The organism is Nannocystis sp. RBIL2 (assembly GCF_026626745.1).
Taxonomy (GTDB): domain Bacteria; phylum Myxococcota_A; class Polyangia; order Nannocystales; family Nannocystaceae; genus Nannocystis.
In genome coordinates, this window is the sequence record NZ_JAPNJW010000002.1 from 2,248,257 (window position 1) to 2,304,876 (window position 56,620).

At 71.8% G+C, this 56,620-nt stretch carries 49 protein-coding genes (1 of these 49 running past the window's edge); 19 read left to right on the forward strand and 30 right to left on the reverse strand.

Annotated elements, in window-relative coordinates; translation table 11 throughout:
- The 5 genes from OV090_RS34010 to OV090_RS34030 all read right to left on the reverse strand — a co-directional run.
- Positions 1–80: the 5' end (the start) of an esterase gene (locus tag OV090_RS34010; protein WP_267708846.1), read on the reverse strand. It extends 2,779 nt beyond the left edge of the window; only the first 80 of its 2,859 coding nucleotides appear in the window; the start codon lies at positions 78–80; the stop codon falls past the left edge of the window.
- 291 nt (positions 81–371) lie between these two features.
- Positions 372–2,357: a HEAT repeat domain-containing protein gene (locus OV090_RS34015; RefSeq protein ID WP_267708847.1), complete on the reverse strand. Its 1,986-nt coding sequence runs from the start codon at positions 2,355–2,357 to the stop codon at positions 372–374.
- 126 nt (positions 2,358–2,483) lie between these two features.
- On the reverse strand, positions 2,484–2,987 hold the full coding sequence (locus OV090_RS34020; protein WP_267708848.1) for a VOC family protein: 504 nt from the start codon (positions 2,985–2,987) through the stop codon (positions 2,484–2,486).
- 250 nt (positions 2,988–3,237) lie between these two features.
- Positions 3,238–3,822 carry a hypothetical protein gene (locus OV090_RS34025; protein ID WP_267708849.1) on the reverse strand — a complete coding sequence of 195 codons (585 nt, stop codon included), beginning with the start codon at positions 3,820–3,822 and terminating at the stop codon, positions 3,238–3,240.
- Positions 3,823–3,842: 20 nt separating this feature from the next.
- Complete coding sequence (locus OV090_RS34030; protein ID WP_267708850.1) at positions 3,843–4,703, reverse strand: NAD(P)-dependent oxidoreductase; 861 nt, start codon at positions 4,701–4,703, stop codon at positions 3,843–3,845.
- A 97-nt stretch (positions 4,704–4,800) separates the two neighbouring features.
- Between OV090_RS34030 and OV090_RS34035 the strand changes: the two genes are divergently transcribed.
- The gene (locus OV090_RS34035; protein WP_267708851.1) at positions 4,801–6,735 is read left to right on the forward strand and encodes an acetyl-CoA hydrolase/transferase C-terminal domain-containing protein; all 1,935 of its coding nucleotides are present in this window, start codon (positions 4,801–4,803) and stop codon (positions 6,733–6,735) included.
- 138 nt (positions 6,736–6,873) lie between these two features.
- Here OV090_RS34035 and OV090_RS34040 read toward each other — a convergent pair whose 3' ends face one another.
- Complete coding sequence (locus tag OV090_RS34040) at positions 6,874–7,782, reverse strand: LysR family transcriptional regulator (protein WP_267708852.1); 909 nt, start codon at positions 7,780–7,782, stop codon at positions 6,874–6,876.
- Between the two features lie 70 nt (positions 7,783–7,852).
- Between OV090_RS34040 and OV090_RS34045 the strand changes: the two genes are divergently transcribed.
- Positions 7,853–8,500 carry an NAD(P)H-dependent oxidoreductase gene (locus OV090_RS34045; protein ID WP_267708853.1) on the forward strand — a complete coding sequence of 216 codons (648 nt, stop codon included), beginning with the start codon at positions 7,853–7,855 and terminating at the stop codon, positions 8,498–8,500.
- Between the two features lie 132 nt (positions 8,501–8,632).
- Here OV090_RS34045 and OV090_RS34050 read toward each other — a convergent pair whose 3' ends face one another.
- The 3 genes from OV090_RS34050 to OV090_RS34060 form a co-directional block, all read right to left on the reverse strand.
- A complete protein-coding gene (locus OV090_RS34050; RefSeq protein WP_267708854.1) occupies positions 8,633–9,154 on the reverse strand; it encodes a hypothetical protein in 522 nt (173 codons plus the stop codon).
- Between the two features lie 73 nt (positions 9,155–9,227).
- Positions 9,228–9,851: an isochorismatase family cysteine hydrolase gene (locus tag OV090_RS34055; protein WP_267708855.1), complete on the reverse strand. Its 624-nt coding sequence runs from the start codon at positions 9,849–9,851 to the stop codon at positions 9,228–9,230.
- 284 nt (positions 9,852–10,135) lie between these two features.
- On the reverse strand, positions 10,136–11,899 hold the full coding sequence (locus OV090_RS34060) for a choice-of-anchor L domain-containing protein (RefSeq protein ID WP_267708856.1): 1,764 nt from the start codon (positions 11,897–11,899) through the stop codon (positions 10,136–10,138).
- A gap of 257 nt (positions 11,900–12,156) precedes the next feature.
- Between OV090_RS34060 and OV090_RS34065 the strand changes: the two genes are divergently transcribed.
- The gene (locus OV090_RS34065) at positions 12,157–12,699 is read left to right on the forward strand and encodes a GNAT family N-acetyltransferase (protein ID WP_267708857.1); all 543 of its coding nucleotides are present in this window, start codon (positions 12,157–12,159) and stop codon (positions 12,697–12,699) included.
- A gap of 50 nt (positions 12,700–12,749) precedes the next feature.
- Here OV090_RS34065 and OV090_RS34070 read toward each other — a convergent pair whose 3' ends face one another.
- Positions 12,750–13,358, reverse strand: a complete 609-nt coding sequence (locus OV090_RS34070) for a hypothetical protein (RefSeq protein ID WP_267708858.1) — start codon at positions 13,356–13,358, stop codon at positions 12,750–12,752.
- A gap of 566 nt (positions 13,359–13,924) precedes the next feature.
- Here OV090_RS34070 and OV090_RS34075 point away from each other — a divergent pair.
- Positions 13,925–15,427 (forward strand): ATP-binding cassette domain-containing protein, encoded by a 1,503-nt coding sequence (locus OV090_RS34075; protein ID WP_267708859.1) that lies wholly within the window; start codon positions 13,925–13,927, stop codon positions 15,425–15,427.
- A 46-nt stretch (positions 15,428–15,473) separates the two neighbouring features.
- On the opposite strand, the gene OV090_RS34080 is transcribed toward OV090_RS34075, so the two are convergent.
- Entirely contained in the window at positions 15,474–15,977 is a 504-nt protein-coding gene (locus OV090_RS34080; protein WP_267708860.1) for a low affinity iron permease family protein, read from the reverse strand.
- A gap of 60 nt (positions 15,978–16,037) precedes the next feature.
- Positions 16,038–16,511, reverse strand: coding sequence for a hemerythrin domain-containing protein (locus OV090_RS34085; RefSeq protein WP_267708861.1), 474 nt, complete (start codon positions 16,509–16,511; stop codon positions 16,038–16,040).
- An 863-nt stretch (positions 16,512–17,374) separates the two neighbouring features.
- On the opposite strand from OV090_RS34085, the gene OV090_RS34090 reads away from it, so the two are divergent.
- Entirely contained in the window at positions 17,375–18,856 is a 1,482-nt protein-coding gene (locus tag OV090_RS34090) for a serine/threonine-protein kinase (protein WP_267708862.1), read from the forward strand.
- A gap of 66 nt (positions 18,857–18,922) precedes the next feature.
- Here the strand turns inward: OV090_RS34090 and OV090_RS34095 are convergent, their stop codons facing one another.
- The 5 genes from OV090_RS34095 to OV090_RS34115 all read right to left on the reverse strand — a co-directional run bounded on the left by OV090_RS34095 (position 18,923) and on the right by OV090_RS34115 (position 24,212).
- On the reverse strand, positions 18,923–20,149 hold the full coding sequence (locus tag OV090_RS34095) for a DUF1501 domain-containing protein (RefSeq protein WP_267708863.1): 1,227 nt from the start codon (positions 20,147–20,149) through the stop codon (positions 18,923–18,925).
- A 41-nt stretch (positions 20,150–20,190) separates the two neighbouring features.
- Positions 20,191–21,045: a hypothetical protein gene (locus OV090_RS34100; protein WP_267708864.1), complete on the reverse strand. Its 855-nt coding sequence runs from the start codon at positions 21,043–21,045 to the stop codon at positions 20,191–20,193.
- 44 nt (positions 21,046–21,089) lie between these two features.
- The gene (locus OV090_RS34105) at positions 21,090–22,028 is read right to left on the reverse strand and encodes a matrixin family metalloprotease (RefSeq protein ID WP_267708865.1); all 939 of its coding nucleotides are present in this window, start codon (positions 22,026–22,028) and stop codon (positions 21,090–21,092) included.
- A 145-nt stretch (positions 22,029–22,173) separates the two neighbouring features.
- Positions 22,174–23,520 carry a hypothetical protein gene (locus OV090_RS34110; protein WP_267708866.1) on the reverse strand — a complete coding sequence of 449 codons (1,347 nt, stop codon included), beginning with the start codon at positions 23,518–23,520 and terminating at the stop codon, positions 22,174–22,176.
- A gap of 29 nt (positions 23,521–23,549) precedes the next feature.
- Complete coding sequence (locus OV090_RS34115) at positions 23,550–24,212, reverse strand: RNA polymerase sigma factor (protein ID WP_267708867.1); 663 nt, start codon at positions 24,210–24,212, stop codon at positions 23,550–23,552.
- Between the two features lie 20 nt (positions 24,213–24,232).
- Here OV090_RS34115 and OV090_RS34120 point away from each other — a divergent pair, with 20 nt between their 5' ends.
- The 4 genes from OV090_RS34120 to OV090_RS34135 all read left to right on the forward strand — a co-directional run bounded on the left by OV090_RS34120 (position 24,233) and on the right by OV090_RS34135 (position 28,726).
- Complete coding sequence (locus OV090_RS34120; protein ID WP_267708868.1) at positions 24,233–25,717, forward strand: serine/threonine-protein kinase; 1,485 nt, start codon at positions 24,233–24,235, stop codon at positions 25,715–25,717.
- Complete coding sequence (locus tag OV090_RS34125; protein ID WP_267708869.1) at positions 25,695–26,429, forward strand: hypothetical protein; 735 nt, start codon at positions 25,695–25,697, stop codon at positions 26,427–26,429. The genes OV090_RS34120 and OV090_RS34125 overlap by 23 nt, the downstream gene beginning before the upstream one ends.
- A gap of 387 nt (positions 26,430–26,816) precedes the next feature.
- Entirely contained in the window at positions 26,817–27,812 is a 996-nt protein-coding gene (locus OV090_RS34130) for an AraC family transcriptional regulator (protein ID WP_267708870.1), read from the forward strand.
- A 71-nt stretch (positions 27,813–27,883) separates the two neighbouring features.
- Entirely contained in the window at positions 27,884–28,726 is an 843-nt protein-coding gene (locus tag OV090_RS34135) for a DUF1349 domain-containing protein (protein ID WP_267708871.1), read from the forward strand.
- Between the two features lie 10 nt (positions 28,727–28,736).
- On the opposite strand, the gene OV090_RS34140 is transcribed toward OV090_RS34135, so the two are convergent.
- A complete protein-coding gene (locus tag OV090_RS34140; protein WP_267708872.1) occupies positions 28,737–29,861 on the reverse strand; it encodes a PAS domain S-box protein in 1,125 nt (374 codons plus the stop codon).
- Positions 29,862–30,492: 631 nt separating this feature from the next.
- On the opposite strand from OV090_RS34140, the gene OV090_RS34145 reads away from it, so the two are divergent.
- The gene (locus OV090_RS34145) at positions 30,493–30,660 is read left to right on the forward strand and encodes a hypothetical protein (RefSeq protein WP_267708873.1); all 168 of its coding nucleotides are present in this window, start codon (positions 30,493–30,495) and stop codon (positions 30,658–30,660) included.
- Between the two features lie 65 nt (positions 30,661–30,725).
- Here OV090_RS34145 and OV090_RS34150 read toward each other — a convergent pair whose 3' ends face one another.
- Positions 30,726–31,079 (reverse strand): helix-turn-helix domain-containing protein, encoded by a 354-nt coding sequence (locus tag OV090_RS34150; protein ID WP_267708874.1) that lies wholly within the window; start codon positions 31,077–31,079, stop codon positions 30,726–30,728.
- 139 nt (positions 31,080–31,218) lie between these two features.
- Here OV090_RS34150 and OV090_RS34155 point away from each other — a divergent pair, with 139 nt between their 5' ends.
- A complete protein-coding gene (locus tag OV090_RS34155; protein WP_267708875.1) occupies positions 31,219–31,617 on the forward strand; it encodes a Dabb family protein in 399 nt (132 codons plus the stop codon).
- Positions 31,618–31,923: 306 nt separating this feature from the next.
- Here OV090_RS34155 and OV090_RS34160 read toward each other — a convergent pair whose 3' ends face one another.
- Positions 31,924–32,277: a hypothetical protein gene (locus OV090_RS34160; RefSeq protein WP_267708876.1), complete on the reverse strand. Its 354-nt coding sequence runs from the start codon at positions 32,275–32,277 to the stop codon at positions 31,924–31,926.
- 19 nt (positions 32,278–32,296) lie between these two features.
- Between OV090_RS34160 and OV090_RS34165 the strand changes: the two genes are divergently transcribed.
- Positions 32,297–32,980 (forward strand): DUF4215 domain-containing protein, encoded by a 684-nt coding sequence (locus OV090_RS34165; protein ID WP_267708877.1) that lies wholly within the window; start codon positions 32,297–32,299, stop codon positions 32,978–32,980.
- Between the two features lie 10 nt (positions 32,981–32,990).
- Here the strand turns inward: OV090_RS34165 and OV090_RS34170 are convergent, their stop codons facing one another.
- Both OV090_RS34170 and OV090_RS34175 read right to left on the reverse strand, forming a co-directional pair.
- A complete protein-coding gene (locus OV090_RS34170; RefSeq protein ID WP_267708878.1) occupies positions 32,991–33,986 on the reverse strand; it encodes an FAD-binding oxidoreductase in 996 nt (331 codons plus the stop codon).
- 3 nt (positions 33,987–33,989) lie between these two features.
- Positions 33,990–34,367, reverse strand: coding sequence for a group 1 truncated hemoglobin (locus OV090_RS34175; protein ID WP_267708879.1), 378 nt, complete (start codon positions 34,365–34,367; stop codon positions 33,990–33,992).
- A gap of 82 nt (positions 34,368–34,449) precedes the next feature.
- On the opposite strand from OV090_RS34175, the gene OV090_RS34180 reads away from it, so the two are divergent.
- The 5 genes from OV090_RS34180 (at position 34,450) to OV090_RS34200 (ending at position 42,471) form a co-directional block, all read left to right on the forward strand.
- Positions 34,450–34,929: an Rrf2 family transcriptional regulator gene (locus tag OV090_RS34180; RefSeq protein ID WP_267708880.1), complete on the forward strand. Its 480-nt coding sequence runs from the start codon at positions 34,450–34,452 to the stop codon at positions 34,927–34,929.
- A 20-nt stretch (positions 34,930–34,949) separates the two neighbouring features.
- Positions 34,950–36,179: an undecaprenyldiphospho-muramoylpentapeptide beta-N-acetylglucosaminyltransferase gene (gene murG / locus OV090_RS34185; RefSeq protein WP_267708881.1), complete on the forward strand. Its 1,230-nt coding sequence runs from the start codon at positions 34,950–34,952 to the stop codon at positions 36,177–36,179.
- Positions 36,180–36,244: 65 nt separating this feature from the next.
- The gene (gene gcvP / locus OV090_RS34190) at positions 36,245–39,148 is read left to right on the forward strand and encodes an aminomethyl-transferring glycine dehydrogenase (protein ID WP_267708883.1); all 2,904 of its coding nucleotides are present in this window, start codon (positions 36,245–36,247) and stop codon (positions 39,146–39,148) included.
- A gap of 98 nt (positions 39,149–39,246) precedes the next feature.
- A complete protein-coding gene (locus tag OV090_RS34195) occupies positions 39,247–40,383 on the forward strand; it encodes an AAA family ATPase (protein WP_267708884.1) in 1,137 nt (378 codons plus the stop codon).
- Positions 40,384–40,527: 144 nt separating this feature from the next.
- A complete protein-coding gene (locus OV090_RS34200) occupies positions 40,528–42,471 on the forward strand; it encodes a serine hydrolase domain-containing protein (protein ID WP_267708885.1) in 1,944 nt (647 codons plus the stop codon).
- A 192-nt stretch (positions 42,472–42,663) separates the two neighbouring features.
- Here OV090_RS34200 and OV090_RS34205 read toward each other — a convergent pair whose 3' ends face one another.
- The 8 genes from OV090_RS34205 to OV090_RS34240 form a co-directional block, all read right to left on the reverse strand.
- The gene (locus OV090_RS34205) at positions 42,664–43,590 is read right to left on the reverse strand and encodes a peptidoglycan DD-metalloendopeptidase family protein (RefSeq protein WP_267708886.1); all 927 of its coding nucleotides are present in this window, start codon (positions 43,588–43,590) and stop codon (positions 42,664–42,666) included.
- Positions 43,591–43,813: 223 nt separating this feature from the next.
- Entirely contained in the window at positions 43,814–45,145 is a 1,332-nt protein-coding gene (locus OV090_RS34210) for a kelch motif-containing protein (protein ID WP_267708887.1), read from the reverse strand.
- Between the two features lie 240 nt (positions 45,146–45,385).
- Positions 45,386–47,740 carry a helix-hairpin-helix domain-containing protein gene (locus OV090_RS34215; protein WP_267708888.1) on the reverse strand — a complete coding sequence of 785 codons (2,355 nt, stop codon included), beginning with the start codon at positions 47,738–47,740 and terminating at the stop codon, positions 45,386–45,388.
- Positions 47,741–47,789: 49 nt separating this feature from the next.
- Positions 47,790–48,323, reverse strand: a complete 534-nt coding sequence (locus OV090_RS34220) for a thermonuclease family protein (RefSeq protein WP_267708889.1) — start codon at positions 48,321–48,323, stop codon at positions 47,790–47,792.
- Positions 48,314–51,190: a lamin tail domain-containing protein gene (locus tag OV090_RS34225; protein ID WP_267708890.1), complete on the reverse strand. Its 2,877-nt coding sequence runs from the start codon at positions 51,188–51,190 to the stop codon at positions 48,314–48,316. Before OV090_RS34225 ends, OV090_RS34220 begins: the two co-directional genes overlap by 10 nt.
- Before the next feature lie 30 nt (positions 51,191–51,220).
- Entirely contained in the window at positions 51,221–52,471 is a 1,251-nt protein-coding gene (locus tag OV090_RS34230; protein WP_267708891.1) for a thermonuclease family protein, read from the reverse strand.
- The gene (locus tag OV090_RS34235; RefSeq protein WP_267708892.1) at positions 52,462–53,058 is read right to left on the reverse strand and encodes a lamin tail domain-containing protein; all 597 of its coding nucleotides are present in this window, start codon (positions 53,056–53,058) and stop codon (positions 52,462–52,464) included. The genes OV090_RS34230 and OV090_RS34235 overlap by 10 nt, the downstream gene beginning before the upstream one ends.
- A gap of 587 nt (positions 53,059–53,645) precedes the next feature.
- Positions 53,646–54,236 (reverse strand): thymidine kinase, encoded by a 591-nt coding sequence (locus OV090_RS34240; RefSeq protein WP_267708893.1) that lies wholly within the window; start codon positions 54,234–54,236, stop codon positions 53,646–53,648.
- Positions 54,237–54,365: 129 nt separating this feature from the next.
- Here OV090_RS34240 and OV090_RS34245 point away from each other — a divergent pair, with 129 nt between their 5' ends.
- Together OV090_RS34245 and OV090_RS34250 are read left to right on the forward strand one after the other, a co-directional pair.
- A complete protein-coding gene (locus OV090_RS34245) occupies positions 54,366–55,592 on the forward strand; it encodes a nucleoside transporter C-terminal domain-containing protein (RefSeq protein ID WP_267708894.1) in 1,227 nt (408 codons plus the stop codon).
- 43 nt (positions 55,593–55,635) lie between these two features.
- Positions 55,636–56,607: a 2-oxoglutarate and iron-dependent oxygenase domain-containing protein gene (locus tag OV090_RS34250; RefSeq protein WP_267708895.1), complete on the forward strand. Its 972-nt coding sequence runs from the start codon at positions 55,636–55,638 to the stop codon at positions 56,605–56,607.
- Positions 56,608–56,620 lie beyond the last annotated feature (13 nt).

Sequence of the window (56,620 nt, forward strand, 5' to 3'; positions counted from 1 at the left end):
CCGAGGTCGTCGCAACCGGTGCTCAGCAGCAGAGGGAGGGTGAAGACGCCGAGGGTACGGGGGAGGATTGGCTTCGACATGGGATCACTCGCTTTGGGGGTATGAGAGGACGATGCAGGGGCCGCGCGCTCGCGCGGGCGGGAGGGACACGCTGGATGTCGACTGCGCCGGCCCTCGCGGCCGGCCGTGAATCGTGGGTTTGCAGCCGCGAGAAGCGCGGGCATGCGGTTTACCAATGCGGGAAATCGGTCCTCCGCGAAGGACGTGAGGACGGGCCTCGCGGTCGGCGTCCGGGCTGACGACGCCGACGTGCCGCGGCGCTGCAGGTGGCGCCCGGGCCAGGCGGAGATCAGCCGCTCCGGCGCTCGCGGTCAGCGTCCGGCCTGCCAGCGCGCCGGCGTGCTGCGGGCCAGCGTCGCCAGCCGCTGCGGGTCGCGCTCGGGGTCGGCGAGCTGCGCCTGCAGGTGCTCACGCAGCAGCGCGTCGGCCCGGGCGTCGCCGCGACGAGCTGCCTCGCCGAGCAGCGACACGGCCGCCCGCTCCTCGGCCACGTGCGCGCCGGCCAGGCGGGACCCGGCGAGTTCGATCATCGCATCGGTCGGCTCCCGGTCGGTCCGCCGGACGATCGTCGCGGCGGTCTCGAGCGCGCTGGTGCGAACGACCCGGTCGCCGTCGCCGAGCCGCTCCTCGAGCCGCGGATAGGCTGTCTCCGGGGACAGGTGACGCATGGCGTGGGTGGCGTGGCGGCGGATCGTCGGGCTGTCGTGATCGAGGTACGGGCGGATGTCGGCGGCCAGCGCCTCGTGCCCGGCGTTGCCGGCGGCCAGCAGCGCGTGGCCGAGCGGCTCGTCGTCGCCGCCGCGCTGCAGCCAGCCGCGGATCTCGGCCCGGGCCTGGGCAGCGATCTCGGGGCTGTGGGCCTCGCTGCGCTGGGCGATCGCGCCGAGCGCCAGGGCCATCGCGCCGCGCTCGACCGCGTGCAGGTCATCGCGCCCAGCGCTGCGGGCCACGACCTCGATCATCTCGGCGGTCGGCCGCTCGACCATCGCCAGCGCCTGGGCGGCGGCGATCTGGTGGGCCGGGTCGGGCCACCGATGCAGCACGCCGACCAGCGCGGCCTTGGCCTCGGCAGTGTTGGCCGAGCCGAGGGCCCAGAACAGGCCGGCGCGGGCGACCTGCTCGCCGGCGAATTCGCCGTCGCGCAGCAGCGCGAGCACGTCGCCGGTGCGCTCCGGGTTGGCCCGCAGCCAGTCGCGCAGAAGGCCGCCGTACTCGCCGAGCTTGCCGCCGGCGACGAGCTCGCGATAGCGGGCGAGCGCATCTCGCAGGGGCAGGTCGCGCAGCGCGTCGTCGAAGTCCTTGCTCGCGTCGCGCGGGCGCCCGGCCAGCACGCCCCAGCTCCAGCCGCCGTCGGCCAGCGCGACCTCGGGCGCGAACGCGGCCAGCGCGGCCCGCTGCGCCCGGGTCGCGCGGAAGTGGGTGCCGAAGCTGCGACCGGCGAGGGTGAACGACAGCTCGCGCTCGGCGCTCAGCGACTCGAACCACGCCGCGTCGGCGAGCTCGACCGCGATGGACGAGCCGACGATCTCGACGCCGACGGCGGGCCCGCGCGCCACGCTCTGGCCGAGCGTGAACGACACCGCCTCGCCGGTGAGCCGGCCGTCCTCGTAGTGGTACTTGGCCGCGTAGCGCCCGGTGGCGTCGAAGCCGGCGCCGACGTAGCTGGCGGCCCGGGTCGGGTCCGCCGGGGCCCAGAAGCCGAGCCCGGCCGCCAGCAGCTGCTGCTCGCGCGCGGCGTCGAGGTCGCCGGCGGTACGCCAGCCGAACTCGCGGATCGCACAGCGGGCGTCGACGCGGATCAGGAAGATGTCCGAAAGGGCAGGTGACGCGGCGGTCTCCGGCGCCTCGCCGCCGATCACCCGCGCGCCGCGGTCGGTGATCCGCGCCGCCAACACGCTCGCGCCGTCGTCCTCGCCGTGGAGCGCGAGCAGGTCGAGGTGCCAGCGCCGCTCGACGTGATGCGCCTCGGGCGGCGAGGCCTCGACCTGGGCGTGCGCGCCGGCGTCGATGCCGTCGGTGACGCGAGCGAAGTCGATCTCGACGCGGGTCTCGCCGACCACGTCGTAGGCCATGCGCGTGCCCGCGGCGAAGCGACAGGGCGCCTCGACCTCGCCGGCGGAGCGGCCGAACAGGCCGGCGCGGACCGGCGCGAGGCGGTCGGCGACGACTGCGTCGACCGTCGGCGCGAAGCTTCGCCTCGCGCCCTGCACGGCCCACACTGCGCCGGCGACGAGCGCGAGGGTGGTCAGACGACGCAGCGCCAGGCGCCGGGTGGGTCTCTCGTCATGAAGCGGCATCACCGACCTCATGAGCAACCGACGTGCCAGCGAGATCACTGGCTTTTTCGCCCGCCGGGGCGCCTCTGCGGCGAGTTCCGCCGGAGGCCCGGCGGAACCTGCCGGCCGGTCGCGGACCGGCGCGCCTCAGCCGGCCGCCGCCTTGCGCAGCGCGGCGATGTCGATCTTCTTCATCTGCATCATCGCCGCGGTGGCCCGCTGCGCGCGGACGGGATCAGGATCCTCGAGCACCTCGAACAACGCGTCGGGCACGATCTGCCACGACACGCCGAACTTGTCCTTGAGCCAGCCGCACTGCTGCGCCCGCGGGTCGCCGCCCTCGCCGAGGCGCTCCCAGTAATGGTCGACCTCGGCCTGCGTCTCGCAGTGCACCACCAGCGAGATGGCCTCGGTGAACTTGAACTGCGGGCCGCCGTTGAGCGCGCCGAACTCGACGCCGTCGAGGGTGAAGCCCACCGTCATGACCGAGCCCGGCTTCGGCATGCCGGGGATGCTGCTGTCCTGGCTGTAGCGCGTGATCTTGCCGATGCTCGAGCGGGGGAAGATCGAGGTGTAGTAGTTCGCCGCCTCCTCGGCCTGATGGTCGAACCAGAGGAAGGTGGAGATCCGCTGCTTGATCGTGGCTGCCATGGTGATTCCTTCGTGATGTGGCGTGGGATGAACCCCGGCCCTGCCTGGGCGGCACCTCGGCCGTGCTCACGACATGAGTCGTTTCTGCGGCGCCGCTTTCGACACGGACCCGAAAAAATTTTCCGCGGCCGATTCGCCGGCAGAGCCCGCCAAGCGCACAATGCGCAATCCCGCGCCGCGCCCGGAGACGCACCAAGCCTCGCGTGCCAGCGGAGCCTGCAGCCCTCTCGCGTCACACGATCGCGCCGCGTCAGTCCATCGCCGCGAGCTCGCGCTCGAGCTGCGCCTCGTGCTCGTCGCGCGGGCGCTCGGGTCGCCGCGGAGGCGGCTCGTCCGGCGCGCGCGGACCCTCCGGCGGCTCGCCTCGCCGCACGCGCTCGAGGTCGGCGACCAGCGCCTCGCCCTGCCGCGGATCGACGAGGACGAGCGTCGAGATCCGTCGCCGCCTGGTCCCCTCGCGCAGCTCGATCACCATGCCGCGCGACACTTCTGCCACCGGCAGCACCGTGAACCTGTAGCGGACGATCACGCGGTCGACCTTGAGCTGCAGCCCGGCGCTCGTGAAGCGGACCGGCGCGCCGCGCCCGTCGGGCACCTCGACGTGTGCAGTGCCGACGCGGAGCTCGCCGCGCGCGCGGTACTCCGGCGTGGCCAGGAGATAGACCACCGGCGCCGCGACGATCAGGCCGCCGAGGCCGAAGATCGTCCACGAGTAGAGGCCCCGGGCCAGCACGAGCCCGCACAGATAGCCCACCATGATAGCGAGCGCGAACAGCACGCCGACCACCAGCCAGTACGCGCTCGGGGTGCGGACGGGATAGGCGACCGGGTCCATGGACTTCTCAGCCTAGCGGACTAGCGCGACGACGTCACTGCGTCGCGGGCGATCACGGTCCAGTCGTCGGAGCCGTGCCCGCGAGCGAGGTACGCGTCCATCAGCGCCGCGATCGCCGGCAGCACCGCCAGAGTCCGCTCGGCGTGGCTCGCCTCGTCGAGCATCAAGCGCGCGTCCTTGCGGGCCATCGCCAGCTCCCACGACGCTCGCTCGAAGTCACCGGCGAGCATGCGCTCGGCCCGGGCCCCGACCGACGCGCCGGGGTTGAAGAAGGCGAACAGCTCGGCCGCCTGGCGCGGATCGACGTCCAGCGCGCGGGCCAGGTTGAACACCTCGGCCACGCCGCTGGTGAGGAACATGAGGAACAGGTTGCCGAGCAGCTTCATGCACGCCGCCTGGTCGGGGCGCTCGCCGAGGTCGACCAGCTTGCCGGTCATGCGCTGGAGGTGAGGCGTCACCGCGGCGACGCGCGCACGCTCGCCGCTGACGAGCATCACCCCGGTCGCGTCGAGCGTGTTCTGCGGGCCCATGAACACCGGCGCGTGCACGAAGCGCAGCCCGCGTTCGTCCCACCGCGCCACGCGAGCGCGCGTGCCGGTCGGCGACGTCGTCGTGTGATCGACGATCGTCCCCTCCGGCGCGAGCGTCGGCCGCACCCGCTCGAGCACCTCGTCGACCGCCGCGTCGTCGGACAGGACGAGGTGGACCCGCTCCGCCCCGCGCACCGCCTCGGCCGGATCGGCGAACGCCCGCGCCCCGTCGGCCGTCAGCGCCTCGGCCTTCGCGGGCGAACGATTCCACACGTGGACGGTCTCGCCGCGCCGCAGGAGCGCGCGCACGAAGCCTGCGCCGAGGAGTCCGGTGCCGAGGAACGCGATCATGGCGGGGTTTTACACCCGCGCAGGCCGCCCCGCGAGCGTCCGCGCCCGCCGGCCGCGGCGCGACGGCAGCGCCCGACGAAGACGCTACCCTCCCTTCATGCGACCTGCGCCGACGTTCCTCGCCTCGCTCGACGACGCAGTCGAGCTCCTGCTCGCGCGCGTGCCCGGCCCGCTCCACGTCGGCGCGCCGCTCGGCCTCGGCAAGCCGCACCGCCTGCTCAACGCGCTCTACCACAAGATCGCCGCCGACCCCGCGGGGCCGCTCCACCTCTACACCGCCCTCTCGCTCGAGCCGCCCGACCCCGGCGACGGCCTGCAGGCGCGCTTCCTGGCCCCGTTCGTGCGCCGTCACTTCGGCGACGACTTCCCCCGCCTCGCCTACGTCGACGCGCTGCGCCGCGACGCCCTGCCGCCGCACATCGAGGTCGAAGAGTTCTACCTGCAATCCGGCGCATTGCTCGGCGCACCGGCGGCGCAGCGGCGCTACACCAGCCTCAACTACACCCACGTGGCGCGCGCGCTGGCCGAGCGCGGGCTCAACGTCGTGGTGCAGAAGGTCGCGCGCGAGCCCGGCGACGGCGAACCGACGCGCCTGTCGCTGTCGTGCAACACCGACGTGACGCTCGACGCCCTCGACGCAGTGGCCGCGCGCGGCGGCTCGCGCCCGCTGTTGGTGGCCGAGATCGATCCGGCCCTGCCCTGGCTCGGCGGCAGCGCTGCGGTCCCGGTCGACTTCTTCGACCTCGTCGTCACCCCGCCGGGCCCGCACCCGCCGCTGTTCGGCCTGCCGCGCCAGCCCGTCGGCGACGCCGACTACGCGATCGGCTTCCACGCCAGCACTCTCGTGCGGGACGGCGGCACCCTGCAGATCGGCATCGGCGCGCTGGCCGACGCGCTGAGCCACGCGCTCGTGCTGCGTCACACCGATAATCCGACCTACCGCCAGATCTTGCGCGACCTCGGCTCGCCCCACGCCGACGACCCCGCGCTCGCGCCGTTCGTCGCCGGCCTGTACGGCTGCAGCGAGATGGTCAACGAGGGCTTTCGCCGCCTCGTGCAGGTCGGCGTCGTGGGGCGCAAGGTCGTCGACGACCTCGCGTTGATGCAGCGCCTCGAAGGTGGCTCGGCCGACGCCGACGATCGGGCCCGGCTCGCGCGCGACGGCGAGTACCTGCACGGCGCGTTCTACCTCGGCTCGCCCGAGTTCTACGCCTGGCTGCGCGCGCTGTCCGACGCCGAGCGGCGCGCGATCGGCATGCGCCGCGTCAGCGCGATCAACGACCTCGACGGCCGCGACGAGCCGCTCAAGCGGCTGCAACGCCGCGACGCCCGCTTCTTCAACACCTGCATGATGGCGACCGCTCTCGGCGCCGCGACCTCCGACGCGCTCGACAGCGGCCGCGTCGTCTCCGGCGTCGGCGGCCAGTACAACTTCGTCGCCATGGCCCACGCCCTGCCCGACGCGCGCTCGATCTTGATGCTGCGCGCCACTCGCGACAGCGGCGGCCGCTCCACCTCCAACGTGGTGTGGAGCTACGGGCACACGACCATCCCCCGCCACCTGCGCGACCTCTACGTCAGCGAGTACGGCGTCGCCGACCTGCGCGGCCGCGCCGACGAGGACTGCGCGATCGCCATGACCGCGATCGCCGACGCCCGCTTCCAGGCCGGCCTCGTCGCCGCGGCCCAGGCGAACGACAAGCTGCGGCGAGGCTTCGAACCGCCGGCGCGCTGGGCCGAGAACACGCCCGAGGCCCTGCGCGAGCGCCTGGCCCCCCACCGGGCCGCCGGCGCCCTGCCCGACTACCCGCTCGGCAGCGACTTCACGCCCGTCGAGCAGCGGCTGGCGAAGGCGCTGGGTTGGCTCAAGGCCCACGCCGATCACAAGCTGCAGATCGCAGTGCGAGCGATGACCGGCGCGGCGAGCGAAGACGTCGAGGCGCTGCAGCGCATGCAGCTCGATCGCCCGCAGGGCCCGCAAGAGTGGCTGCAGTCGCGGCTCCTCGGCCTCGCGCTGCGCATGACCGCGTGAGCGCCGACCGCCGCCCGGGCCCGCGCGCCCCAACCTGTCCCATCGGACATGCCAAGGAAACCACTGGAGCCCCCGCTCTGACTCCGAGCGACGCAGCCTGTCCCATGGGTCAGGCTCAGCTCCGGCTCGACCATCCGCTCAGCCGGCCTCGAGCGTGCGCAGCCCGGCGACCAGCGCCTCATAGACCGCCGCGACTCGGGGCACGCGGCGGATCGCCGCCCGGGTGACCACGTAGACCTCGAGCGGCGGCAGCGGCGGCAGCTCGGCCACCTCGAGCACGCACAGCTCGGGCATCACCGCCGCGTAGCTGCGCGGCGCCACGGCGACGCCGAGGCCCGCGCGCACCAGGGCCAGCTGCGTCTCCACGCTCGTGCACTCGAGCGTGGCCCGCGGCGCCCCGATCGCGTCGAGCCAGGCCCGCTCGGGCGCCACGAAGCTCGGGTGGACGTACGCGATCCACGGCAGGTCGCGCGCGGCCACCCCGCGGAGCCGCCTTTTGGCCGCGTGGGACGTCAGCAGCGCCCGCTCGAGCCGCGCCACCCGCTGGCCGACCAGCTCGCCGCGCGGCGTGCGGAAGAAGCGGATCGCCACGTCGGTCTCGTGCCGCGCCAGATCGACCGCCGCGTCGCTGGTGTGCAGCTCGATCGCCAGCTCGGGGTGCCGCGCGAGCAGCTGCGGGAGCACGCGCGGCGCCACCACGTGCTGCGCCAGCCCCTCGGTCAACGCGACGCGGACCCGCCCGCTCACCCGCTCCTCGCTCGCGTGGGCGCGGTCCTGCAGGGCCAGCATCGCCCGCTCGACCTCGAGCGCCGACTCGACCAGCTGCGCGCCGAAGCTGCTCTGCACGACCGCCCGCGGCCCGCGCTCGAACAGCTTGCGCCCGAGCGCCTCCTCGAGCGCGGCGATCCGGCGGCTCACCGTCGACTGATCGGTCCCCAGGGTCCGCGCCGCCCGCGAGAACGAACCCTCGCGCGCGACCGCGAGGAAGTAGCGCACCGCGTCCCAGTCCCCCAGGAGGGCCCGCGTCGCCGCGAGGTGTCGACTCATGCGGAATTGCATAGCACTCATGATAATTTTCGCATGGTCTCCCGCGGCCAGCCGCCGCAGGCTGAGCGGCATGAAGAAGGCACTGATCCTGCTCGGCCACGCCGATCCTGCGAGCTTCAACGGCGCCATCGCCAGGGCCTACCAGGCCGGCTTCCGCGCGGCCGGGGGCGAGGCGGAGGTCGTCGACCTGGGCGAGCTCCGCTTCGACCCGGTGCTGCGCCTCGGCTTCCGCGGCGATCAGGCGCTCGAGCCGGACCTCGTGGCCCTGCGCGCCCGCATCGAGGCCGCCGACCACCTCGTGTGGGTGTTTCCGACCTGGTGGGTCTCGCCGCCGGCCGTCGTCCGGGCGCTCGTCGATCGGCTGTTCCTCCCCGGCTGGGCCTTCGCCTACCGCCCCGGCAAAGCGCTGCCGGAGGGCCTGCTCGCCGGCCGATCGTCACGCGTCCTGACGACCATGGACAGCCCGTCGTGGTGGTACGGACTCTGGCACTACCGCGCGCTCCACGGCTCCTTCGTCAACGGCACCCTGCGCTTCGTCGGCCTCGCTCCCGTCAAGCTGTCGGCGCTGTACGCCACGCGCACCCGCACCGCCGCGCAGCGCGAGCGCTGGCTCGCCGAGGTCCAGGCCACCGCCGCCGCCGACCACGCCCGCTGCCGCGAGGCCGCGCGCCCGCTGCGGTCCGGCTTCCCCGACACCCGCGGCGCGCTCGCGCCCTGAAGCCCGCGGTCCTCGATCTGGCTCGCGCTCCACCGGAACGACCCGCGAAGCACCGCCTCGACGAACTGCGTCGATCAGTCGCCCCCGGCGCGTGCAGCAAGCTCCGCGCGGCCATGATTGCGATCGACGGTCTCAGCTCGACGAGTCGCCGATCCCCTGCGCGCGCAGGGCCGCCTCGCAATCGTCGACCGTCTCGCCGAACGGGCTCCCGCGGGCGATGATCCGGCTGCCCTGCGGCCACCGCAGCGACAGCGCCCGGGCCGACGAAGCCGCCTGAAACACCCGCTCGACGCGTACGGCCGCCAGCGGCGCGAGCACGTGGCGGCCCGCATCGAGCAGCTGCTTGCTTTTAAAATCGACGATCAGCAGCGGCCGCGGCTCCGCGGCGGCCCGGCGCCGGCCCAGCCGCACGACGACCACCACCAGCCACGCGAACACGCCGCCCAGCATCGCCAGGATCGCCGCAGCGATCGCGTGCCCCGAGCCGCCGCCGATCGCAAACACCACCTGCACCACCGCGTTGACGAGCAGGATCGCCGCCAACAGCCCGAGCACGAACACGGCGGTGTGCAGCGGTGCGGGCCGCTCGACGATCCACAGCTCGCCGCCCTGGCGATCGAGCTCGGTCCCGTTGCAGCGCGCGACGACGGCCACGACCCGGGCCAGCGTACCGCGAGCTCGTCGCGCGGTCCCGGCAATTCGCGACCGGGCCCATGCGCCCGGCCGCTCAGCGCGCGGACAGCGAGGCCACCAGCTCCTGCGTCGTCACGATCGCGTGGGCGTACGTCGGCCCGTTGATCTCGTGGGCCGCGCGCATCGCCTCCTCGGACATCGCCGCCGTGGCGTCTTTGATGAGGGTCACGTGGTAGCCGAGCTCGACCGCGAACCGACTCGTGCATTCGATGCACGTGTTGGCGATGAGGCCGATCACGATGACCCGCGCGATGTCGTGCTGCTTCAGGAGCACGTCGAGGTCCGTGTTGGCGAAGCCGCTCGAGCCCCAGTGCTCCTTGACGACGATGTCACCCGGCTGCGGAGCGAAGTCCGGGAACCATTCGCCGCCCCAGCTCCCCCTGGCGAACACCTGGGCGCGCGCGGCGTTCTTCTGGTACGGGTTCGCGCGCTGCCAGCTCTCGAGGTCGCCCGGCTCCCAACGGCGGTGCGGGACGATGAACACGCGGATCTTCGCGGCGCGGACCGCCGCGACCACCGCCCGCAGATTGTCGAGCAGCCCGACCTTCTCGGCCACGTCGCGCAGGCGCGGCCAGACCTTCCCGCCCTCCGCGAGGAAGTCGTTGTAAGGATCGACGAACAGCAGCGCGGTTCTTTCGGCGGGGTACGAGTCGGTCATGCGATTCTCCTTCGGAAACGCCGGGCGGCGGCGAGCGAGCGGCGCGACGTCGTGGTCGCGGAGGCCGTCCGGTATGGCGGAATTCCGCGGCGAAGAAAACCCGACCAACGTCGGGATCGCGCCACGCGGGACGCAACCGATGGACGGCGCACCTTTTGCCGGCGCCCACGTTCCGTCGGTCGGCCGGTCGCTCCACGCCGCGGCCGTCGCCACGCACGATCGAGCGAAGCGGACGACGAGCCCATCAAGGTCAAGAATCTGCCTCTCGGGACATGTCCCTAGGTTCACTGCGGCTTGATCCCGCAGTCGTCGACATCGTTCGGCACGCAGCCCTCGCAGTCCCAGCGGAACGCGTCGAGCAGGGCGACAGTGGCCCAGTTCGCGTCGGACATGTCGGCGAGGAAGAAGCCCACGGTGATCTCCGCCCCGGGCTGGACCCCGCCGCGGGCCCTGAACCAGGCCGAGCAGGCGTGGCCTTCGAAACCCGTGCCCCACAGCTGCGGCTCCGCCTTCGTAAAGCCCGGGCCGTCGAAGTAGCTGTCGAGCGCAGTGATCGTCAGCGGCAGCCCCTTGTCCGCGTCGTTCGGGTCGGGGATGAAGGCCACGTTGCCGCTGTACGCGTCGACCGGCGGGTTCGCGTTCGGGTCGTCCGGCGTCGGGTCGACCTGGTAGGCGAAGAACATGTCGTTGAAGACCGTGCCGACGTAGCCCGGCCACTCCGACGAGCAGAACACGAAGTCGAACGTGAAGCCGTACGTCGCCGCCGGCACCACCGTTTTAAAACTGAAGTAGATGCGGTCGTTCACCTTGCCGTTGGTCTTCTTCCACTGCGCCTGCAGCGTGTCGGAGCAGTCGCCGTCGCCGCCCGGCACCCCGTTGTCGCAGCCGACGAACGGCGTGCCGCCGGCGCCGTCGTTGCTGCCGTCGACCGCCTTGAACGGGCTGGGTAGCGCGTCATCGCCGGAGTTGCCGTTCGCCCCGTGCTCGACCTGCGAGTTGGTGGCCTCGATCACCACCCCGTCGGCGTCGGGCGCGGCGATCGTCCCGGTCGACAGCATCAAGAAGGCCTCGCCCTCGCGCGGCGCGTACAGCCGCTGCGGCGGCGTGTTCGGGTCGCCGTCGAGGTCGGCCGCGTAGCTGCCGAAGCCGCGCGCGACCTGCCAGGTGTCCGGCTGCGCCGCCGGGTCGAACTCGAACGCGGTGACGACCACCGAGTCGTCGGCCTGCACGTCGCACACCCCGATCGCGCGCAGGGCGTCCCGCGGATCGCTCTTGTCGGCCAGATCGATCGCGTCGTCGCACACCACGTAGTTCACCGGCGCACCGCAGGCGGCCGGGTGATGCTTGGTGCAGTCGTTCTTGCAGTAGTCGAACTCGCCGCCGTCGACCAGGTTGCCGTCGTCACACGCCTCGCCGGCCTCGATCTCGCCGTTACCGCAGTCCGGCGGCGTGAACGTGCAGTCCGGCTCGCACCCGTCGCCGCTCCCGCGGTTGCCGTCGTCGCACAGCTCCGGCTTCTCGACCGAGCCGTTGCCGCACACCTGCGGCGGCGTCACGACCTGGCAGTCCGCGCTGCAGGTGTCGCCGTCCTCGGTGTTGCCGTCGTCGCACGCCTCGCCGACCTCATGCTTGCCGTCGCCGCAGGTGTGCGGCAAAAGGCAGCTCGACTCGCAGCCGTCGCCGTCGTCGAGGTTGCCGTCGTCGCACTGCTCGCCGGGCTCCTGCACCCCGTTGCCGCACTCGCCCCCGCCCTCGGTCACGCCCATCGTCGCGCCGCCGGTGCCCGGCTCCGACGTCGCGTCGCTGCCCGCGCTGACGGTCCCGGCCGAAGCATCCGTGCCGCTGCCGGTCGGGCCGTCGCCCGCGCTGTCGCTGTCGCTCGCGCTGTCAGTGGTGGACGCGGTGCCGGTCGGTTCGCCCGCGCTCGTCGTCTCGGTCGCGGTCGTGTCGACCCCGGATCCGCCCTTCGAATCCGAATCACCGCCGGCGTCGCCGCAACCGACGAGCCAGACGATACCCACGAGCACGCACCCCGATCGCGCAGCCACGGCGTAAGTCATGCGCCACGATTTCTCATCCGGCGCGGCCGATCAACCCCTTTCGCGCGCGAGCGAGTCCGCCCGGGCGCGAGCGCGAAGCCTGCTCGGCCGGCTCGCACGCCCGGTGAGGGGGTTCGCTCCACGATTCAGGCCGCCGGCAGATCGTCGCCGAGCCTCTATCGCAACGCCGCCGACGTCGCTACCCGTGCGACGCGCTTCGAAGCTTCGCCGCTTGACCCACGCGCCGACGCGGCCGATCGTCGGCCATGCTCGACGCTCGAGGACCTGTCGCGCCGGAGCGCGCCACGCTGACGGAGCTGCGCACCATGGCCGATTATCCGCCCGGCCTGGTCGGCGCGATCGCGGGGCTGTTCGGCCGCGGCATGACCGCCAGCCACGGCACCGACTGGCGCGTCGACGTCATGATCGCCGAGGGCCAGTGCGAGTTCTTCCGCCGCTTCGACCCCGCGCGCGACCGCGTGTGGGTGGCGCAGCTGGACGGCCAGATCTGCGGCGCCCTGACGATCGACGGGCCGCGGCCCGAGGCCGCACGCGAGGCCGCGCGCCTGCGCTTCTTCATCCTCGACGAGGCCACCCGCGGGCTCGGGCTCGGCCGGCGCATGGTCGCGGGCGCCATGGCCTTCTGCCGCGAGCGCGGCTATTCACGCGTGTACCTGACGACCCTGCCCGGCCTCGACGCCGCGCGCAGTCTTTACGAGTCACATGGCTTTCGCCTGATCGGGCAGGACGACCCGCCGTTCTGCGGCAGCGACTACGGCGAACAGACCTGGGAATGGCGCGCCTCGTGAGGCGCGCCGCTCGTGGTGCCGTGAATCACCGCTCACGGATCATCGGCGCGTCACAGGTTCGGACAATCCGTCGCCGGGCTCGTCGACCACGTGCAGATCGCCGCGGGGAAGGTCCCGACCGGCGCCTCGCCGGTGCGGACGATCTCGATCTGCGCGTTGCTCCCGGCCTCGACGCAGGTCTGGCTCAGGTTGTCGATCTCCGACGGCGTCTCGCTGCCGTCGTCCCAGAGAACTGCGAAGCACGCCTCCTGCCCGGCGGGGATCGTCCACACGCCCATGACCGACTCGCACTTCACGATCGCCGCGCAGATGTGCTGCACCGGATCGTAATCGCAGACAGTGCAGTCGGTCTCGATGGTCGGGGTCTGGGCATCGACGTCCTCCACGCATTGCGGGAGGCAGCCCGACGCGTCGACCTGGACCGGCTGCTCGCCGCCGGTGCCGGTGGGCGCCCCGGTGTCCGTGTCGCTCTCGGTGCCCGTCTCGGTGCCCGTGCCCGTCTCGGTGCCCGTGCCCGTCTCGGTGCCCGTGCCGGTGGGGTTGTCGGTCGCAGTGCCGGTCTCCGTGCCCGTGCCCGTGTCCGTGTCCGTGTCGCCCGACTTCGAGTCGCCGCAGCCGGCGATCGCCAGCGTCAGTAGGAAAATCGCATGCTTGGTCATGGTGGCGCGGAACCTAGCAGATGCTGCCGCGCCAGCACAAAAGCCGGCGAAGCCTCGATACACGCCCATCGCCAGGCCGGCTGCCCTGGCCCCTCGGGACCCCGACGATTTCATCGCCGAGGCCTCTCCATCACTACCTCGCCAGCTCGGCGCCGCGAACGATTCAACGGAGCAGGTGAATCCCCTGAAGCGTCGACAAGCGAAGTCACTCTCTTCGCGAAGATGTCGAGGCTGCGTCCGCCATCGCGGCATCGGTCCATGTGAGAGCGCGGGTCACGTCGCCGCGGCGACGTCGAGACCGCGCTCACCATCACAGCACGGGTCCACGCCCAAGCTTGTGAGCGACGTCGAGGTGAGCTCGATCATCGGCACCGACCCTCGGCACCCTCGCCTTGCGAGCCGCGAAGCGCGCCCACTTGCGCCGCCCCCCGGCCTGCGGCTATGGTCATGACCTCGAACCTCCTCGGAGCTGGTCCGCCCTTGAAGCTGCACGCCTGAATCCCGCTGTCCCCCAGCCGCCCGCAACCCGCCGAATTCGGCCGCGGGCGAGATTCAGGAGCATCTTCATGGCCACAATTCTCTGTCGCGACCTCGCGTTCTCGTTCGGCGACCTCCCGCTGCTCTCGGGCGTCGAACTGCACCTCGTACCCGGCTGGACCGGCCTCGTCGGGGCCAACGGCGCCGGCAAGACCACCCTCCTGCGCCTGCTCGTGGGCGAGCTCGAGCCGACCGGCGGCTCGATCCAGCGCGACCCTCCGGACCTGTCCCTCACGACATGTCCTCAGAGCGTGGAGGCCTGCACCCCCGAGATCGCGCGCTTCGCCGCCCGCGACGACGGGGCCGCGCGGCGCCTGCACGGCGAGCTCGCGCTCGACCCCGCCGACCTCGACCGCTGGGCCAGCCTGTCGCCCGGGGAGCGCAAGCGCTGGCAGATCGGCGCGGCGCTGATCGGCGAGCCCGACGTCCTGCTGCTCGACGAGCCGACCAACCACCTCGACCACGCCGGCCGCAAGCTGCTGATCGGCGCGCTGCGGGGCTTCCACGGGCTCGGCGTGGTCGTCAGCCACGACCGCGCGCTGCTCGACACCCTCACCGACTCCACTCTACGGGTCGTGGGCGGCGGCGTGCAGGCGTGGGACCTGCCCTACAGCCGGGCTCGCCGCGCCTGGGAGGCCGAGCGCGCCGAGCACAACGCCACCCACGCGGCCCTGCAGAGCCAGCACCGCCGGCTCGAGGGCCGCCTCGACGACCAGCGCCGCGCGCTCGCCGGGGCGACCGCCAACCGCAGCCGGCGGGTCCGCAGCAAGGGCAAGCACGACAGCGACTCGCGCACCCTCGGCGCAGCCACCCTGGCCGAGTGGTCGGAGAAGTCGCTCGGGCGCGGCGCGAGCGTGCTGCGACGCGCCATCGACCGCAGCTCCGCGACCCTGGCCGACCACGCCTACGAGGGCGAGCTCGGCGGGCCGATCGCGGTGGCCGGCGAGCGCGCCCCCTCGGCCTACCTCGCCGCGCTCGACGTGCCCGAGCTGCGCGCGGGCGATCGGCGCGTGCTCGGCCCGGCGCAGGTGGCCCTGGCCCGCGACGCCCACGTCCGCCTCGCCGGCCCCAACGGCGCCGGCAAGACCACGCTGATCCAGGCCCTCCTGGCCCGCCTGCGCTGCCCCCCGGCCCGCGTCCTCTATGTCCCCCAGGACATGTCCGAACAGGAAGCCGTGGCCCACCTCGACGCAGTGCGCGCGCTCCCGCCGGACGAGCGCGGCCGGGTGCTCGCGGTGGTCGCCGCGCTCGGCGTCGACCCGGGCGCCCTGCTGCGCTCGCGCCGGCCGTCGCCGGGCGAGGCGCGCAAGCTGCTGCTCGCGTTCGGGCTCGGCCGGCCGGTGTGGGGCCTCGTCCTCGACGAGCCGACCAACCACCTCGACCTGCCCGCCGTCGAGCGGCTCGAGACGGCCCTGGCGGAGTTTCCCGGCGCGCTGCTGGTGGTCAGCCACGACGACGCGTTCGCCCGCGCCTGCACCCGCGTCACCTGGCGCATCGACCAGGGCGAGCTGCGCGAAGAGACAGCCGAATGAGCGCGGTCCATAGGAGCACCGACCGTGTGGTCGGCGGCCGACTCGCTCACGGCTCACGCTTCTGCTCCGCCTGCAGCTGCTGCTCCTCCTCGTGGCGGTGGTACGCGTTCTCCTCGGCGAGCGGGCCTTCGCCGGCCTCACGGGCCAGGCGATCGAGCAGGCGAAAATGGCGACGCATCCGCACCATCTCTTCTTCCGAGATCTCCTCCGCCACCAGCACCCGGTTCGACGCCCGCGGGTTGCTGGCGATCAGCTCGTCGAGCTTGAGCTGCAGCGACAGGGTGTCCTTGTTCTGCGAGCGCTGCAGCAGGAACAGCATCAAGAACGAGAGTCCGGCGATGAATTGCTCGATCAGCTCGTGGGCCGTCGTCCACCCGGCGAACTGCGGGCCGCTGGCGATCCACGCGACCACCACGAGCACCGCGACCCAATGCACGCGCGCGTCGGCGACGAAGCGAGTGGCGAGCTCAGCGATGTGTTCGCCCCAGCTCACCCGCTCGCTCGCCCGCCGCACGCCCGACGAGGACGGGTCTCGTTCTTCCTCGCGCACCTTTCGCCTCGCGGGGCGGCCGACCCGCTGTCCGTTCGGACAGCCGCCGGCCGCGGCCCCTCACTCGGCCGCGTCGCGCTGGTCGGCGCGGATGTCCTCGACGAAGGAGTCGCGCTCGCGCGCGTACTCCTCGGCCAGCTGCTCGGCCTCGCGGTCGCTGACGACCTGCTTGGCCAGCGGGAACAGCTCGCCCTCCTCCTCGTCGACGTGGTGGCCCACCATGTCGGCGAGCACCTTGACCTTGGCCTTCCACATCTCGTTGTCGGGGGTCATCGCGTCGAGCTCGGCGATCAGGTTGTCGACCTGCTTGTGCTCCTCGATGCCTTCGCGGGTGGTGTCGGCCGCGTTCTGCTCCTCGAGCAGACGCTGATAGACCACCGCCTCCTCGGCGCGCGCGTGCGGCACCAACTTCTGCTTGAGTCGGGCGAACAGCTCCAGCGCCTCGGCGCCCTTGGCCTCCTCGAGCTGGTGGAACAGCTCGCTGACCTCTTCGTGTTCGCGGTGCAAGACGTCGTAGATCTGCGGCTTGGCCATGACGAATTTCTCCTTGTCGCGGCGCCTCTCGGCGCGGGGTGCGACCGGGGAAGATGTGGCGCGAAACCGAGGCGCGGCAAATCAGCACAGGCGCCGCCCGCCGTCCGACTGCCTGAAATGACACCACCAGGGCCTCGGCGCGTCGTTCTGCGTACACAGCGCCGCTTTTCGGCCGGGTCCGCGGCGTGACGGTGCCGGGGTAATTCCTCGGTCCGCGTGAGCCTCGCGCCCGCGAACTTCCGGCCGAGCCCGCTGGGTCGCGCCGGAAGACGGGTCTCGCAGCTCCTCGCGGGGTCCCCCGGTCGAGGTCGGTCGGACGATCCGCCGCCGACGCGCGCACCGACGGGTCCATCGTGGCCACGACATCGCGCAGTCTCGCGGTCGACGGATACTATGCACATATGTCTCTTCGGACATCTCGTCGATACGGCGAGGCCTCGTCTCTCGAGCCGGCGTTCACCGACTGCCCTCGCTTCCGTCCTCGATCTCGATCGCCGTCGCTCCGCCGGCGACCGGCCCGTGATCTCGGGATCGCCCCCGCCGCGCTCGCCGCGCTCGCCCGGCGCGTCGGCGCGCGGCGCCCTCGACGAGCCGCGAATGACAGTACGCCAATGTGTGCACGATCGAGATCGCCGCCGATCTGTGGCCGCGATCCCGACCTCGACTTCGCGGCTCGACCGTGCGCAGCGCGACGCGCCGGTATTGAACGAAGGTCACCCCCTGCCCGCGACGACCGGCAGCGGACGCGGACTCGGGCGGCGCCCGCGGACGTCATGTTACCCTCGGACACTCGCTCGGAGTCGCTGATGGACAGCTTCGCAGCCAGTGCGCCCGACGCGTTCGTCGCGTCTGACTCCGGGGACATGTCCCCGGGGACATTGATCGACGGGCGCTACCGAATCGTCGCAGCGATCGGCGAGGGCGGCATGGGCGCCGTGTACCTCGCCGAGCACGCCGAGGTCGGGCGCCAGGTGGCGATCAAGGTCCTGAACCCCGAGCCCAGCGCGCGCGCCTCGATCGCCCGCCGCTTCCGCGCCGAGGCGTGCAAGGCCGGGTCGCTCGGCCACCCGCACCTCGTCGAGGTGTTCGACGCCGGCGCGCTGCCGGACGGCCGCCTGTTCGTGGTCATGGAGCACCTCGAGGGCCGCAACCTCGCCCACGAGCTCGAGGAGGTGCTGGTCTTCGACGCCGAGCGCGCGTGCGTGCTGATGCGCCAGGTCGCTCTGGCCCTCGCCGCCGCCCACGGGGCGGGGATCGTCCACCGCGCCCTCAAGCCCAGCAGCGTGATGGTGGCGACCCAGCCGGGCGGCGAGGTCGTCAAGCTGCTCGACTTCGGGCTCGCCGCCAAGCTCGCTCTGGGCGGCGAATCGGGCGAGCACTCGGAGGCCGGCGCTCACTCGAGCCCGGCCGACTACATGGCGCCGGAGCAGGCCACCAGCGTCGCGGCGACGCCGGCGCTGGATGTCTACGCCTTCGGCGTGATGCTCTACGAGCTGCTGTCCGGCTCGCTGCCGTTCACCGCCAGGCACGCGTTCGAGCTGTTGAACTTCAAGCTGCTGCACGCTGCCCCGTCGATCGACGCCCGTCGCCCCGGCTTGCCGCCGCGCCTCGTGCGGCTGATCGCCGACTGCCTGAGCATCGACCCCGCCACACGCCCGGCCGACGGCGCGGCGCTGGTACCTCGCCTCGACGCGGTGCTCGCCGACCTGCGCCGCCAGGCCCCGCTCGCGGTCGAAGATGCGGCGATGCTGATCGCGCCGGCCCGGCGCCGCCGCGGATGGCCGGCCGTCCTCGCGATCGGCATGGTGCTGGCTGCCGGCGTCGCGTTCGTGACCTGGTCGCCGGACGCGATCGAGGCCGAGCCCACCGCGACCCCGCCGGCCTCACCGCCGCCTGCAGCCGTGCCCGCAACGCTCGAACCGCAGCCAGTCGTCGCGCCTCCCGCGGCGCCCGCCCCCGTCGTCGCCCCGCCGCCGGAGCCGGCACCTTCTCCGCGCAAGTCCGAGGCGAGCGCCAAGCCCTCGCCGCGCCGCCCCGCGCAGGACCCGGAGGTCGCCGCGCCGACGGCTGCGGTGAGCACCGACGACGAGGCCCACCTCACCCCGCGCTGCCAGCGGATCCGCACCAAGGCGAGCGAGGCTCGCCGCGCGCAGCGGTGGAGCGTGCTGCGCGACCAGAGCCGTCACCGCGAGTGCTGGGCCTCCGAAGTCGAGGCGCGCAAGCTCCAGACCAAGGCCGCGATGGAGCTCGCCGACTTCTCCGGCTGCCTCGCCTTCGGCTCCGAGCTCCGCGACCCCGAGGTGCAGGAGTGGCTCAAGCTGTGCCGGATCCGCTCCGAGGAGTGACCGGCTCGCCCGCTCCGCACAATGTCCTCGAGGACATGTCCAAATCGACATGTCCTCGAGATCATCTCACGCGACCGCCCGCCTCGCCTCGCCGCGGGCGCTGAACAGGCGCAGGTCCTCGCCGTCGGCGACGTCGAGCGGGTACAGCGCCTCGCAGGCCTCCGCAATGCCGGCCAGGCGGCGGAGCTCCTGGTGGACGTGCTTCGGCTCGATGCGCACCCCGCCCTCGCGGACCGCGAGGGTCGTCGGATCGACGGCCAGGGCCTCGTGGCGCTCGTTCGTCGCGCCGACGACTCGCCCGCCCGCGATCCCCTTGCCGAGCGCCAGCACGCTGGTGACGGGCCCGTGGTCCTTGCCGCGCAGCGCGTTGTAACGGGAGGTGCGGCCGAATTCGGAGCTCACCACGATCACCAGGTCGTCGGCGACGCCCTGGCGCTCGGCCTCCTCGCCGGCGAAGTCGACCGCCGCGAGCAATTGCGCGAGCAGGGGCACGTGCTCGGCGTCGTGATCGACGTGCGTGTCGAAGCCGTCGAGCTCGAGGTTGACCGCCACGCTGACCCCGGCGCGGAAGGCCGCCAGCGCCACCTGGACCTGGCGGATCAGCGGATTGGGCCCGTCGTCGAGGGCAGGCAGCCGCCGCTGCAGCGCGCGCAGCTCGCCTTCGCCCGTGCGCGAGGCGTGGATCGTACCGAGCGGCCCGCCGAAGCGGATCGCGTCGGCCCGCGGATCGACGCGGTCGAAGTTCTCGGCGCGAGACTGCGTGCGGGCGTCGGCGCCACGGGTCCGCGCGACCATCCCGCCCGTCTCCTCGTAGCCGCCGAAGCTGAGGAAGCCGGCCTCGCTCGCGCCCCCGTGGACCGCGGCCACCAGCGCCGCGAAGCTCGGAGAGTCGTCGGTGCGCCGGCCCGACCACACGTGACGGGCGCCGTCCTCGTGGCCGAGGGTGCCGACGTCGACGCCGTTGATCACCAGCAAGCGGCGGTCGTGCTTTTCGAAGAACCCGCGGAACCCGGCCAGCGGCGCGTGGCGGATCCCGCTCGCGGTGGTGGCGATGTCGCGGGCGAGGAACGAGGCGTTGACCGCGTCGCGGTCGCCCGAGCCGGCCGCGCCTTTTGGGTCGCACAGCGAGGTCGGGTCCCAGCCGCCGCGGGCGTTGATCGTCAAGAACCGCGGGCCGTGGTAGGTCTCCGCCAGCGGCGGCAGGCGGCGCGCGCCAGGGCGGGCGAGCGCGTCGAGGGAGGCGACCGAGAGGCCGGCGAACGAGGCGAGGCCGAGGAATTTGCGACGATCCATGGTGCTGATTCCTTTGTCGTGAGTGCCTGGGGCCGAGATCGTCAGATCCCCTTGGAGCTGTTGAACTTGTTGAGCGGCAGCGCCGGGTTCAAGGTCTTGTACGACCCGTCGGTGCCGGTGTGGCGGCGGTCGAGCTGGAAGTAGCGCTTGGTGCCGAGGCCGGAGATCGAGCTGCCCTCCTTGCCATTGGCGTTCCACCAGATGTAGCCGACGAAGTTCGACCAGGTCCCCAGCTCCTGCGTGATGCCCTCGATCCACTGCGCGCGCTTGCTGCCGTCGGTGTCGAAGGGCAGGCCGACGTAGCCGATCTCGGGGAACAGCTTCTGCCGGCCCTTGCTGTCGTAGGCCTTGACCTTGGCGAGGAACGTCTTGGGGTCGACGTACGACGTCGCCGCCTTGCCGCCCGAGCCCCACGAGTTGCCGTACATGTCGACGCCGAAGAAGTCGCCGACGCCCGGGTCGTAGGTCGCGTAGGTGCCGAGGCCGCCCGAGTTCTCGGTCGCCTGGCGGGTCAGCACCGGACCGCACTTGATCCGCGCGCGGATGTCCGTCGGCAGGCCCTTGATCATGTCGAAGTACAGCTTGAAGTGCGCCTTGTACTGCGACGCGGTGAAGTCACCCTCGGGCTCGTGGCGGTCGGTCAGCCACAGCGTCGAGATCCAGTCCGGCAGGTCGAGGAGCCGCGTCCGCAGCGCCTTGATCTTGTTGGTGTCGCCGTCGAGCTTGGTCGAGGCGAACGGCTGGCCGCCGACGTCCTCCATGTATTCGAACCGCGGGTCCGTCCACGACGGCAGCATCCCGTCCGAGTTGGGGAAGATCCGCATCCACTCGTTCTTGGCCAGCTTGGGCTTCCAGTAGCCGATCTCGTCCTTGACGATGGTCGCGCCGATTTTCATAAAAACTCCGATCTGTGCTCCGAGATGAAGCGCGCCTGATGAAATCAGTAGAGCGCGCGCAGGCCGGCGACGTCGCCCTCGCCGAGGGTGGATTCGCTGTCCTGGCACGGCCCGTTGATCGTCGGGCTCATCGTCAGGTCGCCGTGGCTGCTCTCGCCGACGTGTCCGAGGCCGAAGGTGTGACCGCGCTCGTGCGTCATCACGGCCTTGACGCTGAACTGCTTCGAACACGAGGCGGCGCCAGGATTGGTGGTCCAGTCGTGGTCGGCCTTGTTGAGCTGCACGTCGCCCTCCTTGGCCACGCCGCCGGAGAACCACACGCACGCGGTCGCCAGAGTGCCCTTGGGCAGGTCGCCGAACGAGACCACGTTGACCCCGTCGGACGTGAGACAGTTGCCGCTGCTGTTGATGTTGGCGGCCTTGCTCTTGCGCCCGAGGTACTCGTGCGACGCCCCGACCTCGTCCGCCAGGCCGCAGCTGTTGTGGCTGCCGGTGATGTTCGATGTCGCGGCCTTGATCGCCGCCTCGGCCGCGTCCACGTCGAGCTCGCTCGGGGTCGAGCCGGCGTGAAAGTACCAGCGCAGCTTCGTGTCCCAGCGCCAGCCCGTGTGGATGTAAGCGTCGTCCGAGCACGGATCGAGCGCCAGCAGCTCCTCCGGCGGGCCGGCGGAGATCCGGTCGTCGACCAGCTCCTCGAACACGACCTCGCCCTCGGCGGTCGTGTGCAGCATGAACTGCCGCGTGGTGCCGTCGGCGTACAAGGTCTCCGACCACACCGAGGTCCCGGGCGGCGGCGGCGTCGCGACCAGCCCGTCGAGCGCATCATCCAGTCGTTCGTGTTCCGCCGCGACGTCCACTCCCACGTCGCTGTTCTGCGCGTCATCGTCATCCGGCACGGCCTCGCCCTCCTCGACGCAGCCGATGGCGAGGAGCATGGCGAGCAGGGGCAAGTCGAGAGTCTTCGTGGTGCGCATTCGAGTCATCGCGCTCTCCTGATGGCGGTGGAGTTCCCGGCCCCGCCCGGCTTGTCTCACCGCCTCGACAATTTTTTTCGCGCGCGCGCCCGCGGCCGGGTGCGTCCCGTCGTTCACACCGACCTCGCCACGGCCGCGCTCGGGCGGCCCGCGATCACTGCGACAGTGACACGCGCCGCGACCACCACGAGCGCTCGGCGTAGTTGCCGTACTTCTCGCTGCCGACGAGGGTCAGGCACGAGGCGTCCTCGCTCACCGCGATCGCCAGCGCAGCGCCGGACGAGGCGCCGCGAGCCATCACCCACTGCTCGGCGCCGTCGTCGGCGTAGCGCGCAGCCCACGGCTCGCGGTCGACCGTGCCGGCCGCGAACACCCCGCCGCCCGGCGCCGGCACGAGCGCGAACACTGCGTCGCGCACCAGCTCGGCGCGACCGAAATAGACGTCGGCCTCGGCGCCCGGGATCGCGTGCTCCCACGCGATCGGGCAGGCCATCGCGCAGCTCGGCTCGACGCGGGCCAGCCACGCCGACGAGCGCATGGAAGGATCCTGGCGATAGCCGGCGACGAACACCCCGCCGCCGTCGCCCGGCGCGAGGGCCAAGATCCCCGCCGCCTCGACCTCGCACGTGCACGCGACCGCGCCGTCGGCCAGCGCGACGCGGCGGAGCCACGCAGTATAGGTGTCGCCGTCGGGGAGGTTCCAGGTCCCGCCGATCGCCACCTCGTCACCCGCGAGGGCGATGGCCTGGGCGATCGCCGGCGAGTCGAAGGCGGCGTCCGGCGTGAACGGTGAGGGCTGGGCCGGCCACGCGGGCGACCACACGCCGCCGAGAGACGCTGCGCGCTGGTACCAGATGTTCTCCTGGCGCTCGCCGGCCAGCAGCAAGGTCTTGCCGTCCGGCATGCTCGCGCCGCGCAGCGAGTGGATCTGCAGCGCCAGCTCGTCGGCCTCGCCGACCACGCCGCTGCCGTCGATCGCCACTCGCCGCAGGTGCGGGCTCGACTTGACCGTCACGGTCTGATCGTCCGGGTCGCGCCGCGAGTAGACGATGAGGAGCTCGTCCGCCGCGGGGACGAACAGGCGCGCCCACAGATCGGTGTCGTCGTCGACGCTCGGGCTCTCGGTCGCGTCGACCGCATGCGACCACACCTGTTCACCGGCGGCGTCGAGCCGCAGCGCCCGCAGCTCGAGCGGCGCCGCGCTGGTGAAGCCGACCACGAAGGCCCCGCCCTCGTCCGCGAGCGCGACGGCGGTCGCCTTGCCCGGCAGCCCCAGCGGTCGCTCCCATACTGCACAGCTCGCTGGCCCGCCGGTCGTCGGCTCCGTCGCCGCGGTGGTCGACGGATCGGTCGCGGTCCCGTCGTAGCGGCACACGCCAGCCTCGCAGCGGCCGCCGGCCATGAGGTCGCACGACCCGTCGTCGACGCACTTGAACGGGGGCGGCGCGCAGCCGCCCGTCACCATCCCTGCGATCGCCCACGCAACCGCCCGCCCGCGCATGCGCCGAGTGTGGCAGGCCGGCCGGGCGCTCACAAGCCGCGGACGACCGGCTCGCCAAGGCTGAGCTCGGCGATCGACGCGACCCAGCTGTCGAGGCCCTCGAGCAACAAGGTGCGGTGACGATCGAGCCCGGGGATGTCCGCGATGGCTCGCTCAAGCGCCTGCCGGGCCCGCGACACGCGGGTCGTGACCGTGCTGAGCGGCACACCGAGGGCCTCGGCGATCTCGCGGTTCGACATGCTCTCCCAGTAGAACATCTGCAGCACCATCTGGGCCTCGACCGCGAGCAGCTGCAGCGCGCGCAGCAAGAGCCGCTGCTCCTCGTACATCGCCACCACCCGGCTCGGCGTGGCCGCGCCGTCGCCGGTGCGCAGGTCGTCGAAATCAAAGGTGGCCGCGGCGCGTGACTGGCTGCGGATGTGATGCAGCAGCTGGTTGCGGGCGATGCCGAAGAGGAATGCGCGGAAGCTGGTCCGCTCGCGCAGGTTGGCGATCGCCGTCGTACACGCCAGGAACGTCTTCTGCGTCAGGTCCTCGGCGTGGCTGCCGGCCTTCAGGTCGAAAAAGCGCAAGACGCTGGAGTAGTGGCGGCGGACCAGCGCGTCGCCGGCCTGCGAATCACCGGCGCTCCACGCCTCGAGCAATTCGAAGTCGCGCAATTCGAAGTCGTCGCGCCCCGGGCCGCCGCGCATGCGAGGAGCATGCTCGTCGATTGCGCCGCCCCGCGCAAGGCGACCCGATCGCCGCGTTTTCAGGTAACCTCGCAGTCACGACCAGCGGGCACATCGCCGGCAAGTACAGGATGATCCGGCGCCTCGCGGGTGGCGGCATGGGCGAGGTGTATCTCGCCGCGGCCGACGGGCCCGCGGGCTTCCGCAAGCCTGCCGTGATCAAGCGGATCTTGCCGCACTTCGCGAACGACCCCGAGTTCGTGCAGATGTTCGTCAAGGAGGCGCGCCTCGCCGCCGCGCTCGACCACCCCAACATCGTCCGCGTCTACGACTTCGGCGAGGCCGGCGGCAGCTTCTTCTACGTGATGGAGTACCTGCACGGCGACAGCCTCGCGGGCCTGCTGCCGAAGCTGGCGCAGTCCGACAGGCGACTGCCGCTCGTCCACGCGCTGACCGTCGGCCTCGGGGTGTCGGCCGGCCTTCACTTCGCCCACGAGCTGCGCGGCCCCGACGACGCGCCCTCGGGGCTGGTCCACCGCGACGTCTCGCCGGCCAACGTGTTCCTCACCGGCGCTGGCGAGGTCAAGCTGCTCGACTTCGGCATCGCCAAGGTCATGTCGTCGACCGGCGTCACGCGCGACGGGGTGCGCAAGGGCAAGGTCCCGTACATGTCCCCCGAGCAGTGCATCGGCGAACCGCTCGATCGCCGCAGCGACGTGTTCGCGCTCGGGATCCTGCTGTACGAGATGACGACGATGACGCGGCTCTTTCGCGCGGACAACGAGTTCGCGACGATGAACCTGATCACCTCGGGCGAGGTGCCCCCGCCGTCGCGCCGCGTCCCTGATTATCCGCCCGCGCTCGAGGCGGTGGTGCTCAGGGCGCTGAGCCGCGACCGCGAGCACCGGCACGCGACCGCGCTGGCGCTGCACGAGGACCTCGAGCGCGTCGCCGACGAGCTCGGCCTGCGCCCCTCGCCGCTCGCGCTCGGCCGCTTCGTCCACGAGCTCGTCGGCGAACAGGCCGCGCCGTCGCTCCCTGCGCTGCCGGCCGATGACGCGCAGACGGTCCACTTCTTCGCCGCCCTCAACGACGCACTGACCACGCGCGACGGCCCCCCGCCCGACGCTCCGGTCCCTGTCGCGTCGACGCCCACGCCGACCGCGACGTCGTCGCCGACGCAACACGAGCCGGCGCGGCCGCGGCGTTCGCCGGTCGTGCCGCTGCTGCTCGGCGGCGCCGCGCTGGTCGCCCTCGCGCTCGCGTGGCGCCCGTCGAGCTCGCAGCCCGCGGCGCTCGCCGGGCCCGAATCACTGGACGTCGACGCCCCATCTCCGGCGCCCCCCGTCGTGCCACTGATCGCCGCGCCGCCTCCCGCATCACCACCGACGCCCCCACCGACCGACGCGAGCGCCCGGGCGCCGGAGCCGACGCCGGCGGCGCGTCCGAACAAGGCCCGCAGCGGCAGCAAGAAGAAGCCGGCCAGGAAGGACAACGTGCTCGATGCGCTGCGGCCGAGCCACTGATCGCGCCCTCGCGCTCGGCCTCGCGGCGGTCCTCGGCCTCGCCTCCGGCCCCGCCCGCGCCGGCGGCGAGCCGTTCCTCGTCGATCGGGCCGCGCGCGCCCACTACGACCGCGCCGGCCGTCACGCCGAGAAGGGTGACCTGCGCCGCGCGGCCTCCGAGCTCGACGCGGCCTACGCGATCGAGCCGCACCCCGAGCTGCTGTTCATCCGCGCCGAGCTGCGCCGGCAGCTCGACGAGTGCGAGGCAGCGGTGTCGCTGTACCGCCAGTTCATCGCCACCAGCCCCTCCGAAGCCGCGACCCAGCAGGCCCGCGACGGCATCGCCGCGTGCACGCCGGCCGCCCCCGATCCGCTGCCCGACCCGCTGCCCGAATTCCTGCCCCCGCCCGAGCGACCGCCGTGGCACCGCGACCCTGCCGGCGGTGTGCTGCTCGGCTTCGGCGTCGCCGGGGTCGTCGCGGCCACCGCCCTCGCCGGCGCGGGCGGATGGACCTACCAGGACGCGACGCAGCATTATCTGCAGAGCGATTATCAACAGCGCCGCGGACAGACGATCGCCATGCAATGGGCCGCCGGCGGCGCCGCCCTGCTCGGCGCCGCCCTGCTCGTCGGCGCCGCCCTGCGTTACCGCGCCGTCCGTCAACGCGAGCGCCGCCTCGGCGCCTGGCTCTCGGGACAGGGCGCCGGCCTCGTCGTCGGCGGTCGCTTCTGATCCTCGCCAGCGCCTCGGCCCATGCACCCGTCGGCGCCTGTCTCTCGGGACATATCATCCCTCATCGCCGGCGATCGCCCCTGAGCTCCGTCGACGCCTCGGACAGTGCGTGACCTTTCATCGCCTGCCTCTCGGGACATCTCATTCCTCGTCACCGGCGATCGCCTCTGAGCTGCGCCGGCACGTCCGCCCATGCGCAATCCGCAACGCCGCCTGGCTTTCGGGACAGGGCGCCGGCCTCCCACGGTCGCTTCCGAGCCTCGGCGCCTGCCTCTCGGGACAGGTCACACCTCACCCGCGCTCGCTCCGAGCGATGCTCGCCCCACCGATGCTATCCTCGCCGACGACCTCGATGCCGCCTCATCAAAACACCTGGAGGGCCGACCGGTGGAGCTGAGATCCAGCCGGGCAGTGTCGGCGGGGTGGCTGGCGCAGCTGCTGTCCGAGGCGGAGCCCCCGCTGCGGCGCGGCATCGCGGCCGAGCTCGGCCTGAGCAAGCTCGAGGAGCTCGAGCCCGACGATCGTGTGCCGCGCCACGTGCTCGACGATCTGTGGACGCGGATCCCCGAGCTCAGCGGAGACCCCGACTTCGGCCTCCACTTCGCCGAGCGGGCCAGCCCGCGCGCGCTCGGCCTCCTCGGCTACCTCGCGCGTCGCAGCGCCACCATCGGCGAGGCGGTCGCCCGCGTCGTCCGCTTCCAGCGGCTCATCATGGACGCCAGCGACTGCGACGCCGTCTTCGCCGACGACGGCGCGCTCACGATCGCCGACGGCCCGCAGACGGGCGCCGACCCGTGGCCGCGTCACCTCGCCGAGGCGGTCATGGGTTGCTTCCTCACCCTCCCCGCCGCGTGGTCGGGCGCGCTCGTCCGCGCCGAATCGGCGGACTTCCAGCACCCCGAGCCGCCCGACCTCTCCGGGCACGTGGCGCTGTTCGGCTGTCGCCCGCGCTTCTCCCGGCCGCGCAACCAGATCGTGCTGTCGGCCGCGACCGCGCGCCTGCCCATGCGCGACGCCGACGCGGCGCTGGTGGGCTACCTCGAGCAGGCCGCCGAGGCTCACCTCGAGGCGGTGCCGCACCCCGACGAATGGGTCGAGCGATTGGTCGCCGCGATCGAGGCCGAGCTGGGCAGCGGCCTGTCGCTCGCCTCCGTCGCCGAGCGCCTGCACGTCGGTCGGCGCACCCTGCAGCGACGCATCGCCGAGCTGGGCCTCAGCTATCAGCACCTCGTCGATTCGGTGCGGCGCCGACGGGCCGAGCAGCTCCTGCGCGACCCGCGGCTCGGGCTCGAGGAGATCACCGAGCGCCTCGGCTTCGCCGACCCGAGCGGCTTCCGGCGCGCTTATCTGCGCTGGACCGGCACCACCCCACGCGGGCGTTGACGCGAGCGGCCCCAACTTTGGCGCCGGCGGCTCTGGGGGTCGCGGCTGCCGGCTCCTAGCTTCGGCCCGCCATGCGAGCCCTGATCCTTGCGCTCTTCATCCTGCCCGGTTGCATCGTCACGCGCCTTCCCGCCCCGACTGCCCGCCTCGCCGCCGACGAGCAGCACCTCGCCGCGCCCGCCGAACCGCCGGCCGACGAGCTCGCCGCCCTCGACGACGAGTTCGAGGACCCGGCCAGCCTCGCCGCCTGGCAGTCCTTCAGCCGCGCCGAGGGCTGGCCCGATCAAACCAAGCAGCTCGACGTGGCGACCACCAGCCCGGGGCACCTCACCTTCGTCCCCTTCACCAGCTTCTGGCTGTTCGACTATCACGCCCCGTTCCTCTTCCGCGAGGTCACCGGCGACTTCATGGTGACCACGCGCGTGCGAGTCACCGGCTCCGAGACCGAGGTGCCGCGCCGCAAGTATTCGCTCGCCGGATTGATGGCCCGCGCGCCGCACCCCGAGGGCTCGCGCGCGTGGAAGAAGGGCCAGGAGCACTGGATCTTCATCACCACCGGCACCGGCGACGGCGATGTGCCGCAGATCGAGACCAAGAACACGGTGCATAGCAAGAGCCGGCTGCAGCTCTCGCCGGGCAAGTCCGGCTGGGTCGAGCTGCGCCTGGTCCGTCGCGGCGCGACTTTTTTGCTGTTCCGCCGCTTCGAGGGCGAGGCCTGGGTGCTGGCGCGCCGCGAGGACAAGCCCGACATGCCGGCGACCCTGCAAGTCGGCCCGATCGCCTACACCGACTGGGACTCGTCGCGGTCGTACTTCGTCTGGGGCCGCGTGCGCGCCTACAACCGCCGCGTCCTGGACCGCGGCCGGCCCGACCTCACCGCGCGCTTCGACTGGATCCGCTTCCGTCGGCCCTGACGCGTGCGCCTCAGGCCTTCACGCGCGACGGGCGGCCGAGCTTGCCCAGGCAATGCACGAGCGCGTCACGCAGCTTGCCGAACACTGCCACGCGCGTCAGGTCGACGCCGAGCGACACGATCGTCTGGGCGATGACCGGGTGAATGCCGGTGAGGATGCCATCCGCGCCGAGCAGACGGATGGCCTGGATCATGCGGATCAGGTGGCTCGCAGTGCCGGTGTCCACCACCTCGACGCCGGTGAGGTCGAGGATCGCGAAGCGGGCCCGCGTGCGCGTGACCGCCTGCAGCAGGTTGTCCATGATCTCCGCCGTGCGCACGGTGTCGACCAGGCCGACGATCGGCAGCGTGATCACGCCGTCCCACACCTCGATGATCGGCGTCGACAGCTGGCGGATGACCTCTTGCTGGCGCTCGATCAGGTCGAGCTTGGCCCGCAGCTCGAGCTCGGTGCGCTTCGACTCGGTGACGTCGAGCGCGATCGAGATCAGCGCCAGCTCCTCGTCGTCCAGCGTCGGCAGGCTCCAGCCCAGCCAGTGCATCCCGTACACCTCGGTGTGCACCGCCAGCGAGACCTCGCCGGCGATCGCCCGCCGGATGTCTTCGACGTTGGTCAGCTCGCCGTAGAGGTCGAAGTAGTTCTGGCCGACGAACTGGTCGCGCTTGAGCCCGGCGGTCTGCAGCGCCTTGCCCCGCTGCAGCACGAAGTTCGACTGCTTGTCGATCGCCCACACCGCGAGGTCGAGGTTGTCGAGCATCGCCGCCAGCATCCTCGACTCGATCCCGAGGCTACGCAGCTGGCGCTGCCGCGCAGTCACGTCGTGGCCGCTCAGCGTCGTCCCGACGACCACCCCCTCCTGGCCGCGCATCACCTGCGACCACGCCTCGAAGTGCAACGGCTCGCCATCGGGGCGAGCGACGATTCGCACCTCGGGATCCTCGCTATCCCCCACCAACGCGCTCTCCCAGGCGTCGGGGTCGCCAGCCACCGGCAACACTTCACGGATGAGACGGCCGACCGCCTCGTTGGCGGCGACGCCGAATGCTCGCTCGGCCCGGAGGTTCCAGCCCGTGATCCGAAGAACATCGTCCAGCTCGATGGTGATCAGGGGAGCAGCGTTACTGCGATCGTCCACCCGGCGAGAGTATCGAGACTGCGGAGGGGTTTCCACGCATCCGCGAGGGCGGGAGAAGCGCCCGGGGTCGGTGTGTGTGCGGGTCGCCAGCGCTGGTACCCCAATGCACGGACCCGCGCGACGCTCCGGCGTCACCTGACCCTCGGGACATCTGCGAATGACGCTGCGAGCCCGACGCACAGGTCCGACCCGGTCGCAGATCGGCGCCGCCCGGGCGGCGGAGCGGCCGCCACGCGAGCCCTGCGCCGCGTTCGCCGCGCCTGCCACTGCGCACAATTGCCCCGCGCAGTCCGGCGATGCGTCGCCGCCTCCACATTCGAGCCCGATCGGCCGCGCCCGTATCGGGGCGAGCATCAGCACGCCACCATTCATTCGCTGTCATGGACATGTCCCAAGGGACATGTCCGTATCGCTGCCGATCCGTCGGTAGCGGCCCCTGGTGCCCGGGTCGTTCAGCACCCCGTCGAGGTCGAGAAGATGCCCTGCGCGCCACCCGACCGGCTATCGCCTGTGTCCGGCCGCAGTGCCGCCGAAGCGAGCCCCGCTTGCCGAGCCGCGCCGGGCCGACGCCGCACCCGGGCGGGCCGCTCGCCCGGGTTGCTGCACGCGCGAGTCGGCCCATACACGCCCCGTGGCAAAGACCAACAAGTTCCCCCTCTCCGTCATCCTGCTGCTAGGAATCGGGCTCATCCTGGCGATCTTCAGCCTCTGCTACACGCGCGCACGCTCCAGCGAGCGCGGCACCAGCCGCGACGACACCCCGGCGGCCGAGATCGGCGCCGCCCCTCGCGAACGATGAGCCTGTCCAGCGGCCTCGATCGCCGCAGCAGACATTTGCCGTACGACCCCATGGTCCGGCGAGCCTCAAACGGCCCGCTGCTGCATGCGCACCAGCCTCTTGCCGACGTCCACGATCGTCTCGATCACCGGGATGAGCGCGCGCCCCAGCTCGGTCAGCGCGTACTCGACGGACGGCGGCGAGCTCGCCACCACCGTCCGCGAGATCACGCCGTTGCTCTCGAGCGCGCGCAGGCGGGCGCTCAGGACCTTCGCCGAGATCTTCGGGATGTCCGTCCGCAGCTCGCTGAAGCGCCGCGGCTCGCCGCTCAGCCGCCACACGATGTTGACGGTCCAGACCCCGCCGAGCAGGCGCATGCACTCGGTCAGCGGGCAGATCGGCGGCAACGGTGGCGCTTTGTTCTGGCGACGACGCAGCATCGGGACCTCGCGGCAGGTTACCAGCCGGAAACTCGAAACTCGAGTTACCCCTGGTAACGAGGTACCTCGGGGAAATTTCCGGTGATATACCGAGCCGGCGACCGCACGACAGGCGTGCGGCGCCGTCGTGAGGTGCTGCATGATCATCAACTTCTTGCGCTTTCGCTTCCGTGACGAGGTCGACGAGCCGACGAAGGCACACGCGCTGAGCGTGCTCCGGGGCATCGCGTCGTCCGAGTCGGTCGTCTTCTCCGTGATCGGTCAGGACCTCGGAGATCCAGCCGCCGGCTACACCCACTCGTATTGCATCGGGATCCCCGACCTCGCCGCGCTGGCCCGTTACCTGCGCGAGCCGGTCCATTGCCAGGGCGACCGGTTCTTCCTCCCGCTGCTGGCGAAGCTCTCGCGCAGCGCGTCCTCGGACGACCTCGATCCCGGGCTGCGCGACAGGATCGGGGCGCTCGTCCGCCAGCGACTGGAAGACGACCCGGAGTGGGCGGCCCTGTTGGCGGGCATCCCCGACGTGCAGCTCGGCTGACGGCAAGCATCCCGTGCACGAGCCCCCGACCACCGGGGCTGCTGTGGACATTGGAGACCCGGCGTCGACCCTCGCAGGTGCTGACATGACCCGGGCGAGGGTGAGCTCCAGGTCGAGGCGCCGTGGTGGCGCGATTGCGCCGTAGCGACCGTCCTCGCGGACATCCGCGGCCTCCGACGGAACCAGGGGCCACCCTTCAATCGCTGACTCGATCGCCCACGGCCTGCCCGGAATCACGGGCGAATGTCCGCGAGGCACGAATTCGCGCCTGTCAACACCCGGCGGGCGGTGTGGACATTCCCCTGTTCAAAAGATCGCCGTCGACGCTTTGACGGCGTGCGCCGTCTCCTGAACAATGTCGCGGATGGTCGCTCCGCGCGCGCTCTGGGTCGTGTCGGCATTGTTGAGTCCGGCTTGTTTCTCGCCGTCCGGGTCGGAGACCGGATCGAGCAGCGGGACGAGCTCCGAGCCGGGGACGACCACCACGTCCACGACCACCGGCACGACCTCGAGCACCACCTCGACGACGACGATCGAGCCGACCACGAGCCCGCTCACCGGCACGACCACCGACTCGGGGCCGACCACCACCGACCCCACGACCACCGAGCCTGCCAGTGCGAGCAGCACCGAGCCGGAGACCTCGACCACCTCGACCACGACCACCGCCTCGACGACGATGCCCCCCGAGCCCGTCTGCGGGGACGGCGTCGTCGACGGCTTCGAGCAGTGCGACGACGGCAACACGGTCGAGACCGACGACTGCGCCAGCTGTCTCCACGCCTTCTGCGGCGACGGCATCGTCCACGCCGGCGTCGAGGAGTGCGACGAGGACGGCGACAACTGCGAGGTCTGCGTCCGCGTGTACATGCGGATGTTCGTGTCGAGCGTCCAGATGACGGCCGACCTCGATGGCCTCCAGGAGGCCGACGAGCGCTGTCAACAGCTCGCGGACGGCGCCAATCTCAAGGGCCGGTTCATGGCCTGGCTCAGCACCGACGCCCAGGACGCCGCGGATCGCCTCGAGCACTCGCAGCGGCCCTACAAGCGGGTCGACGGCATGCCCCTGGCCGACCACTGGACCGACCTCGTCACGCAGATGACCCTCGACAACCCGCTCAACGTCACCGAGAAGGGCGCCAAGCTCGGCGCCGACTCCGGCTGCGGGCTGTGCCAGGTGTGGACGGCGACCACCCCGCAGGGGATCGGCCTCGACGACGACTGCTTCGATTGGAACTCCGCGCTCGTCTCCGACGGGGCCGTCGGCGAATGCACGGTGAAGGACGCCCGCTGGACCCAGGGGTGCGCGCCGAAGCAGTGCAACCAGATGGCGCGCATCTACTGCGTCGAGCAGACCCCGTGACGCCGCGGCCTCACGCCCCGCGGGCCCTGGCCCGCACGGGCGGCGGCATCTCGGCGGTCAGGAACGCGTCGGCGCTGATGTCCTTGAGGCCCGCGCCGCGCAGGAAGCACTGCTTCTTCAGCGCGTTGACGCGGTCGGGGCTGCCGCACAGGAACACCCGCCAGCCCTTGAGGGACGGGAACAGCCGCAGCGTCACCTGCGTGAGGTCGCCGATCTCGAGCTCCTCGGATGGCTCTCCGGACATGGCGCATCGGACATATCTGAAGTTTCCTGGACCATCGACCATGCCCTTGAGTTCATCCACGAGGTAGAACCCGGCCGCGTCGCGGGCCCCGTGGATCAGCGCGATCGGGCCGGTGTGGCCGCGGCGGCGGGCGTCGTGGACGATGCCGCGGAGCGGGGCCAGGCCGGTGCCGGTGCCGACCAGCAGCAGCGGCTGCTCGGGCCGGCCCTCGGTGTAGAAGCAGGCGCCGGCCGGGCCGCGCAGGCCGACGCGCGTGCCTGGTTCGGCCGCGGCCAGCCAGCGGCTCATGCGGCCCTGCCGGTGGACGCGCACGTGCAGCTCGAGCGCGCGCCCCTCCGCGGGCGAGCTGGCCAGCGAGTAGGCGCGGACCTGGTCGCCCTGGATCAGCTGCACGTACTGACCTGGCCGATAGGACAGGTCCTCGTCCGGCTCGAGGCGGACCCGCACGATCGCCGGGCCGATCTCGGTGACCGCGGCGATCGACGCGCCGATCGCCGGCGGCGGGCCCTCCTCGATCACCAGCTCGCCGGTCGGGCGGGACATGCACGACAAGAACCAGCCCTGCTCGCGCAGCGCCGGGGCCAGGCCCTGCTGCGCCAGCGGGCCGGGGTCACCGGACACCGCGCGCAGCATGCAGGCCTGGCACGCGCCGGCGCGGCACGACGACGGGACCGCGGCGCCGCCGCGGAGGAGGCCCTCGAGCGCCGTCTCACCTGGCTCCAAGACCAGGTCGAGGTTGCCGCGGCGGATCCGTCCGGTCATGGCTCACACCGCCGGGTCGCGGTTCAGGACGTCGTTGCGGACCGACTCGGCGAGCGCGCCGACGCGGGCGATCTTGTCGTCGGTCACGCCGAGCTCCTTGAGCGTGCCGGCGAGGTGGCCGACGACCGCGTCGAAGTGAGCGTCGCCGATGCCCTCGGCCACCAGGTGGGCGTGCGCCCGCCGCATGTCGCGGCCGGTGTAGTGCGCCGGGCCGCCGGTGACCATCGTCAGGAACGCCTTCTGCTTGGCCGCCTGCCGCTCCATGTCGACGTCGTCGAAGAACGGCGCCAACAGCTCGTCGGCCATGACCTTGCGGTAGAAGATGTCGACCGCGGCGTCGATCGCCACGGCCCCGCCCAGCTCGTCGTAAAGGCTCGTCATCGCTCTCTTGCTCCCTTCGGCGTCGCGCCGAAAAAGTTGTATCCTTAATACATATTTTCTGTCCTCGAGGCCAGCGCAGATCATGCAGCTCACACAGTTCACCGACTACGCCCTCCGCACCCTCCTCTTTCTGGCGGTGCATCGGGACCGGTTGGTGCCGGTCGCCGAGATCAGCGCCGCCTACGGGATCTCGAACCACCACCTGGTCAAAGTCGCGCACCAGCTCGCGCGGCTCGGCTACGTCGAGTCGGCGCGCGGGCGCGGCGGGGGCCTGCGGCTCGCGCGCGACCCGGCCGACATCAGCGTCGGCGAGGTCGTGCGGGCCACCGAGCCCCACTTCCACGTCGTCGAGTGCTTCGACCGGGCCCGCAACACCTGCCCGATCGTCCCCGCGTGCGGCCTCATGCGCACGCTGGCCCAGGCGCGCGAGCGCTTCCTGGAGGTCCTCGATGGCCAGCACCTGGCCGACCTCCTGCAGGACCCGGCCCGGGTCGACAAGTTGGTCAAGATCTGGACCCGCACCGGCAGCGCCACGCGCCGCCAATTGGCCTCTTCGGAATGAAGGGTCTATATCCCGGCGTCATGACCCGCGCCCTCGCCACCACCGCCGAAACCCCTGTTTTGCCGCGGATCCTGCTGCGAGACGGCGAGGCGGTGACGGCCCAGGGCCCGGCCCCCCAGGCGCGCGCGGGCGCGGCGGCGGCCACCACCGCCGGCCTGCGCGTGGTGATCGCCGGCGGCGGCACCGGCGGGCATTTGTTCCCCGGGATCGCGCTGGCCGAGGAGATCCGGGCCCGCGGCGGCGAGGTCCACTTCGTCGGCACCGCCCGCGGCATCGAGGCCCGCGCGGTGCCCGAGAATGGTTATCCGCTCGAGCTCATCGACGTCGCCGGCATCAAGGGCCGCGGCGTGACGGGCCTCGTGCGCGGGCTCCTGCGCCTGCCGCGGGCGTGGTGGCAGAGCCTCTCGCTGCTGCGCCGGCTGCGGCCCGACGTGGTCGTCGGCGTCGGCGGCTACGCCTCGGGGCCGGTGGTGGCGACCGCGTCGATGCTGCGGATCCCGACCGCCATCCTCGAGCAGAACAGCATCCCCGGGATCACCAACCGGATCCTGTCTCGCCTGGTGCGCAAGGTGTTCTGCACCTTCCCCGACGTCCGCAGTCGCTTCCCCGCGCGCAAGGTCGTCCTGGCCGGCAACCCGATCCGCCGCCAGATCCTCGGCCAGCTCGTCGCCGCCGGCGAGACCTCCGCCGCGCCGGCTGCGGCGCACGGCCCGCGCCTGTTCGTGTTCGGCGGCTCGCAGGGCGCCCGCGCCATCAACGACGCCGTGCTGGCCGCCCTGCCGGGCCTGCTGGCGCAGCTGCCGGGCCTCGAGATCTGGCACCAGACCGGCAAGGGCGACGAGGAGCGGGTCAAGGCCGGCTACGCCGCGCTCGGGCTCGGCGAGCCGCGCGCGCGCGTGGCCGCCTTCCTCAAGGACATGGCCGCGCCCTACGCCTGGTGCGACCTCGTGCTGTGCCGCGCCGGCGCCACCTCGCTGTCGGAGCTCACGGCGGTCGGCAAGCCCGCGGTACTGGTGCCCTTTCCGCACGCCACCGACAATCACCAGGAGTGGAACGCCCGCGCGCTGGTCGACGCCGGCGGGGCGCTGCTGCTGCGCGAGTCGGAGTGGACGCCGGCGGCGCTGACCGGCGCGCTCACCAGTCTGCTCCAGTCGCCGGAGCGGCTCCAGACCATGAGCAACGCCATGCGCACCGCGGCGCGGCCCGAGGCGGCGCGCACGATCGTCGACGCCATGAGCGCGTGGCGGTGAGTGCCCAAACTCTCGCCTGAGGGGCCTGGGGGCCCGAGAGCGCGCGGCTACTATGCGCTCCGCCGATGTCCGCCGTCGACCCGATCGCCGCCCTCCTCGCGCCCACCGACACCTTCGTCCACCGCCACATCGGGCCACGCCCCGACGACATCGCCGCGATGCTGCAGACGCTCGGGCTGTCGTCGCTCGACGCCCTGGTCGAGGAGGCCGTGCCCGGCTCGATCCGCATCGCCGGCGGCCTCGACCTCGGCGCCGACGTCTGGGCCGACCGCGAGCCCGGCGAGGCCGAGACTCTGGCCCGCTTCCGCAAGCTGATGCAGCAGAACCAGGTGCTGCGCTCGCTCATCGGCATGGGCTACTCGGCCGCGCACACGCCCGGGGTCATCCTCCGCAACATCCTCGAGAACCCGGGCTGGTACACGCAATACACGCCGTACCAGGCCGAGATCTCGCAAGGCCGCCTGGAGGCGCTGATCAACTTCCAGACGATGATCAGCGACCTCACCGGCCTGCCGCTCAGCAACGCCTCGCTGCTCGACGAGGGCACCGCCGCGGCCGAGGCGATGGCGATGTGCCTGCACGTCGCCGGCGGCAAGAAGCGCGCCTTCGTGGTCCAGGACGACTGCCACCCGCAGACGATCGCGGTCGTGAAGACCCGCGCCGAGGCGATCGGCGTGACCGTCCGCGTGGCTGCCCCTGGGGACATGGACTTCAGGACAGGCGACGTCTGCGGCGTGCTCCTGCAGGTGCCCGACACGTACGGCCGGATCGTCGACCCGACCGCCCTCATCGCCAAGGCGCGGGCCGCCGGCGCGCTCGCGGTGGTCGCCACCGACCTGCTCGCGCTGACCCTGCTGCGCCCGCCGGGCGAGATGGGGGCCGACATCGCCGTCGGCTCGGCCCAGCGCTTCGGCGTCCCGCTCGGCTACGGCGGCCCGCACGCGGCCTTCCTCGCCTGCCGCGAGGAGCACAAGCGCCTGCTGCCCGGCCGCGTCATCGGCGTGTCCCGCGACGCGCGCGGCAAGCGGGCCTACCGCATGGCGATGCAGACCCGCGAGCAGCACATCCGCCGCGACAAGGCGACCAGCAACATCTGCACCGCGCAGGTGCTGCTCGCCATCATGGCCGGCATGTACGCCGTCTATCACGGCCCGCAGGGCCTGCAGCGGATCGGCGCCCGCGTCCACGCCCTGACCGCCGCGCTCGCGGCCGGCCTGCGCAAGCTCGGCCACGACACCGGCGACGCCCCGTTCTTCGACACGCTGACCGTCGCGCTGCAGGGCGTCAACGCCGACGCCGTCCACGCGCGCGCGCTGGCGAAGGGCTACAACCTGCGGCCGATCGACGCCGGCCGGGTCGGCGTCGCCCTCGACGAGCGCAGCACCGTCGAGGAGGTCGCGGCCCTGCTCGAGGTGTTCGCGGGCGGCGCGACGTCGCTCGACGTCACCGACCTCGCCCGCGGGGCCGAGCTCGGCTTCGGCGAGTGGACGCGCAGCAGCGAGTTCCTCACCCACCCCGTCTTCCACGCCTACCACAGCGAGCACGACCTCCTGCGCTACATCCACAAGCTCGAGAGCCGCGACCTCTCGCTCACGAGCTCGATGATCTCGCTCGGCTCGTGCACGATGAAGCTCAACGCCACCTCGGAGATGCAGCCGCTGTCGTGGCCCGAGCTGGCCGACCTGCACCCGTTCGTCCCGCGCGACCAGGCCGCCGGCTACACGGCGATGTTCGACGCGCTCGAGCGCTCGTTGAGCGCCATCACCGGCTTCGCCGCCGTCTCGCTGCAGCCGAACGCCGGCTCGCAGGGCGAGTACGCCGGCCTCCTCGTCATCCGCGCCTATCACCAGAGCCGCGGCCAGGGCCACCGCGACGTCTGCCTGATCCCGACCTCCGCGCACGGCACCAACCCCGCCTCCGCGGTGCTCGCCGGCTTCAAGGTCGTGGCGGTCGCCTGCGACGAGCGCGGCAACGTCGAGGTCGACGACCTGCGCAAGAAGGCCGCCCAGCACGCCGACAAGTTGGCCGCGCTGATGATCACCTACCCGTCGACGCACGGCGTGTTCGAGGCCCAGATCCGCGAGATCTGCGGCGTCGTCCACGAGCACGGCGGCCAGGTCTACCTCGACGGCGCCAACATGAACGCGCAGGTCGGCCTGTGCCGTCCGGGCGACTACGGCGCCGACGTCTGCCACCTCAACCTGCACAAGACCTTCTGCATCCCGCACGGCGGCGGCGGCCCCGGCATGGGCCCGATCGCAGTCGCTGCGCACCTGGCCCCGTTCCTGCCCGGGCACCCCGTGGTGAAGTGCGGCGGCGACCAGGCGATCGGCCCGATCTCGGCGGCCCCGTGGGGCAGCGCCAGCATCTTGTCGATCAGCTTCATGTACGTCCTGATGATGGGCGCCGCCGGCCTCACGCGCGCCACCAAGGTCGCGATCCTCAACGCCAACTACATGGCGAAGCGGCTCGAGGGCCACTACCCGGTGCTGTACCGCGGCGAGCACGGCCGCGTCGCCCACGAGTTCATCCTCGACCTGCGCCCGCTCAAGGCCAGCGCCGGCGTCGAGGCCGAGGACTTCGCCAAGCGGCTGATGGACTACGGCTTCCACGCGCCCACGATGTCGTTCCCGGTCGCCGGCACGCTGATGATCGAGCCGACCGAGAGCGAGCCGAAGGCCGAGCTCGACCGCTTCTGCGACGCGATGATCGCCATCCGTGAAGAGGTGCGGAAAGTCGAGCAGGGCCAGTGGCCGCGCGACAACAACCCGCTCAAGCACGCGCCGCACACCGCCGACGTCGTCACCGCCACCGAGTGGGCGCGCCCCTACCCGCGCGAGGTCGCCGCCTTCCCCGCGCCGTGGGTCGCCGCCAGCAAGTTCTGGCCGCACGTCTCGCGCATCGACAACGCCTTCGGCGACCGCAACCTGGTCTGCACTTGCCCGCCGATGGACGCCTACGAGGACTGAGGGATCGCAGCGGCGCCCGCGTCGTGCGCGACGCGGACGCCGATGTCCCTGACACCCGCGTTGACCGCCCCGCAGCGGGGCGGTAAGCCTGGCGCCCCGTGCTCACCGAGTTCCAGGTCAAGAACTTCAAGTCGATCCGCGACCTCCGCATCGAGCCGGGCCGCGTCACGGTGCTCCTCGGCGACAACGGCGTCGGCAAGAGCAACCTGCTCGAGGCCGTCGGCTTCGCCGGGGCCGCGCTCGCCGACAAGCTCGACCACGAGTTCCTCGCCAGCCGCGGCCTCCGCACCGCCGAGCCTCGCTTCACGCGCTCGGCGTTCGCCGTCGACGACGACACTCGCATCGACTTCCGCCTCACCCAGGCCCAGGAGCGCGTCGGCTTCCACGTCGAGACCTCGGCCTCGCGCCGCGGCTTCTGGAAGAAGGTCCTGACCGAGCGAGGCATCCGCTCGCCCAAGGAGACCCTGCTCCTCGACAGCTTCCGCGCCGCGTTCAAGGCGGTCATCCAGGGCGACGACGAGCGGGTCAGCGACGACGAGCTGGCGGAGTTCGTCGACGGGCGCCTGGCGCAGATGTTCCTGCTCGACAACTTCGATCCGCTGAAGTCGTTCCTGATCTACGCGCCCGAGCGCCGCGCGCTGCGGAGCTGCGAGCAGGACGGCCAGATCCTCCCGCTCGGCGTCCGCGGCGAGGGCCTCGGCGCGCTGCTCAAGACGCTCGTCGCGGACCCCGAGCGGCTGGCCGAGCTGCGCGACTCGCTGCGCCTGGTCGAATGGTTCGAGGACCTCGGCGGCGAGCTCGCGCCGCACACCCTGCGGATCCGCGACCGTCACCTCGCGGAGGGCTTCGAGCTGCGCGGCGCCAGCGACGGCTTCCTCCTGCTGCTGTTCCACTTCGCCGTCGTCATCAGCCCCGACACGCCGAAGCTGTTCGCCATCGACGACCTCGACGCCGGGCTCGACCCCGAGCTCGCCGCCGAGGCGCTGCGCCGGTTGGTCGCGCTGGCGGCCCGACACGGCAAGCAGATCCTCGTCGCCGCGCGCGACCCCGCGATCCTCGCCGGCCTCGACCTCCACGATCCCGACCAGCGGCTCTACACCGTGCACCGCGACGACCGCGGCCACACCCAGGCGGAGCGCGTCCTCGCCCCGCTGGCCGCCGGCGAGGAGCGCCAGAGCGAGCTCTCGGAGGTGTTCAACCGCGTGCTCCTCGAAGGGCCGACGCCCAACTCCTGAGCGCCGCCATGCGAGTCGTCGCCGGGTCTCATGCCGCGTGAACCTGCCGCGGCCGCGCGCGCAGCCGCCACCCCGTCGTGGCGCGCTGCACAGCCGCGGTCCCGACAGGCCGCCGGCCATGCGGCTCGGACCATAATCGCCGGGATGCGTCGCTGCATCGTTCAGGTGCCTTTCATCGTCGCGCTCGGGCTCGGTTGTGCGCACGGTCCCCGCCCCGCGTTCGCCCCCGCGGCCGCGCTCGTCCCCGTCGAGACGCCGCGCAACGGCGCTGTCACTCTGGCGGTGCGCGAGGTCCCGCAGGCGGTCTTCAGCGACGCCAAGCGGGCCCAGAAGGTCGCGGCGGTGCTGCCGAAGCTGCACGACGTCGCCGCCAAGATCGTCGCCGACGATCGCCTGATCGGCCTCGCAGTCGGCGTCGTCGTCGACGGCCAGCTGGTGTTCGGCGAGGGCTTCGGCGTGCGTCACGTCGACGAGGGCGGCGCGGTCGACGTCCACACCGCCTTCCGGATCGGCTCGATCACCAAGGTGTTCTCCGGCATGACCGCGCTGCGGCTGGCCGACGAGGGCCTGCTCGACCTCGACGCGCCCGCGGCCCAGGTCCTGCCCGAGCTCGACAAGCTCGTCTATCCCAACGCCGACTCGCGGCCGCTGACCGTGCGCGACATCCTCACCCACACCGCCGGTCTGCCGCGCGACCCCGACCTGCCGCTCAGCGTCGGCGGCGCCCCGCATACCCGCGAGGAGGTGATGCAGGCGATCGACGGCATGTCGCTGCTGCGCCCGCCGGGCATCGGCTCCGAGTACTCGAACCTCGGCTTCGTGCTGCTCGGCCACGTCATCGCCGCTGCCGGCGGCAAGCCGTTCGGCGACACCATCCGCGACTCGATCCTCCAGCCGCTGGGCATGAGCGAGACAGTGTGGGAAGCGACCGAGTTGCCCGCGGAGCGGCGCACCCGGGGGCACGTCGCGGTCGACGGCAAGGTCGTCGCCACCACCTCGGGCCGTCACAGTGCGCTCAGCGCCGCGGGCGGCCTGTGGTCGAACGTCGCCGACCTCGCGCGCTTCGTCGCCTTCCAGCTCGACGCCTGGCCGCCGCGCGGCGACGCCGACGGCGGCCCGATCGCCCGCTCGACCCTGCGCGAGGCCCAGCGGCTCCGCGCCCTCCGCAGCTTCCGCGCGCGCACCACCGCCGACGAGGCGGCCACCGGCGGCGTCGAGGGCGGCGCGTCGGGCGTGGGCTTCCCGTGGAGCGTCGGCCACAACTGCGAGGCCTCCTACGTCGTCGGCCACAACGGCGCGCTCGAGGGTTACTTCGCGACCATCCGCATGTTCCCGTACGCCGGCGTCGGCATCATCGTGCTCGGCAACGCCGGCTGGACCGACACCGACGGGATCGCGGTGCAGCTGCAGCGCGTGCTCGCCGACGGCGGCCTGCTCGGGGCCCGCGCCGCCCAGCCGCTGCCCGAGCTGACCGAGGCGGCGCAGCGGATCGTCGGCCTGATGCCCGCGTGGGACGGGGCGAAGTTCGCCGAGTGGGGCACGCACGACTGGGCCGCCTCGGGCAACGCCAAGCTGCTGACCGCCGAGATGCAGTGGCTGCACGCGGGCCTCGGCGCCTGCACTCTCGGGGCGATCAAGCGCGCCACCAGCCCGTGGTCCGGCGTGTACCGGGCCAAGTGCGAGCACGGCGACGCGGAATTGACGGTCAACCTCACCAGCGCGCAGACGCCGAAGATCGCCGGCTTCACTCTCGGCTGGCTCGCCGGCAAGCCGGCCCCCGAGCTACAGACTTTGGCCGAGGCCGCCGCGCCGCTGCTCGGGCAATTCGACGAGGCCAAGTTCCTCGCCCACTTCTCGCCCGGCTTCCGCCGCTCCGCCCTCACGCGCACGATCGCCGACGTGCAGTTCGAGCACGGCGCGTGTCAGCTCGGCGATCCGCTCGAGGTCCGCGGCCCGCGCGAGGCCACCTACGCGCTCAAGTGCGACAGGGGCACCGCGAAGCTGGCGATCGCCGTCGACCGCGGACAGCCGACGCGGATCGTCTCGTTCCAGGTCGCCTCGACCGGCCCGCTGCCGACCTGCCGCTGAGGCGGTCGCGCGGAGCGGCGCGAATACCTGCCCTTTCGGACATGTGGACGTAGATCGATGCGCCGGGCGGCGCTCGCACATGTCTCTTCAGACATATGGTAAATGACCCGCCGCCGCGTCGCTCGCACCTCGCGACGAGCGCCGGTGCGAGCACGAGGTGCTCGCTCCCGGCGCTCTGAGCATTCGCGGCGCTCAGTTGCAGGTCGGCGCGACCTGGCCGTCGGAGCCGGTGTTGATATAGGCGTCGGACACGTAGCCGGTGCCGATGAAGTCCCACAGCGACGTCGTGCCGAAGGTGCCGGTCACCGAGGAGCCGTTCTTCTGGCAGGTGATCGTCACCTTGGCGCCGTTCGCCACCGAGCCGACCGCGGTCGCGCCGGTGCTCGGGGACGAGCGCACGGTCAGCGGCAGGCCGCTGGTGCTGACGGTGCCGGTCACGCCGCTGCCGCCGGAGCCGCACTTGTTCTTGCTGGTGTAGTTCTTGGTGCCGAAGAACAGCGCGGTCGAGCCGTTGAACACCGGCTTCTGCGCGGTGCCGTTCAGGCGCTGCTCGTAGTGCAGGTGCGGGCCGGACGAGCCGCCGGTGCTGCCGACGGTGCCGATCTTCTGGCCCTGGCTGACGCTCTGGCCGACCGACACCGTCTGCGTGTTGAGGTGCGCGTAGCGGGTGCGGTAGCCGCTGCCGTGATCGATCTCGACCCAGCGGCCGTAGCTCGTCGCGCCCTCGTTGGCCACGCGGGTGACCTTGCCCGCCGCCGCCGCGACCACCGGGTCGTTGACGTCGTCGGTGCGGTTGAAGTCGACCGAGTTGACCGGGCTGTGATTGGTGCGGGTCTGGCCGGCCCACACCTGGCCGCACGGGAACGGCAGCTGGAACGCCGGCGCGGCCGAGATTTCGGTCTCCGCGCGCAGGTCGTCGAACGCGTCGAGCTCCTCCGCGGACTCCTCACCCGCGGGCGGGCCCTCGTCCCACCACTGCTCGTCGCCGAAGAACGCGGCCGGGTCGGCCTCCGCCTCTTCGGCGGTCATGTCCTCGATACAGCCGCTGAGGGCCAGGCCGCTGGTGAGCGCCAGCGAGACGAGAAAGCGATGAGCGAGCACGGAGGAAATTCGGGTCATGGTCGGTGTCCTTCGCGGGCGAGACAGGTGCAGTCGTGGAGTCGGTCTCCACACGCGGAGCCGCGGGTTCAGCGGCTCCGAACGTCGTCCTGTCGAGTAACCGCGGCCCCGGTTTTCGATCACGGATATTTGCGCGCCACGGACCCTGCGCGCCCGCTCCGCGCGCACCTCCGCGTGTGTGTACCCGCGAACCCGGCCTGCGACACCGCGCAGCTCGGCCGGCTCAGCGCGTGGACGCCGTGCGCCGTCGGCCGCGGCGGATCCCGCACAACCCGAGGCCGACGAGGCCGAGCGTGCCGATGCCGTCCGGCCACGTGTTGGCGCGATCGGCCGCGCAATCGAACGGACCACCGTCGCCGCCCGAATCATCGGAGCCGCACGCCCCGGCGACGCACGCATCACTGACGCACTCGTCGTCGATCGAGCACGCAGCGCCCGCCTCGGCCTGTCCCAAAGGATAGATCTCGACGCTCGCCAGCGGGCTCGTGATCGAACCACTCGTGCCGCCGGCGATGACGACCCCGTAGCCCGGCACGTAGGTAGCAGTGTGCAGCCACCGCGGCGTCGACATCGGCGGCAGCAGGGTCCACGTGTCGCTCGCCGGGTCGTAGGCCTCGACGCTGCCCAGCACGCCGCCGGCCCCGCGACCGCCGGCCACCAGCACCTTGCCCGAGGGCAGGCGCGTGGCAGTGTGGTCGAAGCGGGCCTCGTGCAGCGCCGCCGCCGGCGCCCAGCTGTCGCTGACCGGGTCGTAGCGCTCGGCCGAGGCGGTGACGAAAAACGGATCCTGCTCCAGCGCGACGTCGATGCTGTGACCGCCGCTGACCAGCACCTCGCCGGAGGCCAGCAGCGTCGCCGCATGGCGCTCGCGCGGGGTCGCCATCGCGGCCGCCGCGGTCCACGTGTCGGTCGCCGGGTCGTAGCGCTCGGCGCTCGCCAGCGGCTCCTGGATCTCCGAGTCCCACGCAACCAGGTAGCCCCAGCGCCAGCCGCCGGCCGCCAGCACCCTGCCGTCGGCCAGCGCGGTCGCGGTCGGGCTGCTGCGCGCCTCGCCGAGCGGGCGCGCATCGGCGAGCGTGCCGGTACCGGGGTCGAAGCGCAGCGAGGTCTTGGGCGATTGCAAGCCGCCGACGATCAACACGTCGCCGTCGGGCAGCAGGCCGAGCGTCGCCTGCTCGCGGTGCGTCCCGGCCAGCGCCGGCACGTCGAGCCAGACGTCGGCCGACGGGTCGTAGACGACGCCGACGCTGGCGTCTAGCGCGAGCCAGCGACCGTCGCTCAGCCGCACCGCGTCGGCGTCCCACAGCTCCACCGGTGCGGCGGTCAGCGACGTCCAGGCGTCGGCCGCAGCGTCGAAGCGCGCCGCCGAGCGGGCCGTGCCCGTCGCCACGAAGCCGCCGGTGACGACGACGCCGAGGCCGGGGAAGTACTCGGCGACGTGCTGCGCGCGGGCCGGGTCCATGGGCGCCTGCAACACGGGCGCGGCCGAGGCGACGGCGGACAGCGTGCCGACGAGCAAGGACGAGAGTGCGGCGACGAGGCGGAGGTGTTCCATTGTCGCAGGTGTAATTGGAACGCCCACCGCGTAAATCAACGTCGCCGCCCGCCCCCTTCGACCCGAAGCACTTGCACGCGGGTGCGTGCGCCGCAGCACGCGAAATTCGCCCACACGCGTCGATGCGCAGCTCACGCGAACGCTCGCGCGCAAGCGGGTGTCGGCGAAGGCTCGGCGCTCCGAAGCGACATGTCCGAAAGGACATGCCACCGCATCACAGTATGCAGCGAATCGACGGGCTCAGAAGCGGCCCTCGAGCGACACCAGGAAGCGGTTCTCGGGCGACGGGATGCGCTCCAGAGTGCTCGGGCGCTTGTCGAGCCAGAAGTACAGGTCGTAGCGGACCTGGATCATGAAGGTCTTCTTGATCAGGTACGCGACGTCGACGTAGTTCCACAGCGACTGCTCGAGCAGCGTGTTGCTCGAGGTGTCCATCGACAGCCAGCGGACGCGGGCGCGGATCCGCAGCGGATCGATCGGCCGGGTGCTGATCGTGAGCCAGGCCTGCGAGTCGCGGCGGTACTTGGCCCGCTGGTCCGGCGTGACGTTCTCGTAGACGTCGGGGATGAAGCCCGGGACGTCGGGGTCGACCTTGAGCGGGTCGCCGACGAAGCGCTGCTGATAGCGGGGCACGATCTTGACCCGCTTGTGCGGCATGAACGCCATCTGCAGGTTGAACTTGAGCTGCTCGCCGACGCAGCGGACCGGCTCGCCGTTGACGTTGGTGTAGACCAGCGCCTCGTCGCTGTAGACGTCGCCGTCGAGGTCGTCGCCCGCGACCAGGTCGGACACGCCGACGTCGCCGCCGTAGCAGTACTGATGGCCGGTCTTGCGCATGTCCTTGTCGCGGTACTCGACCCACAGGGCCGGCAGGAACCAGCGGGTCACCAGATAATCGCCGCGCAGGTACGCGTGCATGCCCGGCGCCTTGGTCGAGGGCGACACCCAGGCGTTGACGTAGGTGCGGATGTTCGAAGCCTTGTTCGGCTTGCCGGTGTAACGGATGCGGGCGCCGGCCTCGTCGCGCGCGCGCTGGCCCTCGTACACGTCGGGCGACGCCAGCGGGCGCGCGTACGGGTTGGCGAAGTCCCTGTCGTAGTAGCGGACGATGGTCTCGATCTCGTGCTTGCCGAAGGTCGCGGTGTGGCGGACGATCGCCGCGAAGCCGCCGCCGCCCTTGCTGTCGCCGACACCGACGTCGTTGGCCCGCTTCATCGAGTCGAAGCTGCGCGTCACCTCGATGCCGAGGTCGCTCCAGCGGTAGCCCCACGCGCCGTTGATGCCGACGGCCCCGAACGGGCCGCCGAACGGGGTGCGGCTCCACTCCTGGAAGTCGTAGTCCTTGCCGCCGGTCAGCCACTTGATCGCGGTGCCGTAGCCGGTGGCGCCGACCCACGAGCGGCGGTTGAAGAAGTAGCTGACGTTGCCGCCGCTCGTGACCTCGCGGAACATCCGCGGCAGCGTCTGGTAGCCGAACTCGGACGTCGGCGCGAACGGGTCGGGCTGGCGCTTGTAGATCGCCGGGGCGTCGCAGCGCGGGTCGTCGCTGCGCGGGTCGTCGCACTTGTCGGGGTCGTACAGCTTGTACTGATAGATGCTGCGCGCCTGCACTGACGTCCACGCGTAGGCCTGCATCCAGCCGTGACCGAGCTTGAGCTTCTTGATACCGGCGGCGATGCCCTGCAGCGTCTCCTGCCAGCGGAAGTCGGGGGTGACGTAGGTGTCGCCGAGGTCGCCGTCGCACGGCGAGTCGGACAGCTCGCCGGCCGACTCCTTGCAGAGCCGGGTCAGGCGGACCGGCCGCGGGTAGATCGTGTTGTCGCGGTAGATGCCGTTCGGCGTGTAGTTGCGGGTGTTGTCGAACGTGAGGCGCTGGCCGAAGCCGATGCGGTAGGTGCCGAGGAGGACGTTGTAATTGTCGTCCTCCCACTGGACATAGACCTTGGGCAGGTAGCCGCGCGGGCGCGGCTGCTCGGCCGACAGCGCGTCGCGGTTGGGGTCGTAGCGGACGTCGTCGACGCGGCTGCGGGTGAGCACGCCGGCGACGCCGAGCCGGAGGTGGCGCAGGGTCTGGACCTGGCCGTCGAGCACCATCGCCGGCAGGCGGCGGTCGGGCGGCGACCAGGCGCTGCGCAGGCGGACCTTGCCGGACGTCGCGGAGTAGCGGCGGTTCGGCTCGACGATGTAGATGAACGCGGCGATCGCCTCGAGCTGATCGCGGTCGAGCACGCCGGCCAGCACCAGCGCGGCCGGGTCGTAGATGAAGCCGGCCTCCTGGCGGTAGCGGATGATGCCGTCGACCTGCTTGTAGGTCAGGTTCGGCAGCGTGAACAGCTCCTCGCGCGAGGCGCTGTTGAGGTTGACGCCGCGGCGCAGCAGCTCGACCAGGGTGTCGAAGGTCTCGCCGGAGATGTCGCCGGCGGTGTTGAGCTCGAGCAGGTCGTCTTCGTCGTCGACGTCGACGAAGGTCTCGTAAGGGGCCGCGGCCGCGCCGGCGGGCGCGAGCGCGGCGTACAGGCCGAGCGCGAGCGCGGGGGCGATCGCGCCGCACCGACGGGCGCGGCGGGGTGCGCAGGGAGCTGGCCGCAAGGACATGTGAGAGGTCATCTACCGGAAGCTGGAAGTGTCGATCACCGCGGCGCGCTCACGGGCCGCAAACGTCGCCGCACATGCCCCACAGCCCGGCCTTCTGGTCCTGGGCCGCGCGCTGCATGGCCATGAACTCGCCGGCCCGGTCCTCGCCGTTGGGCGGGATGTCGAGCACGCAGGCGTAGCCGCGGGCGATCAGCAGCGAGTTGATCTCGCCGTCGGGGACGTCGACGTACGCGAGCAGGCGGCCGTAAGCGTCGGCGCACTCGACGTCGTAGGTCAGCGCGATGTCCTGGCCGAGCACGTACTCGGCGTTGAAGTCGCGGGCCTCGATGCCGAAGCACTCGCGCTTGCCGTTGGTGATCTCCGGCGTGTCGACCAGCAGGTAGCGGACCTTCTCGCCGCTCTCGAGCACGATCGTGTCGCCGTCGACGACCTTGGCCACCTTGCCCACGGTCGGGCCGCACTCCGACGTCTCGGGCGCGCCCTCGCCGTCCGCGTCGGACGCCGCGGAGCCGTCGCAAGCACCTGTCCCGAAGGCCAGGAGGTCGAGGGACGCGAGAAGGAACGCGAGCCGGGTCAGGGGCATGCCGGGTTCTCCTGCTTCGGGGTGCCGGGGCCGACGGCGTCGCACCAGGGCGCCGCGTCGGTGTTGTCGTTGAGGGCGGGGTTCGAGACGCCGGGGTCGAGCTGGGTGGCGATGTCCTCGCCCTGGCTGGTGGCCCACTGCACCGCGTCGAGCACGAGGTCGCCGACCGCCAGGGAGATGGCGCCGGCCGAGTTGGCGAGCGAGAAGCCGAACGCGGCGTCGACCGCGGGCAGGCCGCCGTTGACCGCGGGGTCGGTCTTGCGGGCCACGAGCGCGCGCGAGCCGGCGGCCACTGCGATGCAGTCGGTGCCGCCGAAGGCCTTCGCGTTCGTCAGCTCGGTCGGCGTCGGCGCGAACTTCGACAGCGCCTTGACGTTGTTGAGGTCGACGTCGGCGTTGACCAGCACCTCGAACCACTCGCGGTCGGTCTCGGTGCCGGAGGGGTTGGCGAGGAACTCGGTGATCACGAGGTCGCCGGCGCCCGGCGAGTGCTTCTCGCGCATGGCCCCGAGGTCGGCGTCGAAGCACGGGTCGACGAAGCCGCCGCCGCAGGCGACGTTCTGCGCCCCGGGGCTGCCCTTGTCGCTCGCGTTGTACAGCGCGGCGGCGGTGCAGAAGTTGGCCGGGTCGTCGTTGACCGCGACGTCGAGCGCGCCCGGGGTGATGGCCGCGAGCGAGAGCTGGGTCGACGCGCCGTCGCTGGTCGTCGCGTAGGCGACGTGGTCGAGCTCGACCCCGCCGTGGCCGACGAACAGGCCGCCGTTGGAGTTGCCGAGGCTCAACTTGGTGACGAAGCGCGGCGCCGGCAGGCCGCCGTTGACCGCCGCGTCGGCGGAGCGGGCGATCAGCACCGAGTCGCCGGCCTTGACCTCGAGGCAGTCGCCGGCGACCGGGACGAAGTCGCCGACGGTGTACGGGTCCCACACCTTGCCGAGCTCGAGGCCGTTGAGGTCGAAGTCGGCGTCGGCCAGCAGCTCGAACCACTCGCCCTCGGTGTCGCCGACGAGCTTGGGGTTGGCCATCCACTCGGTGATGAGCAGCTCGCCGGCCTGCGGGGGGTCGATGTCCCGCGCGGTCTGGGTGTCGGGGTCGGTGCACTGGCCGGTCGGCGGCGGGCCGTCGCACACCGAGTTGTCGGCGCCGGGGGTGCCGAGGTCGGTGTTGAACGGGGCGTACGGGACGGCCGCGTCGCAGCGGGCCTCGGCCGGGTCGTTGAGCGTCGGGTCGAGCGACTGCGTGAACGCGTCGATCACCGCGGGGTCGACCTGGCGCGCGACGCCGTCCTTCGGCGTGTCGTACGGCATGTGGTCGAGCTCGACGCCGCCGACGCCGAGCCACAGGGTGCCGGCGGAGTTGGCCAGCTGCAGGCTGCTGTAGGTGGCGGCGGGGCTCAGCATGTCGCCGGTGGCGCCGCTGCGGGCCAGCAGGACCAGGCCGGGGCCGACCTGCAGGCACTGCTCGCCGGGGAAGGTGAAGCTGATCGACTCGGCCGACTTGCCGAGCTGCAGGCCGTTGAGGTCGAAGCTGACGGGGGTGAAGAACTCGATCCACTCGCCCCCCGGCTCGCCGATACCGGTCGACGCGTTGGCGTGGACCTCGGTGATGAAGATGTCCCCGGGGACAGGTGCGAGCGCCTCGCGGACGGTGCCGCCGTCGTCGCACGGGTTCTTGAGGCAGACCGGGTTGGCCACGCCGGGGGTGCCGAGGTCGCCCTCGGCGAACGCCTCGTAGGCCAGGCACAGGTTGGCCGGGTCGTCGTTGCCGGCGACCGTGGTCGCCCCGGGGTCGAGGCTCCAGGCGACGCCGTCCTTGGGCTTGGGGTAGTGCAGCTCGTCGAGGATCTGCCCGCCGTAGGCGATGAACACCCCGGGGCTCGGGTTCGAGTCGCTGGGGCTGTCGCTGAGCGTCAGCTTCATGACGACGTCGGTCTCGGCCCACTGCTTCTGCGAGAACAGCACGGTGTCGCCGGTGCCGACCTTGAAGCACTCGGGCTGCTGCAGCACCTGCGCGCTCTCGGGGTCGGAGGCGAACTTGGTGGTGTTGTTGCCGTACTGCAGGCAGTTGAGGTCGAACTCGCCGCCCGTCACCTGCAGCTCGAACCACTCGCCCACGGTCATGGTGGTCAGGCCGGCGTTGGCCATGACCTCGCTGATCACGAGCTGGCCCGCCTGCGGCCCGACGGCGTCGCGCAGGACGCCGCCGTCGTAGCACTGGCCGCACGACTCGGGGGCGGCCAGGGGGCAGGCGGCGTTGGGCTGGCGCGGCGAGCCGTACTCGGTGGTGAAGTAGGGCTCGCCGTCGGTCGGCGCGGTGCACCACGTGGCGAGGTCGTCGTTGGCGGTCGCGTCCGGCGTGACCTGGCCGTCGAGGGTGGTGCTGACGCCGTCCTTGATCCGGGTCGCGTCGTAGAGGACCTCGTCGACGACGACGTTGCCGCAGCGCACGGTCAGCATGCCCGAGGTGTTGGACATCGAGCCGAGGTCGGTGCCGTAGCCGTAGTCGATGTACTCCGGGCGGGTCTCGTCGGTGACCGCGCCGAAGGTCATGTAGGCGCCGGGCGGGACCTCGACGGAGTCCTGGATCAGGTGGCCCTTGGAGTCGGTGCCGTCGGCCTTGCTGTAGACGAGGCCGACGCCCACCAGGCTGACGGGCGCGCTGCCGGGGTTATGGACCTCGATCCACTCGATGCCGTCGGCGTCGCTGCCCTTGGGGTCGGGCATGTACTCGGTGATCACCAGCTCGCCGCCGCGCAGGGCCGCCACGCAGCTGCCGGCGTCGGTGTCGCTGGTGGCGTTGCTGTCGCCGCAGCCCACGGACGGGGCGATCGAGGCGACGAGGGCGAGGCGGGCGAGCGTGCGGCGGTTCATGGTCGGATCTCGGTCTCGCCCGGGCGGGCGTCAGTCGGCGGCGCCGGGCGGCGCGAGGTTGTCCTCGCGCTCGGCGGCGTCGTTCTCTCGCGGTTCGGCCGGCGCGTCGCCGGCGTCGGCCGCGGCGGGCTTGAGCGTGTCTTCAGGGCCAGGTTCTTTCGCACCTGGCTCTTGGGTCGTGTCCTTCGGGACATCCGCTGCGTCGGGCTCGGCGGCCGGCGCCAGCACCTCGTGCTGGATCTGCCCCGGCACCGTGACGACGATCTGCAGCTCGTCCTGCTTCTTGTACTTGTTGAAGTACTTGGTGAGGACGCCGCGGGCGACCACGAACTCGCCGCGGGCCTCGAGCGCGCCGGAGCGGGCCAGGACGTCCTTGTCGAAGAAGATCAGCGGCAGGCTGCCGGTGCGGCGGCGGCTGAGCAGGACCTTGGTCGGGCCGGCGGTCTCGCGGATGTCGCCGATGGCGCCGAGGATCACGACCTCGCGGCCGACCTTGCCCTGCAGGCGGTCGATCGCGTCCCAGTGGGTGAGGACGATCCAGTTGGGGTGGTCGGCGGCCTGCAGCTCGAACGCCTGGATGAAGTCGCCGCGGCGGTTCCACCACTCGAGGCGGCGGTCGTAGTCGGTGTAGTGCTGCTTGCTCGGGTCCCAGATCCCGCGCTTGGCCGCGCGGGCCTCCTCCTGGGCGGCCACGAACTCCTTGTGGAAGCGGCGCGAGTAGCCGTACTTGCTGAAGTACGGGCTCATGCCGGCGCGCACGCACTCGACGTTGTAGTTGTAGGTCTTGCCGTCCTTCTCGACGAACACGTACGCGAGGTAACGGTTGTAGAAGTCGCGGATCTCCTTGGGGTGATCGCGCTCGAGCCGGACGGTGCGCACGCCCTTGAAGAAGGCCTCGGCGAACTTCTTGGCCTCCTCGCCCATGGGCGTCGGGATCTTGACCGGGCTCTTCGTCTTGGCCTGGGCCTCGGCGAGGTAGCGCTCCCAGCCCTTGTCGAACTCCATGTACTCGGACTTGCGCTTGAAGGTCTCCTCGGTGTCGAGGCCGAGCAGGCGCATGCTGGCGTCGAGGCCGGCGACGCGGATGGTGTCGCCGTCGGTGACCTTCATCAGCGGGAACTCGCCGATGACCAGCGCCGCGTCGTTGCCCTTGGACAGGCTGGCGGCGACGGTGGTGCGGTCGAACCGGTGGACCACCGGGTTGCAGGCCCACAGCGCCGCGGCGGCGGCCGCGAGGGCGAGCCAGCGGGCCTGTACGAAGGGCCATGTCTTCAGGGACATGCCGGATTGGCCTCCCCCGGGGTGCCGAACACGCCGATGCCGGTCGACGTGGTGAAGTCGTCGACGCACCACTTGGCGCCCTCGTCGTTGTCGGCGGCGCTCGGCTCGCCCGGCCAGAAGGTCGTGCCCATCTCGGTCAGGTTGCGCAGGACGACGCGGTCGATCAGCCGGCCGCAGGCCTGCACGTCGACGAGGCCGCCCTTCGGCAGGTCGCGCGGGTTTTCCGGGTTCGAGGGGCTGTACCAGTCGACCAGGTAGCTGTAGTCGAGGTAGGCCGCGCGCTCCGGATCGTCGCTGCCGAGCACCACGTAGTCCCCGGGCTCGACCACGAGGCCCTCGTCGCGGACGATGAAGGCGCCGCCCGGCTTGCCGTCGTTGCGGGTGAACGCGATCCGCAGGCCCGCGAGCGCGATCGGCTCCTCGGAGGCGTTGTAGAGCTCGATCCACTGGCGGTACGAGCCGCCCTGGTTCTCGCGGAACTCCGTCAGGACCAGAGCGCCGGGCTGTATCTCGGGACAGCCCGTGTCGAGCGGCGGCCGCACGCACGCGAACATGGCCGCCAACACCGACGGCGCCGCCAGGCGCAACAGACTGTCTTTACGGCCCGAGAACACGGCTCTCGGGAAGTCATCCTACACGCGGCCCGCCGGCGCCGGGCCGAGGCTCCAGGAGAAAAATCGGAGACGATGTGGCGACATTCTCTCGCCACGCGGGTGACGCGGACGCCGATGTCGCGGCCGTAACGATCTGGGGAGCGCGTTGAAATTTCACATACAAACTTGTGAGTGCAGGGTCTGCGCCGGCCGCGATTTGAACGTTCGTTCAGTGCAGCCGCGAAGGCCGCGGGGGGGCGGAGATCGGCCCCGGAAGCCGACTTACGCGATCCGCGGCGATGTGCTGCGATTGTTGGGGGCTGTCCCGAGGACCAGGTGCTCCCCGAAGACCCCAGGCGTTCGTATCAGCGTGTGATCGCCGTTACGCAGGGCCTCGCGAGCGCAGCGGAGTTCGGGTCCCGCGCCGCTTCGGAGGCGTCTCCGTGCAGAGGCCCGCGAGGCGAAGCGCTGGCGCAAGCGACGTTTGCGACGGCATTCGCAGGTGCCGACGGCCCGGCGAATGCCCCGAGCGCGGCTTGGGTGCCGTGGCCGGCGAGGCGCGGGCCGGATGACCCGCGGCCCTAGGCTCTGCGGGGCGGCAGCGGCGGGAACAGCGAGGTGCGGGCCTGATAGCAGGTGAAGCAGGCCGGCGCGTAGCTCTCGGCCCCGCCGAGCTGGATCTGCTCGCCCTCGGTGACCGCCTCGCCGCCGCCGTGGCGGAGGTTGAAGATCGCCTTGCGGTTGCAGAACTGGCAGGTGACCTTCACTTCTTCGATGGAGTCGGCCAGCTCGAGCAGGCGCCGCGAGCCCTCGAACAGCTCGGTGCGGAAGTCGGTGCGCAGGCCGTAGCAGATGACCGGGGGGCCGCCCTGGGTCAGCACGCGCAGCTGCTCGATGAGCCGCGCCGACAGGAACTGGGCCTCGTCGACGAGGACGCAGTCGACGCCGACGAACTGCGCGGGGTCGAGGACGCTGTCCCGGTCGAGCAGGAGGTCGGCCTCGGCGTGCAGGCCGGCGCGGGAGGCGATCGCGCCGGCGCCGAAGCGGTCGTCGATCCGCGGCTTCAAGAGGAGCACCCGCTTGCCCTGGCTGCGGTAGTTGTGGGCCACCGCCAGCAAGTTCAGGGTCTTGGCGCTGTCCATGGTGCCGTGACGGAAGTAGAGCTTGGCCATGCGGGCGCCGGGATGGTGCCTCGCGGAGCCGCGGCCTGTAAAGCCGCCGCGGCCGGCGATCGCGGCGCCCCGCGAAATGTCGGTACCACCCTCCACGCGCCTGGGGCGGGCTGCTAAAGTGCGCGGCGGATGCCCCTCCAGCTCATCAGCGTCGTCGGCTTCGTCGTCCTGCTCGGCGTCGGCTACGCCCTCAGCCGCGATCGCAAGGCGGTGTCGCTGCGGGTGGTGCTGTGGGGCGTGGTGCTGCAGTGGATCATCGGCCTCCTGCTGCTCAAGCTGCCGCAGGGGGGCGAGGGCCTGGCCCACGCGGCCAAGGCGGTGCAGGCGGTGCTCGACCACGCGTTCGTCGGCTCGGGCTTCCTGTTCGGCCCGCTCGGACAGCCCGGTGGCGGCGCCACCGGCATCGGCATGATCTTCGCGTTCCAGGTGCTGCCGACGATCGTGTTCGTGGCGGCGCTGTTCGCCGTGCTCTACTACCTCGGGGTGATGCAATTGATCGTCCGCGTGCTGGCGCGGGCGATGGTCCACGTGTTCGGCGCCAGCGGGGCCGAGTCGCTGTGCATCGCCGCCAGCATCTTCATGGGCCAGACCGAGGCGCCGCTGACGATCCGGCCGTTCCTCAGCAAGCTGACCGAGTCGGAGCTGTTCACGGTGATCGTCGCCGGCATGGCGTCGGTGTCGGGGGCGATCCTCGGCGCCTACGTGCTGTTCGGCGGGGTGAGGATCGAGCACCTCCTCACCGCGATGGCGATGACCGCGCCGATCTCGCTGGTGTTCGCCAAGCTGGTGGTGCCCGAGACCGGCACGCCCGAGACCGCGGGGATGGTCCGCGACGCGCCGGTCGAGAACAACCGCAACATCCTCGAGGCCGCCGCCAGCGGCACGAGCGACGGCCTGCGCCTGGCCGCCAACGTCGGCGCGATGCTGATCTCGTTCGTCGCCCTGGTGTCGCTGCTCAACGCGATCGTCGGCCTCGTCCCGCTGTTCGGCGCGCCGCTGTCGATCGAGCGCGTCCTCGGCTGGGGCTTCGCGCCGATCGCCGCGCTGATGGGCATCCCGTGGGCCGAGGCGACCACCGTCGGCGGGGTGCTCGGCACGCGCATGGCGGTCAACGAGATCGTCGCGTTCCAGCAGCTCCACGCGGCCGCCGGCGGCCTCGACCCGCGCACCGTGGCGATCGCGACCTTCGCCGTGTGCGGGTTCGCCAACCTGTCGAGCATCGGCATCCAGATCGGCGGGCTCGGGGCGCTGGTGCCGGAGCGCAAGCCGGACATCGCCCGCCTCGGCCTGCTGGCGCTGGTCGCCGCCACGCTCGCCAACTTCTCCACCGCCTGCGTCGCGGGCGCGCTGCTCTGAGCCCCGCGATTCGAGCTGGTTTTCAGGTCAGGAACCAAAAGACATGTCCACCGAACTGGTACCGATCCTCGACATCCGCCGCTTCGACCGCTCGGACGACCCGCGCGAGCGGGCCGGGTTCGTCCGCGAGCTCAACCACGCCTACCGCGAGATCGGGTTCGTCGCGGTGTCCCACCACGGCATCCCCGACGCGGTCATCGCCGACGCGTACCGCGTGATCAAGGCGTTCTTCGAGCTGCCGCCGGAGCAGAAGCTGGCCTACCGGGTCGGCAAGGGCGGCGCCCGCGGCTACACCCCGTTCGGGGTCGAGCACGCCAAGGACAGCCCGGCGGTCGACCTCAAGGAGTTCTGGCACGTCGGCCGCGAGCACGTGCCCGGCGCGGCGTGGACGACCCACTACCCGCCCAACATCTGGCCGACCGAGATCCCCGGCTTCCGCGAGGCGACCTGGGCGCTCTACCAGCAGCTCGAGGCGCTCGGCGACCGGGTCCTCCGCGCGGTCGCCCTCGGCCTCGACCTCGACGAGCGCTACTTCGAGGACAAGACCGACCACGGCAACTCGATCCTGCGCCCGATCCACTACCCGCCGCTCGCGCCCGGCCGCGGCGACCCCGGCAGCGTCCGCTCCGGCCAGCACGAGGACATCAACCTCATCACCCTGCTCATCGGCTCCGGCGAGCCCGGCCTCGAGGTGCTGAGCCGCGCCGGCCAGTGGGTGCCGGTGACGACGATCCCCGAGGCGATCGTGGTCAACGTCGGCGACATGCTGCAGCGCCTCACCAACGACGTGCTGCGCTCGACCACCCACCGCGTGGTCAACCCGCCTTCGCCCTACGCCGAGGTGCCGCGCTACTCGATCCCGTTCTTCCTCCACCCCAACTCGGAGTTCTCGATCGAGTCGCTGGCGTCGTGCGTCACGCCCGACAACCCGAACCACTACCCCGAGCCGATCACCGCCGATCAGTACCTGACGCAGCGGCTGATCGAGATCGGGCTGCTGCCGTCGCAGAAGTGAGGCCTGGCGCCGG

Coding starts and splice junctions, on each gene's coding strand:
- OV090_RS34165 (WP_267708877.1), top strand. CDS start 32,297: ATGCCCCCCGAGCCCGTCTGCGGGGACGGCGTCGTCGACGGCTTCGAG.
- OV090_RS34030 (WP_267708850.1), bottom strand. CDS start 4,703: ATGATCGCGTTCCTCGGCACCGGACTCCTCGGCGCAGGCTTCGTGCGC.
- OV090_RS34075 (WP_267708859.1), top strand. CDS start 13,925: ATGGCCACAATTCTCTGTCGCGACCTCGCGTTCTCGTTCGGCGACCTC.
- OV090_RS34215 (WP_267708888.1), bottom strand. CDS start 47,740: ATGTCCTTGCGGCCAGCTCCCTGCGCACCCCGCCGCGCCCGTCGGTGC.
- OV090_RS34100 (WP_267708864.1), bottom strand. CDS start 21,045: ATGAAAATCGGCGCGACCATCGTCAAGGACGAGATCGGCTACTGGAAG.
- OV090_RS34250 (WP_267708895.1), top strand. CDS start 55,636: ATGTCCACCGAACTGGTACCGATCCTCGACATCCGCCGCTTCGACCGC.
- OV090_RS34085 (WP_267708861.1), bottom strand. CDS start 16,511: ATGGCCAAGCCGCAGATCTACGACGTCTTGCACCGCGAACACGAAGAG.
- OV090_RS34020 (WP_267708848.1), bottom strand. CDS start 2,987: ATGGCAGCCACGATCAAGCAGCGGATCTCCACCTTCCTCTGGTTCGAC.
- OV090_RS34175 (WP_267708879.1), bottom strand. CDS start 34,367: ATGACGAGCCTTTACGACGAGCTGGGCGGGGCCGTGGCGATCGACGCC.
- OV090_RS34170 (WP_267708878.1), bottom strand. CDS start 33,986: ATGACCGGACGGATCCGCCGCGGCAACCTCGACCTGGTCTTGGAGCCA.
- OV090_RS34230 (WP_267708891.1), bottom strand. CDS start 52,471: ATGTCCCTGAAGACATGGCCCTTCGTACAGGCCCGCTGGCTCGCCCTC.
- OV090_RS34070 (WP_267708858.1), bottom strand. CDS start 13,358: ATGACCAAGCATGCGATTTTCCTACTGACGCTGGCGATCGCCGGCTGC.
- OV090_RS34040 (WP_267708852.1), bottom strand. CDS start 7,782: ATGAGTCGACACCTCGCGGCGACGCGGGCCCTCCTGGGGGACTGGGAC.
- OV090_RS34245 (WP_267708894.1), top strand. CDS start 54,366: ATGCCCCTCCAGCTCATCAGCGTCGTCGGCTTCGTCGTCCTGCTCGGC.
- OV090_RS34065 (WP_267708857.1), top strand. CDS start 12,157: ATGCTCGACGCTCGAGGACCTGTCGCGCCGGAGCGCGCCACGCTGACG.
- OV090_RS34090 (WP_267708862.1), top strand. CDS start 17,375: ATGTCCCCGGGGACATTGATCGACGGGCGCTACCGAATCGTCGCAGCG.
- OV090_RS34125 (WP_267708869.1), top strand. CDS start 25,695: ATGCGCTGCGGCCGAGCCACTGATCGCGCCCTCGCGCTCGGCCTCGCG.
- OV090_RS34045 (WP_267708853.1), top strand. CDS start 7,853: ATGAAGAAGGCACTGATCCTGCTCGGCCACGCCGATCCTGCGAGCTTC.
- OV090_RS34180 (WP_267708880.1), top strand. CDS start 34,450: ATGCAGCTCACACAGTTCACCGACTACGCCCTCCGCACCCTCCTCTTT.
- OV090_RS34155 (WP_267708875.1), top strand. CDS start 31,219: ATGATCATCAACTTCTTGCGCTTTCGCTTCCGTGACGAGGTCGACGAG.
- OV090_RS34135 (WP_267708871.1), top strand. CDS start 27,884: ATGCGAGCCCTGATCCTTGCGCTCTTCATCCTGCCCGGTTGCATCGTC.
- OV090_RS34035 (WP_267708851.1), top strand. CDS start 4,801: ATGCGACCTGCGCCGACGTTCCTCGCCTCGCTCGACGACGCAGTCGAG.
- OV090_RS34115 (WP_267708867.1), bottom strand. CDS start 24,212: ATGCGCGGCGGCCCGGGGCGCGACGACTTCGAATTGCGCGACTTCGAA.
- OV090_RS34240 (WP_267708893.1), bottom strand. CDS start 54,236: ATGGCCAAGCTCTACTTCCGTCACGGCACCATGGACAGCGCCAAGACC.
- OV090_RS34025 (WP_267708849.1), bottom strand. CDS start 3,822: ATGGACCCGGTCGCCTATCCCGTCCGCACCCCGAGCGCGTACTGGCTG.
- OV090_RS34110 (WP_267708866.1), bottom strand. CDS start 23,520: ATGCGCGGGCGGGCGGTTGCGTGGGCGATCGCAGGGATGGTGACGGGC.
- OV090_RS34055 (WP_267708855.1), bottom strand. CDS start 9,851: ATGACCGACTCGTACCCCGCCGAAAGAACCGCGCTGCTGTTCGTCGAT.
- OV090_RS34225 (WP_267708890.1), bottom strand. CDS start 51,190: ATGAACCGCCGCACGCTCGCCCGCCTCGCCCTCGTCGCCTCGATCGCC.
- OV090_RS34200 (WP_267708885.1), top strand. CDS start 40,528: ATGCGTCGCTGCATCGTTCAGGTGCCTTTCATCGTCGCGCTCGGGCTC.
- OV090_RS34105 (WP_267708865.1), bottom strand. CDS start 22,028: ATGACTCGAATGCGCACCACGAAGACTCTCGACTTGCCCCTGCTCGCC.
- OV090_RS34205 (WP_267708886.1), bottom strand. CDS start 43,590: ATGACCCGAATTTCCTCCGTGCTCGCTCATCGCTTTCTCGTCTCGCTG.
- gcvP (WP_267708883.1), top strand. CDS start 36,245: ATGTCCGCCGTCGACCCGATCGCCGCCCTCCTCGCGCCCACCGACACC.
- OV090_RS34015 (WP_267708847.1), bottom strand. CDS start 2,357: ATGCCGCTTCATGACGAGAGACCCACCCGGCGCCTGGCGCTGCGTCGT.
- OV090_RS34150 (WP_267708874.1), bottom strand. CDS start 31,079: ATGCTGCGTCGTCGCCAGAACAAAGCGCCACCGTTGCCGCCGATCTGC.
- OV090_RS34210 (WP_267708887.1), bottom strand. CDS start 45,145: ATGGAACACCTCCGCCTCGTCGCCGCACTCTCGTCCTTGCTCGTCGGC.
- OV090_RS34095 (WP_267708863.1), bottom strand. CDS start 20,149: ATGGATCGTCGCAAATTCCTCGGCCTCGCCTCGTTCGCCGGCCTCTCG.
- murG (WP_267708881.1), top strand. CDS start 34,950: ATGACCCGCGCCCTCGCCACCACCGCCGAAACCCCTGTTTTGCCGCGG.
- OV090_RS34220 (WP_267708889.1), bottom strand. CDS start 48,323: ATGCCCCTGACCCGGCTCGCGTTCCTTCTCGCGTCCCTCGACCTCCTG.